At 65.3% G+C, this 57515-nt stretch carries 51 protein-coding genes, 1 tRNA gene and 1 rRNA gene (1 of these 53 running past the window's edge); 36 read left to right on the forward strand and 17 right to left on the reverse strand.

Annotated elements, in window-relative coordinates; translation table 11 throughout:
* Positions 1-563 precede the first annotated feature (563 nt).
* Positions 564-680: ribosomal RNA gene (gene rrf / locus J2805_RS21360) — 5S ribosomal RNA — on the forward strand.
* A gap of 133 nt (positions 681-813) precedes the next feature.
* Here the strand turns inward: rrf and J2805_RS21365 are convergent.
* Entirely contained in the window at positions 814-1809 is a 996-nt protein-coding gene (locus J2805_RS21365; RefSeq protein ID WP_309979889.1) for a patatin-like phospholipase family protein, read from the reverse strand.
* Positions 1810-2263: 454 nt separating this feature from the next.
* On the opposite strand from J2805_RS21365, the gene J2805_RS21370 reads away from it, so the two are divergent.
* From J2805_RS21370 to recN, 6 genes are read left to right on the forward strand one after another with little or no spacing between them, the layout of a single operon-like run.
* Positions 2264-4174 carry a hypothetical protein gene (locus J2805_RS21370; protein ID WP_309979890.1) on the forward strand — a complete coding sequence of 637 codons (1911 nt, stop codon included), beginning with the start codon at positions 2264-2266 and terminating at the stop codon, positions 4172-4174.
* 6 nt (positions 4175-4180) lie between these two features.
* Positions 4181-5173 (forward strand): HAD-IIA family hydrolase, encoded by a 993-nt coding sequence (locus tag J2805_RS21375; RefSeq protein ID WP_309979893.1) that lies wholly within the window; start codon positions 4181-4183, stop codon positions 5171-5173.
* 22 nt (positions 5174-5195) lie between these two features.
* Positions 5196-5456, forward strand: coding sequence for a hypothetical protein (locus tag J2805_RS21380; protein ID WP_309979896.1), 261 nt, complete (start codon positions 5196-5198; stop codon positions 5454-5456).
* 2 nt (positions 5457-5458) lie between these two features.
* Entirely contained in the window at positions 5459-6271 is an 813-nt protein-coding gene (locus J2805_RS21385) for a TlyA family RNA methyltransferase (RefSeq protein WP_309979898.1), read from the forward strand.
* Between the two features lie 13 nt (positions 6272-6284).
* Positions 6285-7307: an NAD kinase gene (locus J2805_RS21390; RefSeq protein WP_309979900.1), complete on the forward strand. Its 1023-nt coding sequence runs from the start codon at positions 6285-6287 to the stop codon at positions 7305-7307.
* Positions 7308-7310: 3 nt separating this feature from the next.
* The gene (recN, locus tag J2805_RS21395) at positions 7311-9050 is read left to right on the forward strand and encodes a DNA repair protein RecN (protein WP_309979901.1); all 1740 of its coding nucleotides are present in this window, start codon (positions 7311-7313) and stop codon (positions 9048-9050) included.
* A 36-nt stretch (positions 9051-9086) separates the two neighbouring features.
* Here recN and J2805_RS21400 read toward each other — a convergent pair whose 3' ends face one another.
* Positions 9087-9605, reverse strand: a complete 519-nt coding sequence (locus J2805_RS21400) for a DUF2867 domain-containing protein (RefSeq protein WP_309979903.1) — start codon at positions 9603-9605, stop codon at positions 9087-9089.
* A gap of 78 nt (positions 9606-9683) precedes the next feature.
* On the opposite strand from J2805_RS21400, the gene J2805_RS21405 reads away from it, so the two are divergent.
* The 8 genes from J2805_RS21405 (at position 9684) to J2805_RS21440 (ending at position 17547) form a co-directional block, all read left to right on the forward strand.
* The gene (locus J2805_RS21405) at positions 9684-11465 is read left to right on the forward strand and encodes a CTP synthase (RefSeq protein WP_309979905.1); all 1782 of its coding nucleotides are present in this window, start codon (positions 9684-9686) and stop codon (positions 11463-11465) included.
* Positions 11466-11492: 27 nt separating this feature from the next.
* Entirely contained in the window at positions 11493-12155 is a 663-nt protein-coding gene (locus tag J2805_RS21410) for an NUDIX hydrolase (protein ID WP_309979906.1), read from the forward strand.
* A complete protein-coding gene (gene xerD / locus J2805_RS21415) occupies positions 12155-13210 on the forward strand; it encodes a site-specific tyrosine recombinase XerD (protein ID WP_309979908.1) in 1056 nt (351 codons plus the stop codon). Before J2805_RS21410 ends, xerD begins: the two co-directional genes overlap by 1 nt.
* 121 nt (positions 13211-13331) lie before the next feature.
* The gene (locus J2805_RS21420; RefSeq protein WP_309979910.1) at positions 13332-13832 is read left to right on the forward strand and encodes an RNA polymerase sigma factor; all 501 of its coding nucleotides are present in this window, start codon (positions 13332-13334) and stop codon (positions 13830-13832) included.
* A gap of 2 nt (positions 13833-13834) precedes the next feature.
* Positions 13835-14848 (forward strand): hypothetical protein, encoded by a 1014-nt coding sequence (locus J2805_RS21425; protein WP_309979912.1) that lies wholly within the window; start codon positions 13835-13837, stop codon positions 14846-14848.
* A gap of 25 nt (positions 14849-14873) precedes the next feature.
* Entirely contained in the window at positions 14874-15362 is a 489-nt protein-coding gene (locus J2805_RS21430) for an 8-oxo-dGTP diphosphatase (protein ID WP_309979914.1), read from the forward strand.
* A gap of 185 nt (positions 15363-15547) precedes the next feature.
* A complete protein-coding gene (locus tag J2805_RS21435) occupies positions 15548-16054 on the forward strand; it encodes an RNA polymerase sigma factor (RefSeq protein WP_309979916.1) in 507 nt (168 codons plus the stop codon).
* Positions 16051-17547 carry a hypothetical protein gene (locus J2805_RS21440; protein ID WP_309979918.1) on the forward strand — a complete coding sequence of 499 codons (1497 nt, stop codon included), beginning with the start codon at positions 16051-16053 and terminating at the stop codon, positions 17545-17547. The genes J2805_RS21435 and J2805_RS21440 overlap by 4 nt, the downstream gene beginning before the upstream one ends.
* A gap of 82 nt (positions 17548-17629) precedes the next feature.
* On the opposite strand, the gene J2805_RS21445 is transcribed toward J2805_RS21440, so the two are convergent.
* The 4 genes from J2805_RS21445 to J2805_RS21460 form a co-directional block, all read right to left on the reverse strand.
* Entirely contained in the window at positions 17630-18769 is a 1140-nt protein-coding gene (locus J2805_RS21445; RefSeq protein WP_309979920.1) for a bifunctional 2-methylcitrate synthase/citrate synthase, read from the reverse strand.
* A 65-nt stretch (positions 18770-18834) separates the two neighbouring features.
* On the reverse strand, positions 18835-19740 hold the full coding sequence (prpB, locus tag J2805_RS21450) for a methylisocitrate lyase (protein ID WP_309979922.1): 906 nt from the start codon (positions 19738-19740) through the stop codon (positions 18835-18837).
* Positions 19741-21261, reverse strand: coding sequence for an MmgE/PrpD family protein (locus J2805_RS21455; protein WP_309979924.1), 1521 nt, complete (start codon positions 21259-21261; stop codon positions 19741-19743).
* 9 nt (positions 21262-21270) lie between these two features.
* Positions 21271-21912 (reverse strand): GntR family transcriptional regulator, encoded by a 642-nt coding sequence (locus J2805_RS21460; RefSeq protein ID WP_309979926.1) that lies wholly within the window; start codon positions 21910-21912, stop codon positions 21271-21273.
* 175 nt (positions 21913-22087) lie between these two features.
* Between J2805_RS21460 and J2805_RS21465 the strand changes: the two genes are divergently transcribed.
* Entirely contained in the window at positions 22088-23989 is a 1902-nt protein-coding gene (locus J2805_RS21465; protein ID WP_309979928.1) for an AMP-binding protein, read from the forward strand.
* Positions 23990-24004: 15 nt separating this feature from the next.
* On the opposite strand, the gene J2805_RS21470 is transcribed toward J2805_RS21465, so the two are convergent.
* Entirely contained in the window at positions 24005-24715 is a 711-nt protein-coding gene (locus J2805_RS21470) for a response regulator (protein ID WP_309979930.1), read from the reverse strand.
* Positions 24712-26352: a sensor histidine kinase gene (locus tag J2805_RS21475; RefSeq protein ID WP_309979932.1), complete on the reverse strand. Its 1641-nt coding sequence runs from the start codon at positions 26350-26352 to the stop codon at positions 24712-24714. The genes J2805_RS21470 and J2805_RS21475 overlap by 4 nt, the downstream gene beginning before the upstream one ends.
* Positions 26353-26493: 141 nt before the next feature.
* Here J2805_RS21475 and J2805_RS21480 point away from each other — a divergent pair, with 141 nt between their 5' ends.
* From J2805_RS21480 to J2805_RS21525, 10 genes are all read left to right on the forward strand, one after another.
* Positions 26494-27834: a cation:dicarboxylate symporter family transporter gene (locus J2805_RS21480; RefSeq protein WP_309979934.1), complete on the forward strand. Its 1341-nt coding sequence runs from the start codon at positions 26494-26496 to the stop codon at positions 27832-27834.
* A gap of 233 nt (positions 27835-28067) precedes the next feature.
* Entirely contained in the window at positions 28068-28967 is a 900-nt protein-coding gene (locus J2805_RS21485) for a ParA family protein (RefSeq protein WP_309979936.1), read from the forward strand.
* An 8-nt stretch (positions 28968-28975) separates the two neighbouring features.
* Complete coding sequence (locus J2805_RS21490) at positions 28976-29818, forward strand: segregation and condensation protein A (protein WP_309979938.1); 843 nt, start codon at positions 28976-28978, stop codon at positions 29816-29818.
* A gap of 86 nt (positions 29819-29904) precedes the next feature.
* Complete coding sequence (gene scpB, locus J2805_RS21495) at positions 29905-30489, forward strand: SMC-Scp complex subunit ScpB (RefSeq protein WP_309980061.1); 585 nt, start codon at positions 29905-29907, stop codon at positions 30487-30489.
* 108 nt (positions 30490-30597) lie between these two features.
* Positions 30598-31821, forward strand: coding sequence for a pseudouridine synthase (locus tag J2805_RS21500; RefSeq protein WP_309979940.1), 1224 nt, complete (start codon positions 30598-30600; stop codon positions 31819-31821).
* A 3-nt stretch (positions 31822-31824) separates the two neighbouring features.
* Complete coding sequence (locus tag J2805_RS21505) at positions 31825-32934, forward strand: prephenate dehydrogenase (protein WP_309979942.1); 1110 nt, start codon at positions 31825-31827, stop codon at positions 32932-32934.
* Positions 32934-33647 (forward strand): (d)CMP kinase, encoded by a 714-nt coding sequence (cmk, locus tag J2805_RS21510; RefSeq protein WP_309979944.1) that lies wholly within the window; start codon positions 32934-32936, stop codon positions 33645-33647. The genes J2805_RS21505 and cmk overlap by 1 nt, the downstream gene beginning before the upstream one ends.
* Positions 33648-33711: 64 nt before the next feature.
* A complete protein-coding gene (locus tag J2805_RS21515; RefSeq protein ID WP_309980063.1) occupies positions 33712-34395 on the forward strand; it encodes a lysophospholipid acyltransferase family protein in 684 nt (227 codons plus the stop codon).
* 10 nt (positions 34396-34405) lie between these two features.
* Positions 34406-35956, forward strand: coding sequence for a ribosome biogenesis GTPase Der (gene der, locus J2805_RS21520; protein ID WP_309979946.1), 1551 nt, complete (start codon positions 34406-34408; stop codon positions 35954-35956).
* Positions 35957-36105: 149 nt separating this feature from the next.
* Positions 36106-36182 (forward strand) — tRNA-Pro (locus J2805_RS21525).
* 67 nt (positions 36183-36249) lie between these two features.
* Here the strand turns inward: J2805_RS21525 and J2805_RS21530 are convergent.
* Positions 36250-37140 carry an Fpg/Nei family DNA glycosylase gene (locus J2805_RS21530; RefSeq protein WP_309979948.1) on the reverse strand — a complete coding sequence of 297 codons (891 nt, stop codon included), beginning with the start codon at positions 37138-37140 and terminating at the stop codon, positions 36250-36252.
* 147 nt (positions 37141-37287) lie between these two features.
* Here J2805_RS21530 and gcvH point away from each other — a divergent pair, with 147 nt between their 5' ends.
* From gcvH to J2805_RS21555, 5 genes are all read left to right on the forward strand, one after another.
* Positions 37288-37674 (forward strand): glycine cleavage system protein GcvH, encoded by a 387-nt coding sequence (gcvH, locus tag J2805_RS21535; protein ID WP_309979951.1) that lies wholly within the window; start codon positions 37288-37290, stop codon positions 37672-37674.
* A gap of 134 nt (positions 37675-37808) precedes the next feature.
* Positions 37809-38285: an FHA domain-containing protein gene (locus J2805_RS21540; protein ID WP_309979953.1), complete on the forward strand. Its 477-nt coding sequence runs from the start codon at positions 37809-37811 to the stop codon at positions 38283-38285.
* Positions 38286-38308: 23 nt separating this feature from the next.
* Positions 38309-39025 carry a transcriptional regulator FtsR gene (gene ftsR / locus J2805_RS21545; RefSeq protein ID WP_309980065.1) on the forward strand — a complete coding sequence of 239 codons (717 nt, stop codon included), beginning with the start codon at positions 38309-38311 and terminating at the stop codon, positions 39023-39025.
* Positions 39025-39528 carry a bifunctional nuclease family protein gene (locus J2805_RS21550; protein WP_307050960.1) on the forward strand — a complete coding sequence of 168 codons (504 nt, stop codon included), beginning with the start codon at positions 39025-39027 and terminating at the stop codon, positions 39526-39528. Before ftsR ends, J2805_RS21550 begins: the two co-directional genes overlap by 1 nt.
* 241 nt (positions 39529-39769) lie before the next feature.
* Positions 39770-40366, forward strand: a complete 597-nt coding sequence (locus tag J2805_RS21555; RefSeq protein WP_307050961.1) for a MerR family transcriptional regulator — start codon at positions 39770-39772, stop codon at positions 40364-40366.
* A gap of 114 nt (positions 40367-40480) precedes the next feature.
* Here the strand turns inward: J2805_RS21555 and J2805_RS21560 are convergent, their stop codons facing one another.
* Positions 40481-41317: a ParA family protein gene (locus tag J2805_RS21560; protein ID WP_309979956.1), complete on the reverse strand. Its 837-nt coding sequence runs from the start codon at positions 41315-41317 to the stop codon at positions 40481-40483.
* 309 nt (positions 41318-41626) lie between these two features.
* Here J2805_RS21560 and J2805_RS21565 point away from each other — a divergent pair, with 309 nt between their 5' ends.
* On the forward strand, positions 41627-45022 hold the full coding sequence (locus J2805_RS21565) for a pyruvate carboxylase (protein WP_309979958.1): 3396 nt from the start codon (positions 41627-41629) through the stop codon (positions 45020-45022).
* A gap of 111 nt (positions 45023-45133) precedes the next feature.
* Here the strand turns inward: J2805_RS21565 and J2805_RS21570 are convergent, their stop codons facing one another.
* On the reverse strand, positions 45134-46972 hold the full coding sequence (locus tag J2805_RS21570) for an AMP-dependent synthetase/ligase (protein ID WP_309979959.1): 1839 nt from the start codon (positions 46970-46972) through the stop codon (positions 45134-45136).
* Between the two features lie 229 nt (positions 46973-47201).
* Here J2805_RS21570 and J2805_RS21575 point away from each other — a divergent pair, with 229 nt between their 5' ends.
* Positions 47202-48218: an ROK family glucokinase gene (locus J2805_RS21575; RefSeq protein WP_309979961.1), complete on the forward strand. Its 1017-nt coding sequence runs from the start codon at positions 47202-47204 to the stop codon at positions 48216-48218.
* Here the strand turns inward: J2805_RS21575 and J2805_RS21580 are convergent.
* The 3 genes from J2805_RS21580 to J2805_RS21590 are packed head-to-tail and all read right to left on the reverse strand — an operon-like array spanning position 48215 to position 50351.
* Entirely contained in the window at positions 48215-48757 is a 543-nt protein-coding gene (locus J2805_RS21580; protein ID WP_309979964.1) for a hypothetical protein, read from the reverse strand. The genes J2805_RS21575 and J2805_RS21580 overlap by 4 nt on opposite strands.
* On the reverse strand, positions 48757-49566 hold the full coding sequence (locus J2805_RS21585; protein WP_309979965.1) for an alpha/beta hydrolase: 810 nt from the start codon (positions 49564-49566) through the stop codon (positions 48757-48759). The genes J2805_RS21580 and J2805_RS21585 overlap by 1 nt, the downstream gene beginning before the upstream one ends.
* A complete protein-coding gene (locus J2805_RS21590; protein ID WP_309979968.1) occupies positions 49563-50351 on the reverse strand; it encodes an alpha/beta hydrolase in 789 nt (262 codons plus the stop codon). The genes J2805_RS21585 and J2805_RS21590 overlap by 4 nt, the downstream gene beginning before the upstream one ends.
* Positions 50352-50462: 111 nt before the next feature.
* On the opposite strand from J2805_RS21590, the gene J2805_RS21595 reads away from it, so the two are divergent.
* Both J2805_RS21595 and J2805_RS21600 read left to right on the forward strand, forming a co-directional pair.
* Positions 50463-51206: a lysophospholipid acyltransferase family protein gene (locus J2805_RS21595; protein WP_309979970.1), complete on the forward strand. Its 744-nt coding sequence runs from the start codon at positions 50463-50465 to the stop codon at positions 51204-51206.
* 78 nt (positions 51207-51284) lie between these two features.
* A complete protein-coding gene (locus J2805_RS21600; protein ID WP_309979972.1) occupies positions 51285-52676 on the forward strand; it encodes a class II 3-deoxy-7-phosphoheptulonate synthase in 1392 nt (463 codons plus the stop codon).
* 123 nt (positions 52677-52799) lie between these two features.
* Here the strand turns inward: J2805_RS21600 and J2805_RS21605 are convergent, their stop codons facing one another.
* Positions 52800-54935: a Stk1 family PASTA domain-containing Ser/Thr kinase gene (locus J2805_RS21605; protein ID WP_309979974.1), complete on the reverse strand. Its 2136-nt coding sequence runs from the start codon at positions 54933-54935 to the stop codon at positions 52800-52802.
* Positions 54936-55038: 103 nt separating this feature from the next.
* Entirely contained in the window at positions 55039-56391 is a 1353-nt protein-coding gene (locus tag J2805_RS21610) for a LysM peptidoglycan-binding domain-containing protein (RefSeq protein WP_309979976.1), read from the reverse strand.
* A 243-nt stretch (positions 56392-56634) separates the two neighbouring features.
* On the opposite strand from J2805_RS21610, the gene J2805_RS21615 reads away from it, so the two are divergent.
* Entirely contained in the window at positions 56635-56988 is a 354-nt protein-coding gene (locus J2805_RS21615) for an Rv2175c family DNA-binding protein (RefSeq protein ID WP_309979978.1), read from the forward strand.
* Positions 56989-57079: 91 nt separating this feature from the next.
* Here J2805_RS21615 and J2805_RS21620 read toward each other — a convergent pair whose 3' ends face one another.
* On the reverse strand, positions 57080-57515 hold the 3' end of the coding sequence (locus J2805_RS21620) for a polyprenyl synthetase family protein (protein ID WP_309979980.1). Its footprint extends 659 nt past the window's final position; the window shows 436 of its 1095 coding nt (coding positions 660-1095); its start codon lies beyond the right edge, outside the window — the gene reads right to left on this strand; it ends in the stop codon at positions 57080-57082.

Consider the following 57515-nt stretch of genomic DNA (forward strand, 5'->3'; position numbering starts at 1 on the left):
AGGGTGTGGGAGAGTAGGTCACCGCCGGACAACCATTAGGTCGAGAGCCTCCAAACACCGTTTGGAGGCTCTCCCACTTTAACCACCACACCACCCCCCACCCAGCCCAGGCCAGCCCGCAAGGCCGGCCGGGCACCCAACCCCCGGCAACCCTCTCTCACTTCCTGCACCTTTTGGGGCAACCCTCTCTCACTTCCTGGGACCCTTTTCGGGCAACCCTCTCTCACATCCTGCGCCGATGGCGGGCACCAAGCCCCACACCGCCGGGTAAATTCAGCGAAACTGAGAGAGCATCCGGGATCTTCCCCCAAAAAGTGAGAGAGCGTCCGGGATTTTTCCCGCAGGAACTGAGAGAGCGTCGCCCTGGCGGACAGAGGAGGGGCGGCGGACGCTGAGACTCTTGCGTCCACTATGTGGTTCCCAACCAACAAACCCGCACCACGGGCACGTTGCAAGGAAACCGAATAACTGAATAACAACACCACACCTGCCTTCACCGGCAGGAGCATGTTGTAACCAGATTTCCCAACCCACGGCACAGCCGCGGGTCCGGGTAGAAGGGTTACGGCGGTCATAGCGTGGGGGAAACGCCCGGTCCCATTCCGAACCCGGAAGCTAAGACCCACAGCGCCGATGGTACTGCACCCGGGAGGGTGTGGGAGAGTAGGTCACCGCCGGACAACCATTAGGTCGAGAGCCTCCAAACACTGTTTGGAGGCTCTCCCACTTTAACCACCACACCACCCAGGACGACAGGGCAACTCGCCGCAGCCGCGGCTCGTCACGCCTACCGGGTGATTGATTTCTCAGGCGTCAGCTCCAGAATTCGGTGAGCTGCGCGGCAAGGGCTCTGCCTTGTTCGAATCCGGCCCGGGCCGCGGCCGGACGCAGCGACAGATCCATCGCGTTGGCGCCGAACATGTGCTCGGCGCTGCTGTCCGGAAAGATAGTTGCAACTCTGCTGCCGCCTGCGCGCAGCTCGTCGACTTGTGTTGAAAGATGCACGCCCCACTCCACCGGCGCCAGGGATCTGCCGCCGAACGGTGACAGCACCAGCACCCGGTCGGATCCGGCTGCCAGATCTGCATTTTCGGCGTTGGACCGGTAGCCGCCGTCGATGTATCGGTGTTTTCCGATCCTGTAGGGAAAGCCACTGGCGCAACTGGCAGCCACAGCGTCCACCAAGTCGACTCCGCTGTGGCGGTCGAACACGACCGGTTCACCGGTCTGGGCATCGACGGCCGTGATGAGCACCGTTTGGTGCGGCCAATGCGGACTGGGCAGCCGCGAGGCGACGGTAGCGCGCCACCGCTCCTGCACGGAGCCGTCCGACGCCCCATTCATGTCGAGTGCCGCAGCGCCCATTCTGCGGCGCATGTCAGCCGCACCCTCAGCAGACGCGATGATTTTGGTTATCCTCGCCAGGTGGTCGGCCACCGGCCTGATCGGAACGCGTCCACGCTCGGATCCGGGCGGAGCGGTCCCTTGCCGGGGTGCAGCGGCAAGGATAGCGGCAAACAGCTCGGCCGGGGTCGCGCCAGTTAACTGGGCCGCGGCCGTCGAGCCGGCTGACGTCCCCACGGCCAGATCGGCTGCGGTTACGTCCAGGCCGGCATCGAAGAGGCCGGCGACGACGCCGATCAGCCACGCGTTGCCTGTCGATCCGCCGCCGCCAAGGACCAACGCCCGCTCGCCCGCGGCGCGCAGGCGGTTTGTGGCGTCAACCTGCGGCTGATCCTGGTCGCCCATCGGCCGGTCGGAGGCCGTCGTCGAGATGGAGTGCAGAGGTGAAGAAGGTGTTGTGTTCATGGGAGTCGCCTTTCGCGAATTGCCTGATTGGCGCTCCCGGTGGCGACTAACTCAGCCGCGTGATCGTGGACTGCGGGGGAGCACCCATTGCGGATACTGCGTTCATGGGACTCACCTCCTGCCGATAGATCACGATCACCGGAAAACTATCACTGCGGTGACCGGGTGCGCAATCGGTGGGGAGTGCGCCAACGCCCGGTGCTCGGACAGCGACTACCGGACCGATGTCCTGTGCCGGCTCAATGTTGCGTTTGGGTTCGATGCCCCTGTGAGGCTTGACACGAGAGTCCCTTGCCAGGCCTGGACAGTTAGTTCGTGAGCGGCGCCTCGCCTAGAATTGCATGAGATGTACGGACTTCGAAGCGCTTTATTTCGGGTTGCGTAGGAAAACGAAACACGGATAAGAGCGGCTGCGATTGCGCGAGTGGTCGGCTCACAACAGGAGGAATCCAACATGGCTGAGCACAACGGCGGAAATCGAAGCGGCAAAGATCGCGGCGGCTACGGAGGCGGCCGTCCTTCGGGTGGCGGCCCGTTCCGCGCATCAAATAATTCAGGTGGCGATCCCCGCGGATTCCGCGCCAAGGACGATCGCGGCGAACGTCCAGCCCGTGAAGGTGGAGGAGAGCGCCGCAGCTTCGGTGCTGGTGATCGTGACCGTAAGCCGTTTGGTGATCGTCCGTCGCGTGAGGGTGGCGATCGTGACCGTAAGCCCTTTGGTGCTGGTGATCGTGACCGTAAGCCATTTGGTGATCGTCCCTCCCGTGAGGGTGGGGAGCGTCGCAGCTTTGGTGCTGGCGATCGTGACCGCAAGCCGTTTGGTGATCGTCCGTCCCGTGAAGGCGGCGGCGACCGTGACCGCAAGCCGTTTGGCGGCGGCGATCGTGACCGTAAGCCGTTCGGCGACCGTCCGGCCCGTGAAGGTGGTGGGGAGCGTCGGAGCTTTGGTGGCGGCGATCGTGACCGTAAGCCGTTCGGTGGCGGCGATCGTGACCGTAAGCCGTTCGGCGACCGTCCGGCCCGTGAAGGTGGTGGGGAGCGTCGGAGCTTTGGTGGCGGCGACCGTGACCGTAAGCCGTTCGGCGACCGTCCGGCCCGTGAGGGTGGGGAGCGTCGGAGCTTTGGTGGCGGCGACCGTGACCGTAAGCCGTTTGGTGATCGTCCCTCCCGTGAGGGTGGGGAGCGTCGCAGCTTCGGCGGCGGCGACAACCGCAAGCCTTTCGGTGACCGCCAGGAGCGCGCTCCCCGGAGCTTTGACCGTGGCGAATCAGGGCCGCGCGATTTCGGCCGCGACCGTCCCGAGGACCGTCCTACCCGGGTTCCGAACGCGCGCGACCTGCGCAGCGCCAACCGTCCGGACCGTGAGCGCTCTCCCGAGATCGACGAAGACGTCACGGGCCAGGAACTGGACCGTGCAACCAAGCACGAAATCAAGACCCTCGAAGCCAAAAGCGCGGAATGGGTGGCACGCCACCTGGTCATGGCCGGGCGCCTCATCGATGAAGAGCCGGAACTTGCCTTCCAGCACGCGCTGGCTGCAAGCCGCCGCGGCGGACGCCTGTCTGCTGTCCGCGAAGCCGTGGGCCTGACGGCCTACGCTGCGGGGCACTACGGCGAAGCCCTGCGGGAATTCCGCACCTACCGCCGGATCAGCGGCTCCAACGTGCACCTGCCCGTCATGGCCGACTGCGAGAGGGGCCTGGGCCGCCCGGACCGCGCCCTGGACGTTGCACGTTCAGAGGAAGCCAACGACCTCGACGCACCCGGCAAGGTTGAACTGGCCATTGTGGCCGCCGGCGCCCGCACGGACCTTGGCCAGCTCGATGCTGCCGTGGCCGAACTGGAGATCGCGCAGCTGGACATCAACCGGGCGTTCTCCTACAGCCCGCGTCTCTTCCGCGCCTACGCCGATGCGCTGGCAGCCGTAGGCCGTGAACAGGAAGCCGAGAAATGGCAGCGCCAGGCCGTTGTTGCCGAGAATGCGCTCGGCCTCGGAGCCGACGAGGAACCCGACATCATCGACCTTGGCTGGGATGAGGAAGAGGAAGCCCGGGAAGAGGAAGCACGTCGCCGCCTGCTTGCCCAGCAGAAGGCTGACAGCGCTCCTGCCACCTCCACGGCCGCCCGGGACACCGAGTCAGCAGTTGTCGAGGCCGCCGCGTCCGATGCAGCAGCCCTGGATGAAGGCTCGGACGACGCCGAATCCGATTACTTTGAGTCCGACGACGCCGAATCTGACGATGACTCCGTGGAAGAAGACGAGCTCGAAGCCCGCGCCGGCGATGAAGACGACAGCGCTGACGCCGGCTTCGCCGCTGAAAGCGACAACGCCGATTCCGCACAGTCGGATCGCGAGAGGGAATAACTGCGCATGAGCGCTGATTCATTGATCTCCAGGTTCGACGCCCTGCTGTCAGACCTTGACGGCGTTGTCTATGCCGGCCCCCATGCCATTCCCGGTGCCATTGAGGCGCTGCGGGGGCTGGAGGCAATCGACGTCGGGCTGGGCTACGTGACCAACAACGCGTCCCGGACGCCCGCGCAGGTAGCGGCGCACTTGCGGGAGCTTGGTGCTCCCGCAGACGACGAGCAGGTTGTCAGCTCCTCGCAGGCTGCCGGCGAGCTCCTGGCCGGGCTCCTTCCGGCAGGGGCGCGGGTCCTGGTGACGGGCAGCCCGGCGCTGGCGCATGAAGTGGAGCTGGTGGGGCTGACCCCGGTACACAGCGCCCAAGACAACCCAGTAGCGGTGGTCCAGGGATTCAATCCCGAGATCGGCTGGAAAGACCTCGCCGAAGCCTCGTATGTCATTGCTGACGGCGCCCTCTGGGTGGCCACCAACACGGACATGTCCATCCCGCAGGCCCGCGGCATGGCCCCGGGCAACGGAACCCTGGTGGCTGCCGTTGCGGCGGCTACCGGACAGCGGCCACTGGTTGCCGGGAAACCCGAGGCGCCGCTGTTCCGCACTGCCGCGAAGCGGCTCAGGTCCGAGCGGCCGCTCGTTGTGGGAGACAGACTGGACACCGACATCCTCGGCGGGAACAATGCCGGATTCGCTACCGTGGCGGTGCTTACCGGCGTCGACACCCGCGAGTCGATCCTCGCGGCCCGGACGGCGGAGCGGCCGGACTACCTCATCAATGACCTCAGCGATCTGTACCGTACGTACCCCAATGTGGAGGAGCACGACGGCGGCGCGTTCCGTTGCGGTGCGGCCTCCGCCGTCGTACGTGGGGAAACTGTCCGCGTCACCGGCGTTCCGGGCGACCTGGACTCGTGGCGTGCGGCCTGCTCCGCGTGGTGGTCAGCCAAGCCGCAGGCAGACGCTCCTCTGGCGCCGGCCGTCGAGTGGCTGACGCGCTAGGCCGACTCACTAGACTGGGAACATGACCGAGCTGAACAACTTTCCGGAAACGGACGCCAAGCCGGCTGGGGTCAGCTGGCCTGCAGCTCCGGCTGAGGCCGGCGAGTCGGCCGGCCTCAGCACGGGCGCGCTCGAAGACGCCTCAGTCGCCGCTGTGCTGGATCGCCTGGCCGGGATTCCGGGTCTGCCCGTTGGCGGGCACGCGGACGCCTACTCCGCACTTCACGATGCACTGCTGGATGCGCTGAACGAAGACGACCCGTCGGCTGTGGGTGGCGCCTGAGGATGGCCAGGCTTGATCAAATGCTCGTCACCCGGGGACTGGCGAGATCCCGCACCCATGCCGCGCGGCTGATTGCCGAAGGCAAGGTCAGCTCGGACGGTACCGTTCTCGCGAAAGCCTCCTCGCAGGTGGATGACCTCACGCCCCTGGACATTGCCGACGACGGGCAGGACACGTACGTCAGCAGGGCAGGCTACAAACTGGCCGGGGCACTCGACGCTTTCCCGGAAGTTATGGCCGAAGGAAAGCGCTGCCTGGACGCCGGTGCCTCCACGGGCGGTTTCACGGAGGTCCTGCTCAGGCGCGGCGCGGATCACGTGGTGGCCGTCGACGTCGGGCACGGACAGCTGGTTCCCCAGCTCCGGAACGACCCGCGCGTATCGGTGCACGAAGGCCTGAACGTGCGTTATATGACGCCGGATGAGATCGGCGGCCCGGCTGCGCTGACTGTCGCGGACCTCTCGTTCATCTCGCTGACCCTGGTCCTGGCGCCGCTCGCGGCATGCACGCATCCCGGCGGCGACCTGGTCCTGATGGTGAAACCGCAGTTTGAGATCGGCAAGGACCGGCTGGCCCGCACCGGCGTGGTGAATTCCGAGCGTGAGCGCCGGATGGCGGTGGAAAAAGTCGCGAACGCGGCGCTCGACGCCGGACTGGATCTGCACGGCCTCGCGGCGAGCCCCCTGCCTGGCCAGGACGGAAACGTCGAATACTTCCTGTGGATAAAGCGCAGGATCACTCCAGACTTGCCTAAGATCGAAGAGCGGGACGCAGCCGTTGCTGCGTTGCTCGGAACAATCTGGCCGAACCACTAGAAAGCGGAACCCGATGAGCAGGCGTGTACTGGTCCTTGCCCACACCGGCCGCGAGGAATCACTGAAGGCTGCCTGGGAGGCGTGCATCCAACTGCACGCCTCAGGGATTGTCCCGGTGATGCAAAAATCCGAGCTCGAGGACATGGAGGGGTTTTTCGGCAGGCTCGAAGACCCCGTGGAGGTCCTCCACGACCACATCCAGCTCCCCGACGTCGAACTGGTCATGGTGCTGGGCGGCGACGGCACCATCCTCCGCGCCGCCGAACTCGTCCGGGAAGTTGACGTGCCGCTCCTGGGGGTCAACCTGGGCCACGTGGGCTTCCTCGCCGAAAGCGAACGGGCCGACCTTGCGCAGACCGTCGAATGGATCGCCAGCCGCGACTATACGGTGGAGGAACGGATGACCATCGACGTCCAGGTCTGGGTCCGGGGTCAGAAAATCTGGCACACGTGGGCCCTGAACGAGGCCGCCATCGAGAAGGGCAACCGGGAACGGATGCTTGAAGTGGTCACGGAAGTCGATGAGCGCCCGCTGACGTCGTTCGGCTGCGACGGCGTTGTGATGGCTACGCCCACCGGATCAACCGCCTATGCCTTCTCCGCCGGAGGTCCCGTGGTGTGGCCCGAAGTGGAAGCCCTTGTGATTGTTCCCATCAGCGCGCACGCGCTGTTCGCCAAGCCTCTGGTGGTCTCGCCCCGCTCCAGGTTGGCCGTGGAGGTCCTGAACCGGACGGACGCCCAGGGCGTGCTGTGGTGTGACGGCCGCCGTTCCGTGGACCTGCCGCCTGGCGCCCGCGTCGAAGTGACCCGCTCGACGACGCCGGTCCGGCTCGCGCGGACACACCAGACACCGTTTTCGGCGAGGCTGGTACGCAAGTTCCAGCTCCCCATCCACGGCTGGCGCGGGCCCATGCCGCAGGCAGAGTCCGTGCACACCGGGCCTGTACCCATCATCCGTACCCCCAGGCCCATGGTGCCGCCTGCGGGTCCCCGGCACGCCGGGACGTCCGAGACTGATCCGACGACTGCGAAGTGAATCATGCTTGAAGAACTGAGAATCCGCGACCTCGGCGTCATCACCGACGCAACCCTCCCACTGGGCCCCGGCCTCAGCGTGGTGACCGGCGAAACCGGTGCCGGCAAGACCATGGTGGTCACCGCTGTCGGACTCCTGCTGGGGGCCCGGTCGGATGCCGGCGCCGTGCGCAGCGGCGCGAAAAGCGCCTCCGCGGAGGCCGTCCTCAAACTCGACTCGGGCCACGCTGCAGTCGCCCGCGCGCTGGAGGCCGGTGCCGAGGTGGAGGAGTTCGACGGCGGCGCCGAACTGATCCTGGCCCGCCGCCTGGGTGCTGACGGACGCAGCCGAGCCTACCTTGGCGGCCGCGCCGCCCCCGTGGGGGTCCTTGCGGAGATCGGCGAAAGCCTGGTGGTGGTCCACGGCCAGTCGGACCAGATCAGGCTGAAGGGGGCGCTGGCCCAGCGCGGTGCCCTGGATAAGTTTGCCGGCGATACGCTGGCGGGCCCGCTGGGCACATACCAGTCGCTGTACAGCCACTGGAAAGCCAGCCAGGCCGAGCTGGACACGCTGCGCGGTGCCGCACGGGACAGGCTTCGCGAAGCGGAATCGCTGGAGATCGCCCTGGCGGAGATCGATGACGTGGATCCGCAGCCGGGGGAAGACGAGTCGCTCAAGGCGGAGGCCGTAAAACTGGCCAACGTCGAAGAACTCAGGATCGCGGCCAACACCGCGCACCAGGCGCTCATCGCGGAGGACTACGGTGATGAGGGCGACGCCACCACCCTGGTGGACGCTGCGAAACGGACCCTGGAACATGTGGCCGAACACGACGCCGAACTCGGTGCGGCGGCCGCACGCCTGGCGGAGGTCGGCTTCCTGCTCAACGACATCGCCACGGAACTGGCAAGCTACCAGGCCGGCCTGGATTCAGAGGGACCCGAGCGGCTCGCTGAAATCGAGGAACGGCGGGCTGCCTTGGCCAAGCTGGTCCGCAAATACGCCCCCAGCATCGACGAGGTCCTGGTGTGGGCGGAGAATGCGCGTGTCCGGTTCGACGAACTGCAGGACGACTCCACCCGGATCGAGGCGCTGGACGCGGAGGTCGCCCGGACCGAGGCTGAATTGAAGAAACAGGCCGCGGCCATCAGCAAAATCCGCGGCAAAGCCGCGAAGGACCTCTCAACACGGGTCAGCGCCGAACTCAAGGCCCTGGCCATGGCGGACGCCACCCTGGTGATTACCATCGAACCGGCCGCGCAGCTGATGCCGTACGGCGCGGACGAGATCTCGTTCCTGCTCCAGCCCCACTCCGGTGCGCCGGCCCGGCCGCTGGGCAAGGGCGCCTCCGGGGGCGAGCTTTCCCGCGTGATGCTGGCCATCGAGGTGGTGCTCGCCGCAGTGGATCCGGTGCCCACTTTCGTCTTCGACGAAGTCGACGCCGGTGTTGGCGGACGTGCCGCCGTCGAGATCGGCCGCCGGCTGGCCATGCTGGCGCAGCATGTGCAGGTCCTGGTGGTCACGCACCTGCCTCAGGTCGCCGCGTTCGCGGACCAGCACATCACCGTCACCAAAACATCGGTCAGGGGGGCCGACGGCGGCACCGCCACCGGGTTCACCTCGAGCGACGTGCGGCTGCTCGACGGCCCCGAAAGGGTCAAGGAGCTCGCCCGGATGCTGGCGGGCCAGGAGGACTCCGAATCGGCGCAGGCCCACGCCCAGGAGCTGCTCGACGACGCCAAGCTGCTGCCCCAGCGGGCCTGACGGCGCTCCCGTCGGCGGGCAACGGCGGGCGCGCCTCTAGGGCGCCTGCAGCCGGCGTGCGGCCCGGACCATCATCGCGCGCACCACCAGCGGGTGCAGCACCCGGACGGGCGCGAAGTACAGCCGTCCCCGCCAGCCTTTGAGCCGCACGGTGGTGGTGACCCGAAGGAGCCGGGCGCCGGCGTCGAACGCCACTCCGCAGCGGAAGTCCAGGTGCTTGTCGTCGGCGCTGATGAGCGCCTCCTCACCGCGGACGTCGGAGACCGCGAAGACACCCTGAGGGGCCCTGTTGATGCCGACCAGGCCCACCACGGCCTGCCGCAGTCCCATCAGGGCCGCCACCCAGGCCGGCATGGACTGCGGCGAGAACAGCGTCTCCGCCCAGATCCGCGGGTCGGAAGGGCACCCCGCCGGAACTGGGACAACAATCACATCCGCGTAGTCCGGGGCGGGGATCGAGTCGAGCGTAAGGGACCTGAAGACGGGGCCAGATCCCGCCCGGGCCAAGTCCTGCGGGTGTTCAGGGGTTTCGCCGGACAGGTCCTCCGTAGTCACCCCTTGATCGTAGGGGGCCGGCACGGGAGACTGAAGCATTTGGGGAATCCGATTTTCGACCCGTGGAAGGCTCATTTGATGATAGGCTCGAATTCCGTGGTGCAGCGATCAAATTCCCGTGTAAATTCCCGGTTCCCGGGCTCGTCCAAGACGACCAAACACATCTTCGTCACCGGTGGTGTGGCGTCCTCGCTAGGCAAGGGACTGACGGCTTCGAGCCTCGGACACCTGCTGCGGGCACGCGGTTTGTCTGTAACTATGCAAAAGCTCGATCCCTACCTGAACGTGGATCCGGGCACGATGAACCCCTTCCAGCACGGCGAAGTCTTTGTCACTGACGACGGCGCCGAAACGGACCTGGACATCGGCCACTACGAGCGCTTCCTCGACGAAAACCTTGAGGGCTCGGCCAACGTCACCACCGGCCAGGTGTACTCCACGGTTATCGCCAAGGAACGCCGCGGCGAGTACCTCGGCGACACCGTCCAGGTCATCCCGCACATCACCGATGAGATCAAGCGCCGGATGCGGCTTCCTGCCGAGGGCAAGAACGCGCCGGACGTCATCATCACCGAGATCGGCGGAACTGTTGGCGACATCGAATCGCAGCCCTTCCTCGAGTCTGCCCGCCAGGTGCGCCAGGACATCGGCCGCGGCAATGTCTTCTTCCTGCACGTCTCCCTGGTCCCGTACATCGGACCGTCCCAGGAGCTGAAGACCAAGCCGACGCAGCACTCCGTTGCTGCCCTGCGGTCGATCGGTATCCAGCCCGAGGCCATCGTGATCCGTTCGGACCGCGAAGTTCCCGATGCCATGCGCGAAAAGATCGGCCGCATGTGCGACGTCGACATCGACGCCGTGGTAAACGCCGCGGACGCGCCGAGTATCTACGACATCCCCAAGACGCTGCACACCCAGGGACTGGATTCCTATATCGTCCGTGCCCTTGATCTTCCGTTCAAGGATGTTGACTGGACCAGCTGGGACAAGCTCCTCGAAGCGGTACACAACCCCAAGCACGAGGTTGAAATCGCCCTGGTGGGCAAGTACATCGACCTGCCCGACGCCTACCTGTCCGTCACCGAGGCCCTCCGGGCCGGCGGTTTCGCCAACGACACCAAGGTGGGGATCCGCTGGGTCCCGTCGGACGAGTGCGAAACCCATGAGGGTGCGGTCAACTCGCTCTCCGGGGTCGACGCCATCTGCGTGCCCGGCGGGTTCGGCATCCGCGGGCTCGAAGGCAAGCTCGGTGCGCTGAAGTTTGCCCGCGAAACCAAGCTGCCGGTCCTGGGCCTGTGCCTGGGCCTCCAGTGCATGGTCATTGAATACGCCCGGAACGTGGTGGGCCTTGACGGCGCATCCTCGAGCGAATTCGAACCGGACTCCAAGTACCCGGTGATTGCCACCATGGAAGAGCAGCTCGAATTCGTCGAGGGCCGTGGCGACCTTGGCGGCACCATGCGCCTGGGCCTCTACGAAGCCAGGCTGGACGAAGGCTCCGTGATCGCCGAGACCTACGGCAAGACAACCGTCAGCGAACGGCACCGTCACCGTTACGAAGTGAACAACAAGTATCGTGACCAGATCGCCGCGATGGGACTGGTGTTCTCCGGAACGTCCCCGGACGGCAAGCTCGTGGAGTACGTGGAGCTTCCCCGCGAAGTCCACCCATACTATGTGGCCACCCAGGCGCACCCGGAGCTCAGCTCCCGCCCCACCCGGCCGCACCCGCTGTTCGCGGGCCTGGTCAAGGCAGCACTGGACCACCAGAAGGGCGGAGAGGATACCCTTCCCGCCGTCGACACTGCAGAAGTACCGGCTGACGCCAGCGGCGCTGGCCGCAAGGTCTCGGCCAAGTAATCACCAACTAAATCAAAGGACGGCGCGATGCCCGGTAAGTCTGAAACCCCCAATGCTGCACGGCAGGTTTCGGATGCGCCGAGCCCGCGCCGTCTTTTGTCCTCCCGCAAGGTGTACGAGGGCCGCATCTGGGACGTTGTCAGCGACAGCTTCCAGCTCAGCGAGCAGGGCGACGAGCTGGTCCGGGACTACATCGACCACCCGGGGGCGGTGGCTGTCCTGCCGATGAATGATGCCGGGGAGGTGCTCCTGATGAAGCAGTACCGGCATCCCGTGGGCATGGATCTCTGGGAAATTCCCGCCGGGCTTCTGGACATCGAGGGTGAGGACTTCGTGGTGGGTGCCGCCCGCGAACTCGCCGAAGAAGCGGACCTGGTTGCCGGGACCTGGAACGTGCTGGTGGACTTCTTCAACTCACCGGGGTCCTCCAGCGAGGCGATCCGCATCTACCTGGCCCGGGACCTGACCGACGTGCCCCATCACGAACTCCATGTCCGCACGGATGAGGAAGCCGAGATAGAACTGCACTGGACGCCGTTGGACCTGGCGGTGGCTGCCGTCCTGGAGGGCAGGCTGCACAACCCGTCCGCCGTCGTCGGGATTCTCGCCGCAGCCGCTGCCCGCGCCGACGGCTTCGAGCATCTGCGTCCGGCAAACGCCCCCTGGCCTGCCCATCCCAGCCAGCGTTGATGGGAAGCACCGTCACTCCCGCGCCGGAACGTTCCGGCGTCGAGCACGTACTGGCGGAACGTCCCGTTGCTCCAGCTTCGAAAGCCGCTCCGGCGCCCACCGGCCAGGCCGGCCGGCCCCGCAATGCCATTGACCGCGCCATCAACGACTACTTACAGCACATGGGCGTGGAACGCGGGCTCGCGGCCAACACACTGTCCGCCTACCGCCGGGACCTGGCCCGCTACGCAAACTACCTCGCAGCGTGCGGCACGGAACGGCCCGGCGACGTCACCCGCCGGCACGTCACCGGGTTTGTGCAGGCACTCTCCGACGGCTCCGACGGCGGGTCGGCCCTCGGTGTCAGGTCCGCTGCGCGGACGGTGGTGGCGGTCCGCGGACTGCACAAGTTCTGGGCACTGGAAGGAATCACGACGGCGGATCCCGCCAGCGATGTCCACCCGCCGATGCCCGGCAAGCGGCTGCCCAAGGCCATCAGCGTTGACGAGGTCACCCGGATCCTCGAAGCGGCCGGGACCGACACGGCAACAGGCCTGAGGGACAGGGCGCTCTTGGAATTCCTGTACTCCACCGGGGCACGCATCAGTGAAGCGGTGGGCCTGGACGTCGACGACATTTCGCTGCAGCCGGACCAGGTTGGCCCGGCGATCGTCCGGCTGTTCGGCAAGGGATCCAAAGAACGCCTGGTGCCACTTGGGTCCTACGGCGCACGCGCCCTTGACGCGTACCTGGTGCGCGGACGGCCGCTGCTGGCCGCCAAGGGCAAGGGCACTCCGGCGCTGTTCCTGAATGCCCGCGGCGGACGGATCAGCAGGCAAAGCGCCTGGACCATCCTAAAAGCCGCGGCTGACAAGGCCAGCATCACCAAGGACGTTTCTCCGCACACCCTCCGCCATTCCTTTGCCACCCACCTGCTGGAGGGCGGCGCGGATGTCCGGGTGGTCCAGGAACTCTTGGGACACGCCTCGGTCACCACCACGCAGGTCTACACGCTGGTGACTGCAGATACCCTGCGGGAGATTTACGCCGCGGCCCACCCCCGCGCGCTTGGTTGACCCCCTGGCCTGCCCGCGCGCTGACGCAACGTAAAAAACAATTCTTCTGCCGAATGTAATAACTGTGCCCCCGCCAGACACTTAACGGTTAGCAAGCGGGAACAGGATTTCAGGGGGAGGAATGTTGGTTACAAGGGAACGCTCATTCACGGCGTTGCACTCGGAGAACTTCGGACGTATCTACCGGTACATCGCTTACCGCATCAGCGATACAGACCGGGCGGAGGAACTCGCCGGGGACGTCTTCAGGATTGCCTGGGAGAAGGACCTCCCGGAAGAACCAGGAATTGGCTGGCTCATCGCGGCCGCCCGGAACGTTGTGGCCAACGAATACAACGCCCGCAACCGCCAGCAGCTTCTGCGGGAAGGTCTGCAGGAGCGGGCGAGGGCCGCAGCGGTGACCAATGACAATGAAAGCGACGCCGTGGCATACGTCCTCGCGAAGCTGAATGAGAAGCATCGGGAGGTCCTTATGCTCGCCTACTGGGACGGGCTCACCACCGCCGAACTCGCCGAAAGCCTCGGCTGCTCCACCTCCGCGGCAGGCGTCCGCCTGCACAGAGCCAGGAAAGCATTCGCCGGCGTGGTTCCGGCACACCTGATGAACGAAAGGACGGCCTAGCCATGGATCGGATCGAACAGCTCATGAAGAACGCAAAACCGCAGATTCCCGCTCCGCGGCAGCAGACCGTCCCGGCCAACCCTGGGCCGGTCGGCGGCGAACCGGAGGCACAGGCTTCCCACACATTCTCCGGAACCTTCACCGATGGCGACGGCGTCACTTCCCTGGACCGTGCACGTCAGTCCAAACGCCGCGCCGCCATTCGTGCCGGCGTCGCAGGACTGGCAGCGGCGGCCGTGGTGACACTGGCGGTTGTGGCCGGCAACATGGGTGCCATCAACTCTCCGGCGCCCGGACCGGCCGCCAGCAACACGGCCAGCGATGCGGCTCCCTCGCCCAGCCCGTCTGCAAGCCAGACTGGGGCAACAACTCCGGCCTCACCGTCGGCGTCCGCAGCACAGCCATCGGCGCCGTCGTCGGAACCGGCGTCTGTGCCGCCAGCAGCAGCGTGGCACACGTTCACCAGCGCGAACGGAAAAGTCGCCTTTGACCACCCGGCGGGCTGGATCGTGGTTCCGCTTTCGGGGGACGGCGTTGGCAACGTGGTGAAGCTGCAGGTCACCGACAATGCAGGGAGCCCAGTCGCGGACCTTGCCTATGGTGATACCGGCGGCGCCCTTGGCGGCGCGTGCAGCAGCGAACCCCGGGCGTACACCGTCCTGGATACCGTGGAGATGCAGTTGCCCTACAACTCCGGCGCGAGCGAGGTCACGCCAAGATTCACCTTCCGTGCACTCGAGACCGGATCCGGCGTCAACGCATCATTCGGCATCACCACCCGCAGGGCCGGTGCAGATGGACAGTCGTGCATGTTCTACAACGTGGTGAACGGCCCCCAGGAGTCGCCGGTCTACATGTTCGCGGACTCGCTGCAGGTGAACTCCGCACCTTCCCCGGACGGGACAACGGGTGCCAAATCCTTCAGCAGCGTTGCCGAGGCCCAGGCATACATGCAGACCTCCGGATACCTCGACGCCAAACGCATGATCACGTCGCTGAAGATCACCGCAGGCTGAGCCGGGCCGGGTTACGCTGTTGACCATGACCTCCGTTCCCGTGACACTTTGTTTCCTGCTCCGGGATGCCGAAGCAGGGCTGGAGGTCCTGCTCGGCTTGAAGAAGACGGGATTCGGTACCGGCAAGATCGTGGGCCTCGGCGGACATGTCGAACCAGGCGAAAGCGACGCCGAGGCCGTCTGTCGGGAAGTTCTCGAGGAAGCAGGCGTCCTGGTCCGGGAAGAGGACCTCCGCCGCGCCGGCGTTGTTGAATTCGTGTTCCCCTCCCGCCCGGAATGGAACATGCATACCCGCCTCTTCACGACGCGGCGCTGGGAGGGCGAGCCCACCGAGAGTGCCGAGATCGCGCCGGAGTGGTTCCGTGCGGACGCGCTTCCCGCGGACCGCATGTGGCAGGACGCGGACCACTGGCTCCCGGTGGTGCTCGCCGGAACAGAGATCGACATCGTGATTGTCCTCAACGATGACAACGAAACGGTCCGGAACGTGCTGGACAAAGCGGGTAACCGCTAGGCGGCATATCAGGCAGAAACCTTCATGGGGGGCAAGGCGTCGGCGTAGTCCGCCGGCGCCTTTGCCGTCCCCGTGGCTGAGGGAAACTGCAGGAGAATATTTCCCACGGGATGTAACCGCACCGCCGCCTGCCGGAAACTACACAGTTAGCCTGCAGTTCAGGGCACTTCGTATTAGGGGGAATCGTGCTTTCTGAGCGCGAACTGGCATTTATTGCCCTTCACAAGGACAACTACCCGCGGGTGTACTCATACATCCGGCGCCGGATCAACGATCCGGAGCTGGCCCAGGAGCTCGCCGCTGATGTCTTTCGGGTGGTGTGGCAGAAACCGCAGGCCGCAGGGGTGGAAATCCCGTGGCTGCTGACCATCGCCCGGAACCTGGTGGGCAACGCGTACCGGGCCAGGGACCGTCAGCAGGCGCTCCAGGAGAAGCTTCGCTTCACAACTCCAACCTCATCCGGCGGCAGCGACGAGGCCGCGCCAGTGCACGATGCCCTGGCAGCATTGCGCGATAAAGACAGGGACATCCTGCAGCTGGCGTACTGGGACGGGCTGAGCATCGCCGAAATCGCCGGAGTGCTGCAATGCAGCGAATCTGCAGCCAAAGTCCGGCTGCACAGGGCCAGGATGGCCTTCAAGAAGCATCTGCCGGCTCACTCGGAATCGATCACACAGAAAATGGGTGCATGACCATGGATCCGATCAAGAACCTGATTGCAGGCACGGACCCGCTCCACTCCGATCCTTCGGGCATTCCTGACGGTGAAACGGCCCTGCGACGGATGCTGTCCGAGCCGGCAGCTTTCAGCGACAACGCCGCAGCCGGCATCGTTTCCCTGGATGAAGCCCGCCGGCGACGCCGCGCCAAAGTTGCCGGGTTGGTGACCATCGCGGCAGCGGCAGTCGCCGTCGGCGTGCTGGTGGCCGGCAATCTCGGAGCTCTGACTTCAGCGCCGGAGCCCGCCGGCACCGTGGCAGCCACGGAAAGCGCCGCGCCGACGCCTACTCCATCGGCAACGTCCACGCCGACGCCCAGCCCGACGCCCACACCGACGCCCAGTGCTGCGGCCGTTGCGTGGACGAAATTCACCGACACCACCGGCCAGGCGACATTCGAGCACCCTGTGGGCTGGTCGGTGACGGAAGATCCGCACACGATCGCTGGTGGCCCATACAACACCATTCGGGTGAATAACGCAGACGGAAAAACCGTGTCGACGTTGGCGATGCATTACGAGATGGTGGTCGGTTACACCTGCCCCGTCCCGAAGCCTGTTTTCACCCTCGACTCGGTGATCGTGGACATCCCGCAAAAGGCAGCCAAACGGGCGGGGAGTGGTCCTTCCGAGTTTGCTTTCCGGGTCATTCAGTCCGACAAAGTCTATGGAACCATGGCATTGAATGATGCAGATCCGGCTCCCGAAACAACCGCTTGCGCGCTGTACAGCAGCATAATCAGCCCGGAGAAGGTTCCTCCCGTCAGCTTCGGGGATACGTGGTCCCTGCAACAGGATGGCAAGGACGCTCCACTGACGTTCGCCTCCCTGGCCGAGGCGCAGGCCTACACGCAGACCCAGGAGTACCGGGACATCAAGCGGATGCTGATTTCCCTGGAACTTCGGGCCGTCAACAAGCCGGTGGAATGGAAAAGCTACACCAGCGGGAACGGGCTGGGCACCTTCGAGTATCCGGAGAACTGGACCGTCGCCGGCCGGGAAAACGGCCGATATTCGGACGTCGTCAACGCGTCAGGCAGGACCGTGCTGACGCTCGGCTTCAACCAGACCCGGAACACTCCGAACCTCATTTCTCCCTGCCCGCCTTTCACCATCCTGGACAGTGCTCCCATGTCGTTTCCGAGCAACCGCCAGGGGGAGCGGGCCATTCCGCCGCAGTTCATCTTCCGGGTCTGGGATGTGACAAAACTTGCGGGTGACTCAGCAACATTTGTCGCCAACCTGGGCATCGCCGACGAGAGTTGGGGAGTGGACGGCACCACCTGCGACCCCCAGAACGTGGTTAGCGGCCTCTCCTCAGGAGAATATTTCTTCGCCCAGAACTACAACACCGGAGCAGCGACCGACCTGAAGTTCTCCTCCATGGAAGAGGCCCGCGCCTACATGGAATCCGAAGAGTTCAAGACGCTTAAACGGATCGTCATGTCGCTGAAGATCAACGGCTGAGGGCCGGAAAAAGCCCAAGAACGACGGCGGCCCGGTCACCTTTCAAAGGTGACCGGGCCGCCGTCGTACGCTCCGGCGGAAGCTACGAGAGGTGCCGTTCCTCCACGCCGTTGTACTCGCTCAACGGGCGGATCAGGGAGTTCGAATCCAGCTGCTCCATGATGTGTGCGGTCCAGCCCGTGATGCGGGCGGCCACAAACAGCGGAGTGAACGTGGCGGTGTCGAATCCCATGAGGTGGTAGGTGGGGCCGGTTGGATAGTCGAGGTTCGGCTTGATTCCCTTGGCCTCGTCCATGGCGCTTTCCAGGCCGTTGTAGAGCCCCAGAAGCTCGGGACGTCCATAGTGGGCGATCATCTTGTCCAGGGCGGCCTTCATGGTGGGGACACGCGAGTCGCCGTGCTTGTAGACGCGGTGGCCGAAGCCCATCACCTTCTTCTTCTGCGCCAGGGCATCCTCCATCCAAGCCTTGGCCCGGACGGCTGCTTCCTCCAGCGATTCCTCGGACCGGATGCCGATCTCATCGAACGTGTGCATCACGGCCTCGTTGGCCCCGCCGTGCAGAGCGCCCTTCAGCGCGCCGATGGCCCCGGTCACGGCCGAGTGCAGGTCCGCCAACGTGGACGTGATCACGCGGGCCGTGAAGGTGGAGGCGTTGAAGGAGTGCTCGGCGTACAGGATCATGGACACGTTGAACGCTTCCACTACTTCGGGCACCTGCTCTTCGCCGAAGGTCATCCACAGGAAATTGGCGGAGTAGTCCAGGTCGTCGCGGGGTTCAACGGGTTCAAGCCCGTGACGGCGGCGCTGGTCATACGCCACCACCGCCGGCATGGCAGCGAACAGGTCGATTGCCTTGTTCAGGTTAGCCTCGCGCGAAGAATCCTCGGCGAGTTCATGGCGGGCGCCCATCACTGACGCTGCGGTCCGGCAGACATCCATCGGGTGCGCGCTGGTGGGAAGTGCATCTATGACCTGCTTGACTACCGGGTCCAGCGGCCGTCCTGCCCGTTCCCTGGCGGTGAACGTGGCAAGCTCGTCCTGCGTAGGCAGTTCGCCGTTCCAGAGCAGGTAGGCCACTTCCTCGAAACTGCACTTTGCGGCGAGTTCCTGGACCGGGTAGCCGCGGTACAGCAGCGAGTTGGTATCGGGGTTGACCTTGGACACCGCGGTGTAGTCGACCACGACGCCGGCGAGGCCCTTTTTGATCTCATTTTCAGCCATGCTGAAACTCCTTCGTTCCTTGTGCCTGTGTGCCGGCCGAAGCCGGAAGTCCGGATGGTTGGGGGTCAGTGAATACCGGGTACCTTGAAATTGAAGACTCCGGTGTCAAAGCGGTTGTAGGCTTCATAGTCCACGAGGTCGTACAGCCGCGCACGGGTCAGCATGCTTTCTACCTGTGCCTCCTGGGTGCCGTCGGACCTGATCGATTCCAGAGTACGCTCAGCAGCGCCCATGGCACTACGGAGCAGCGTGACCGGATAGATGACCATGTTCACTCCGACGCCCTGGAGTTCCTCCACCGTGAACAGGTCGCTCTTGCCGAATTCGGTCATGTTGGCGAGGATCGGCACGTCCACGGCGTCCCGGATGGCCTGGAACTCGCCCAGGTCCTTCATGGCCTCCGGGAAAATGGCGTCCGCCCCGGCCTCCACCAGCGCCCTGGCGCGGTCCTGTGCCGCTTCCAGCCCGTCGGTGGCACGGATGTCAGTCCGTGCCATGATGAGGAAGTTGGGGTCGCGCCGTGCGTCCGCTGCGGCGCGGATGCGCTTGGTGGCGGTGTCCAGGTCCACCACGTTCTTTCCGTCCAGGTGGCCGCAGCGCTTGGGGTTGAACTGGTCCTCGATGTGCAGCCCGGCCAGGCCGGCGTTCTCGATTTCCTGCACGGTGCGTGCCACGTTCATGGGCTCCCCGAAGCCCGTGTCGGCGTCCACGATGGCGGGCAGGTCAGTCATCCGGGCGATCTGTCCGGCCCGTGTGGCGACCTCGGTGAGCGTGGTCAGCCCGATGTCCGGCAGGCCGAGATCGTTGGCCAGGACGGCGCCGGAAATATAGACGCCGGCGAAGCCCTTCTCCTCGATCAGCCTCGCCGAGAGCGGGTTGAACGCGCCGGGGAACTGCTGGATGGTTCCCGAGGCCAGGAGTTCGCGGAAACGGACCCGCTTCTGCTCCGGGGTGACCTTCGAGTACAGCATTTAGAACAGTCCCTTGGGGGCGGCGGCGAGGTCGATGATGCCGTCGGCTGCCTTGATGTTGAGCTGGTCCAGCTCACCGGCGGCCAGTTCCGGAAGCCGCGCGGCGGCGGCGAGGAACCGTTCGATTTCCTCTTCGGCGACCAGACCGACGGCGAGGGTCCGGAACTTGTTGACGTACTGCTCCCGCGCGAACGGCCGGGCACCGAGCGGGTGGGCGTCGGCCACGGCAATCTCGTCGGTGATGACCGTGCCGTCGTTGAGCGTGATCTCCACGGACCCGCCGAAGGCCTTCTCCGCGATGTCGAGGGAATGGTACCGGCGGGTCCATTCCGCGTCCTCGACGGTGGTGACCTTGTGCCACAGCTCAACGGTGTCCGGCCGGGCGGCGCGTTCCGGGGCGTAGGAGTCCACGTGGTGCCAGGCACCGTCCTGGAGCGCGACGGTGAAGATGTACGGGATCGAATGGTCCAGGGTTTCGCGGGACGCCGTGGGGCTGTACTTTTGCGGGTCGTTCGCGCCGGAGCCGATCACGTAGTGGGTGTGGTGGCTGGTCTTGATCAGCACCGACTTCACATTGGCGGGGTCGGTGACCTCCGGGTGTTCGCCGTGGAGCTTGCGGGCGAGGTCGATCCACGCCTGCGCCTGGTATTCGGCGGAGTGTTCCTTGGTGTAGGTGTCCAGGATGGCGCGCTTGGCCTCGCCGGGTGTGGGCAGCGGCACCAGGTAGGAGGCCTCCGGGCCGTCCAGCATCCAGGCGATGACGCCGTCTTCGCCCTCGTAGATCGGGACCGGGGAGGTCTGGCCGCGCATGGAGCGGTCCACGGCCTCGACGGCCATCTTCCCGGCGAACGCGGGGGCGTGGGCCTTCCAGGTGGAAATCTCGCCTTTGCGGGACTGACGGGTGGCGGTGGTGGTGTGCAGCGCCTGGCCCACGGACTGGAAGATGGTCTCGACATCGAGGCCCAGCAAGGTACCGATGCCTGCGGCGGCGGACGGGCCGAGGTGGGCCACGTGATCGATCTTGTGCTTGTGCAGGCAGATGGCCTTGACCAGGTTCACCTGGATCTCGTAGCCGGTGGCGATGCCCCGGACCAGGTCCTGCCCGCTGGAACCGACGTGCTGGGCCACGGCCAGGATCGGCGGGATGTTATCGCCCGGGTGGGAGTAATCCGCGGCCAGGAAAGTGTCGTGGTAATCGAGCTCACGGACAGCGACTCCGTTGGCCCAGGCGGCCCACTCGGGCGAAACCCGTTCCTCGATGCCGAAAACCTTGGATCCCTGGCCGCCGGTGGTGGGGCCGTGCGTCAGGGCCTGTGCCCGCGCTGCAACGATGGGCGCGCGGTTCAAAGATGCGATGGCCACCGACGCGTTGTCGATCACACGGTTGATCACCATGTCGGTCACCTCGTCGGTCACAGCGACGGGATCGGTGGCAACCTTCGCAATCTTGTAGGCGAGCTGATCCTCGCGCGGCAGGTTTTCCTCGCTCTTGTAAACGCGGACGTGGTGTTCCTTGACCATGGTGCTCCTTTAGTGAGGTGTATGCGCAACTTTGACGTGGGAAAGACTTCGGTGAAGGTGCAGGGTGGTGGCCGCCTGGGCAAGCCGCGGATTCCGCGCCGCAATGGCTTCTGCAATGGCGGCGTGCTCCGCGGCGGCTGCCGTGAGCCGCGTCGCATCGTCGGCAGCCAGCCGGCGGACGCGCACCAGGTGCACGCGCAGGCTGCGCATCGCCTGGGCCAGGTAGGCGTTGGAAATCGCCGCATCAATGGCTTCGTCCAGCCGGCCCACGAGCTCGTAGTAAGCGTGGCGCGCGGGGTCGCTTCCGTTGATCAGCTCCGGTGCCTGAAGCAGCTCGAGCCGGAGCTGCTCGAAGGTTGTGGCGTCGCCGCGCTCGGCGGCCAGCGCCGCCGCCTTTCCTTCGAGTGTTTCGCGGAGCTCGAAGAGCTCGTCGATGTCCTCCAGCGAAATGTCGGTAACGACGACGCCGCGGCTGCCCGCCGTCGTCGTCAGCCCCTCTGCGGTCAGCCGGCTCAGCGCCTCCCGGAGGGGAGTGCGCGAGACGCCCAGCCGCTCGGACTGTTCCACTTCCGCAAGGACCGTCCCGGGCAGGAGGCGCCATTCAATGATGTCGTCGCGGAGTGCCGCGTAGGCCCTGTCGCTGGCGCGCATTCCCTGCCTCCTTCGGTGGTTGACGATCCCCAGTGTATACAAATAACCCATATTTGCCCAGCAATGCCGAGATATTCGCGGAGTTTAGGCGGTGTATGTATACAGAAGCCTTGTGCCTGCCTCCCGGCACGGACTAGCATGGGCGACATCACAACGTCGTGGACGGGATGCACTCATGGTTACCAAGAGCTATCAGGACAGCTATGCACAGAGCCTGGAGAAGCCGGATGATTTCTGGCTGGACGCTGCCGGAAGAATCTCCTGGTCAACACCGCCGAGCCAAGCCCTGGATTCCAGCCGCGCTCCGCTGTTCGGGTGGTTTCCCGACGGCGTCCTGAATACGTCCTACAACGCCCTCGATCGCCATGTGGCAGCCGGACGGGGAGAGCAGGATGCGCTGATCTACGATTCCGCCATGCTCGGCATCAGGCGCCGCTACAGCTACGCGGAGCTCACGGATCTGGTGGCCCGTTTCGCCGGTGTCCTCCGTGGGCGCGGAGTGGGCAAGGGGGACAGGGTAGTGATCTACATGCCGATGATCCCCGAAGCCGCCATCGCGATGTTTGCAACGGCGCGGCTTGGGGCGGTGCATTCGGTGGTCTTCGGCGGGTTTGCGCCCAAGGAGCTTGCGGCCCGCATCCGGGACGCCGCTCCCGCCGTGGTGGTCACGGCATCCGGCGGTATCGAGCCTTCGCGCCGGATCGAATACCTTCCAGCCGTCGAGGAAGCCCTCCGCCTGGCCGGAGCCCCTGAGCTCCCGGTGATTGTCGCGGCGCGCGAAGGGTTCGCCTCGGCGGCGGCCGACTATGCCGGCTGGCTGGACTGGGACACGGAGATGGCCGCCGCATCGCCGGCAGCGCCGGTGGCGGTCAAGGCCATGGACCCGCTCTACATCCTCTACACGTCCGGAACCACAGGTACTCCCAAAGGAGTGGTGCGGGACAACGGCGGCCATGCCGTGGCTCTGAGCTGGACCTTGGAAAACATCTACGACATCGGCCCCGGAGACGTTATGTGGACGGCCTCCGATGTCGGCTGGGTGGTGGGGCACTCCTACATCGTTTATGGCCCGCTGCTGGCCGGCGCCACCACTGTCCTCTATGAAGGGAAACCGGTGGGCACGCCCGATGCCGGTGCGTTTTGGCGGGTGATCCAGGAGCACAAGGTCAATGTCCTGTTCACCGCCCCTACCGCCCTGCGCGCCATCCGGAAGGCCGACCCTGACGCCAAACTGGTGGGGGAGTACGACATCTACAGCCTCCGGGCCCTCTTCGCCGCGGGGGAGCGGCTCGACACGGATACATTCCACTGGGCGTCGCGGGTGCTGGGCGTTCCCGTCGTGGACCACTGGTGGCAGACCGAGACGGGCTGGGCCATCTGCGCCAACCCGCAGGGACTGGAACGGCTGCCGATCAAGGCAGGGTCGCCCAGCGTTCCGATGCCAGGGTTCAAGCTCAGGATCGTCGACGGCCTGGGGGAGGACGTAGCTGCCGGGACCGAGGGCAACATAGTCCTTGGGCTGCCGCTGCCGCCCGGCACGCTGACCACCCTGTGGGGCAATGATGAGCGCTACGTCTCCTCCTACCTCGAGGCGTTCGAGGGGTGCTACGCCACGGGTGACTCCGGTTACCTGGACGAGGAGGGCTACGTCTTCGTGATGGGCCGGACAGACGACATCATCAACGTGGCGGGGCATCGGCTGTCCACCGGTGCCATGGAGCAGGTGCTCGGCCAGCACCCTGCGGTGGCCGAGTGCGCGGTGATCGGACTCTCGGATCCGCTGAAGGGCCAGCGGCCCAGCGGGTACGTGGTGCTCAAGTCGGGGGTTGACGTGCCGGAGGAGGTTCTCGTCAGGGACCTGATCGCGTTGGTCCGCCGGGACATAGGCGCCGTTGCGGACTTCAAGCACGTGGCCGTGGTGGAGGCCCTGCCTAAGACCCGGTCGGGCAAGATCCTCCGCAAGACCATGCGGCAGATTGCCGACGGTGAGGAGTACGTAGTGCCGTCCACCATCGAGGACGCCGGCGTGATCGACCAGCTGATCGGGACCCTGCACCCCGCCGCGCATCCGGAGTGAGCAGGGTCCCGGACGTCAGCCCCGGTTCCAGCGGTACTCGTTCTCCGGCCTGCCCGGTGCACCGTACCGGGCAGTCCGGGAGGCGGTGCCGGCATCCGCGAGGTACTCAAGGTAGCGCCGGGCGGTCACGCGGGACATCCCGAGGGCGTCCATCACTTCCGTGGCTGACACCGCACCGGCCTGCCGCTTCATGAACTCCTTCACCGCGTCCAGGGTCGACGTCGAAAGCCCCTTGGGAAGCGGCAGCTCGCTCGGAGCATGCAGGCTCGCGAAGGCCTGGTCGACGTCGCTCTGTGATGCCCCGGACCTGGTCCCGCTGGAGCCGGCCCCGAGCTGCTCCCGGAACTGACGGTAGCTGGCCAGCTTGTCCGCAAAAGTGGCATAGGTAAAGGGTTTTATGAGGTACTGGACAACCCCGATCGAGACGGCGCTGCGCACGATGTTGAGTTCGCGGACAGCCGTAATGGCAATAATGTCGGCCAGCAGTCCTGATGCCCGCATCCGCCGTGCAATGTCCAGGCCGTGGAGGTCGGGAAGGTTCATGTCCAGCAGGACCAGCTCCACCGGATTGCCGGCGGCTGCGAATTCCGCCAGCAGGCGCAGCGCCGACTGGCCGTCCGGGGCCGTGCCGGCCAGGGAAAAGCCCTCGAGCCTCCCCACGTAGGCGCCGTGCGCTGCCGCCGCCACGGGTTCGTCCTCAACGACAAGGACCCTGATATCGCTCACTGGAACTGCTCCTCTTTGTCGGTTCCGGCGGCAATGGCCGGCAGGAACACATGGAACTGTGCGCCATCCGTGCCCGTGATGGTCATGGTACCGTTCAGGCGCTGTACGGCCTGCCGTACCAGGGCCAGGCCCACGCCTCGCCCGAATGGTCCCTTCGCCTTCGTGCTGAAGCCATGCCTGAAGATATTATCGACCGCAGCAGGATCAATACCCGCGCCGGAATCCTTGACAATGATGTCCAAGCCTTCGGCATCGGATTCCACGGTCAGCTCCACGTGCCGGGGCGCATCGCCGTCCGCCGCAGCGTCGATGGCATTGTCCAGCAGGTTGCCCAGGATAGTGACGAGGTCCTGGACCGCCAGCCCTGCCACCGATGCGGACCCCTCGGTGGTGAGCGTCAGCTTCACTCCGCGTTCGTTTGCTTCCGCGACCTTGCCCATGATTAGTGCACTCAGGACGGGCTCGTCCACTGAGCTGACCATCTCGTCGGTCAGCTGCTGGCTAAGTTCAAGATCCTTGGTGGCAAAGTCGAGGGCCTCCCGTGTGCGGCCCAGCTCCAGCAGGGAAACCATGGTGTGCAGGCGGTTGGCATGTTCGTGGGTCTGGGCACGGAGGGCGTCAGACAGTGTCTTCATGGTTTCCAGTTCGCTTCCCAGCGATTCGATCTCAGTCCGGTCCCGGATGGTGGCTACCGTTCCGAACACTGCGGGCCGGCGCGCTCCGGGGGAACCCGGTGCCTGGGCGGGGCCCTGGTTCACCACCACAATACGGGGGCCTGTCAGGTGGATTTCATCGTGGGCAGTGCGGCCGGATTCAAAGAGGTCTTTCAGGCTCTCGGTCAGGGGGAGGTCCGAGAGGGCGGGAGGCTTGGACGGGTCATCCCCTGAACCGCGGGGAACCAGTCCGAGCAGTTCGGCCGCCTGGTCGTTGTACATCACCACCCTCCCCCGGGTGTCGATCAGGATCAGGCCCTCACGGACGGAATGGAGGACGGACTCGTAATAGGCGAAAAGCTGGGCCAGTTGCTCCGGCCCCCAACCCCTGGTCACACGGCGAAGATAGCGGCCCAGCAGCCAGGACGCCACGGACCCGCCCAGCAGCAGGGCCAGGCCCAGGACCAGGAGGGCGGGCAGCCTGCCGGACAGGGCAACGTCCACGGTCCTGACAGTGACGCCGGCGGCGACCAGTGCCTTGACGGTTCCCGCCGCATCCTTGACGGGAACGATCGTGCGCACAGAGGGCCCGAGCGTTCCGGCCATAACCTCGGTGAACACTTCCCCGCGCAACGCAGCATCGATCGAGCCGATATACGGCCTGCCGATTTCCTCGTCCCGCGGATGCGTCCAGCGTGTCCGGTCCGGCGCCATGATCGTGATGAAATCGGCCCCTGACCCCGCCATGACGTCGAGGGCATACGGCTGCAGCACTGCAGACGGATCCGGAGTGTCCGCAGCCTGGAGCACCAGGGGACTTGCGGCGATGGCCGCTGCCACGCCGGTCATCCGGCGCCCGGCTTCCTCATAGCTCCGGTCCCGCGCGTCAAGGTAGGCGGCGGTGCCCCCGATGGCGATGAAGGCCAGCACTATCACCAGGTTCGCCACAAACAGCCTGCGGGCGATACTCCAGCGGTGGATCATCAAGCGCCTCCCATGACCAATATGAACGCAACGGTGAGCTAAGTCACGGTGTACCTAATGATGGATATCACACCGGACCGACGTGAAGAGCCCAGAGACTGAGCCGAAGCGTCTTCCAGATTATCCATAAGGAGACACATCATGGCTTCTCAACGAGGAGAGTCAGCAGCGCCTGCAAAGGCCGCCCGCAAGGGGCTGGACAAATCCCACTACCTCTACATTGCCGTCATTGCCGCCGTGATCCTGGGCGCCCTTGTCGGTCTGCTGTTTCCCGAGGTCGGCAAATCGCTGAAACCGCTCGGCGACGGCTTCATCAAGCTCATCAAGATGATGATCGCCCCGATTATCTTCTGCACCATCGTCCTGGGCATCGGTTCCATCGCCAAGGCAGCCACTGTCGGCAAGGTGGGCGGCCTGGCGCTGGGCTACTTCGTCCTTATGTCCACCTTCGCCCTGGGCATCGGCCTCGTGGTCGGTAACCTGATCCACCCGGGCGAGGGTTTGAAGCTGGCGGCATACGACCCGAACAAGAAAGCAGAAGTCGACAGCACCGTTGCTTTCCTCCTGGGTATCATTCCGGGCGACATCCCCGTCCTGCCCACCCTCTTCGCCGCCATCCTCGTAGGCTTCGCCCTCCAGAAGATGGGCCCGCAGGGCGCTCCTGTCCTCAAAGCCATCGGCCACGGCCAGGTAGTGGTCTTCAGGATCCTCATCATGATCATGTGGCTTGCCCCGGTAGGCGCCTTCGGTGCCATTGCTGCCGTCGTCGGCGCCACGGGCTTCGCGGCCATCGTGAGCATGTTCACCCTCATGGCCGCCTTCTACATCACTTGCGCCCTCTTCATCGTCGTGATCCTCGGCGGCCTGCTGCAGGTAGTGACCGGCGTGAACATCTTCAAGCTGATGAAGTACCTGGGCCGCGAATACCTCCTGATCTTCTCCACCTCTTCCTCCGAAGCAGCGCTGCCGCGCCTCATTGCCAAGATGGAACACCTGGGCGTGTCCAAGCCGGTCGTGGGCGTGACCGTACCCACGGGTTACTCCTTCAACCTGGACGGCACCGCCATCTACCTGACCATGGCGTCACTGTTCGTAGCCAACGCCATGGGAACCCCGCTGGATCTCGGCGCCCAGTTGTCGCTGCTGATCTTCATGATCATCGCCTCGAAGGGTGCAGCCGGTGTTACCGGTGCAGGCCTGGCCACGCTGGCCGCCGGCCTGCAGGCCCACAAGCCGGAGCTTCTCGGCGGCGTCGGCATGATCGTTGGAATCGACCGCTTTATGTCCGAAGCCCGCGCCCTGACCAACTTCACGGGCAACGCTGTCGCCACCCTCCTGATCGGAACCTGGGTCAAGGAAATCGACGGCGACCAGGTCACCCGCGTCCTGTCCGGGAATGAGCCCTTCGACGAGCAGACCATGATCGCCGGCCACCACGTCGAGCAGGAAGACACGGCCAAGCCGGCTCTGGCAAACGCCTGAGCCACCGCCTGAGCAAGAACCGAAACCGCCCGTGCAGGATCCTCCTGCACGGGCGGTTTTTCGTGCCGGCAGCATCAACCTTCGACCTTTACCAGAAGGTAAAGGCTCAATCAAGGGCGCGTGTCAAGTTCCGTTGAATCGCGGGTGCGGCGCTGTAACCTTGGGAACAAGAAGGATCGGCGCTGAACATTCAGCGGCAGGACATCAACGTCATCGAAAGTGTGGATAGATACGTGAGCAGCGAGCAGGGTTCAGCAACTCTGGAAGGCACCGAACTCGACCTGGAAGACGCCGTTATGGGTCCCACGGGCCGCCCCTACCGCGAATTCCCCGAGCCTACGCCGCTGTCGTCCCACGGCCCCGCCCGTGTGATCGCCATGGTGAACCAGAAGGGCGGCGTCGGCAAAACCACTTCCACCATCAACCTGGCCGCCGCGCTCGCCGAATACGGCCGCCGCGTGCTGCTGGTGGATTTCGACCCGCAGGGTGCGCTTTCCGCCGGCCTGGGCACGAATCCGCATGAACTGGACCTGACGGTCTACAACGTCCTGATGGACCGCAAAGTGGACATCCGGGACGCCATCCAGCACACCGGCGTCGAGAACGTGGACCTGCTGCCGGCCAACATCGACCTCTCCGCCGCCGAAGTGCAGCTGGTCAATGAGGTTGCGCGTGAACAGGTGCTGGACCGGGCCCTGAAGAAGGTGGAGGACGAATACGACGTCGTCCTGATCGACTGCCAGCCGTCGCTGGGCCTGCTGACGGTCAACGCCCTCACGGCCGCCCACGGCGTCATCATTCCGCTGATCTGCGAATTCTTCGCCCTGCGCGCCGTAGCCCTTCTGGTCGAAACCATCGACAAGGTCCAGGACCGGCTGAACCCCAGGCTGCAGGTGGACGGAGTACTCGCCACAATGTACGACGCCCGCACGCTGCACAGCCGCGAAGTCATCAGCAGGCTGGTGGAAGCATTCGGGGACAAGGTCTTCGAAACCGTCATCAAGCGCTCCATCAAGTTTGCCGACGCCACAGTGGCCGCGGAACCGATCACCAGCTACGCCGCCAACCACATTGGGGCCGATGCGTACCGCCGCCTGGCCAAAGAGCTGATTTCGCGCGGCGGCGCGCCCTAGCCAGGGTCGTGGCACTGGCAACCGCGCCGGCGGAGCCGGAAACGGCGAAAAAATCCGGCTTCGAAGTCCGGCTCGCCAACTTCACCGGCCCGTTCGACCTGCTGCTTGGCCTGATCACCAAGCATCAGCTGGATATCACGGAAGTGGCACTGGCCACTGTGACCGACGAATTCATCAAGTACATCAGGAATCTGCAGCAGTTGGGCGAGGAGTGGGCGCTCGATGAGGCCAGTGAATTCCTGGTGATCGCAGCCACCCTCCTGGACCTCAAGGCCGCCCGGCTCCTGCCGGCAGGCGAGGTTGAGGACGACGAGGACATCGCCCTGCTCGAGGCGCGGGACCTCCTTTTTGCCCGCTTGCTCCAGTACAAAGCCTTCAAGCAGGTAGCCGGACTCATCAATTCCACCCTGGAGCTCGAAGCCCGCAGCTATCCGCGCCAGGTGGCGCTCGAGGGCCACTTCGCGGCGCTGCTCCCGGAGCTGGTATGGCGGCACACCCCGGAGCAGTTCGCGGCGCTGGCGGAATCGGCGCTCAAACCCAGGGAGGCAGCCCCGACCCAGGTTGGCCTGGCTCACCTCCACAACAGCGCCGTCAGCGTCAAGGAGCAGGCTGAAATCCTGGGACTGAAGCTTCAGCAGGGAAGGACATTGTCCTTCCGCGCACTGATCGCCGACGCCGAGTCCACCCTCGTCGTGGTGGTCCGTTTCCTGGCACTCCTGGAAATGTTCCGGGACAAAGTGGTCGCGTTCGACCAGCTCCTGCCGCTGAGCGACCTCACTGTGCACTGGACGGCAGGGGCTGATGACTGGAACAGCGATAATCTCAGCGAGGAATACGAGGAGCCGCAGTGAGTGCTACGACGCCGGATCCAGCCAACAGCGGTGAGGGGGACAGCGGAGTAAATGTCGCCGATCTCCCCGGCGGCGCGCGCGCCGCGATCGAGGCGGTGCTGATGGTGATCGACCAGCCGGCCACCGCCACTGAACTTGCCGCCGGGCTGAACCTGACGGTCGACGCCGTCGAGCAGCTGCTCGCGGAACTTCAGCGTGAGTATAACGGCTATACTGTTAATGCCCCGGACACGGACGTTGCCAGCACTACTGGCCACAAATCCAGCCCCCGGGGTTTTGAATTGCGGAATATCGCCGGAGGCTGGCGCATCTATTCCCGCGCTGAGTTCGCCGACGTCGTCGGCGGGTTCGTGCTGGAAGGACAGACAGCCAGGCTGACGCAGGCGGCGTTGGAAACGCTCGCCGTCATCGCATACCGCCAGCCCGTATCAAGGGCCAGGGTGTCTGCAATTCGAGGAGTTAACGTTGACTCTGTCGTGCGGACGCTGATGCAGCGGGGAATGATCGAAGACTCGGGAACCGATCCCGAGTCCGGAGCCGTCCTTTACCGCACGACGTCGTATTTCCTGGAACGCATGGGAATCGGCTCGGTGGCCGAGTTGCCGCAGCTTTCACCCCATCTCCCGGGGCTTGAAGGCATCGAAGAGTTCTACGACGCCGGAAGAATGTAGGCAGATCCCTGCCTGCGCACGAGTATCCACCAGGGCGGACCTAATCCGCCCGGCTGGCCAGTGTTGTCGGGAGACAGCCTCGCCGGCCAACATAACGAAGGACGGGTCATGACACAGGCGGGACGCCAGGGTTCACCACGTAACAGTTCGGGACGCAACAGCGCCGGACAAGCAAAAGCCGGACGCAATCCGGTGCAGGGCGGCGCCGGCCGTGCGGGCGGGGCCGGCCGTGCAGGCGGGGCCACCGGCGCCGGCTACAAGGGGGGCGGCGACCGTCCCTTCAAGCGCCCCAAGCCTCGCGAAGAGGCCTTCGTCGATCCGGACCTGCAGGGTCCGGCCGGCGCGCCGGCAGACCGCCCGGCATCCGGCGACTGGAAGCAGGGTAAGCCTGCGGCCCGCAAGCCCGGTTCACGCAAGCCCGGCGCCGGCAAGGCGCCCGGCACTCCCGGCGCCCTCAAGCCCAAGCCGCGGTCCGCGGCAGCCAAGACATTCGGTACGCGCGCTTTCGGCGGCGAACGCTTCGGCCAGAACCTCGGAGCCGTCCGCAAGCCTTCGCGCAAGCGCGGACCCCGCGGCGATGTTCCGCAGTCCGAAATGCACGATGCCGACGGCATCCGCCTGCAGAAGGTCATGGCTTCCGCCGGGGTCGCTTCACGGCGCGTCTGCGAGGAAATGATTGCCGAAGGCCGCGTTGAAGTGGACGGCAAGGTAGTCACCGAACTCGGCGTCCGCGTCGATCCGAAGACTGCTGTAATCCACGTTGACGGCCTGCGCATCCAGCTGGACGAAAACATGGTCTACATGGTGTTCAACAAGCCCAAGGGCGTTGTGTCCACCATGGAGGATCCTGACGGCCGTCCGTGCATCAGCGACTTCGTCCGCAACACCCACGGCGAACGCCTCTTCCACGTGGGGCGCCTCGACGTCGCCACCGAGGGACTGCTGCTGCTGACCAACGACGGCGAACTTGCCAACCGTCTGACGCACCCGTCCTACGAGGTGCCCAAGACCTACCTGGTCCAGGTCCGCGGCCCGTTCCCGCAGGGAATCGGCGCGCAGCTGAAGTCCGGCGTTGAGCTCGAAGACGGATTCGCCTCGGTGGACTCATTCAAGCTGGTGGATTCCACCCCGGGCCACGTGCTGATCGAGGTTGTGCTGCACTCAGGCAAGAACCGTATCGTCCGACGCCTCTTTGACGCTGTCGGATTCCCGGTCCTTCGGCTCGTGCGCGTCAAGGTCGGCCCCATCGGCCTGGGCGATCAGCGCCAGGGGAGCATCCGCAACCTCGGCAAGCAGGAAGTCGGCCACCTGCTGGCGTCCGTAGGGCTGTAGCGCATGTCTGCCTTTCGTACCCACGGCCGGGGGCACCTGAACGGCCCGGTGGTGGTTATCGGAACGGGACTGCTGGGAACCAGCATCGGTCTCGGACTCAGGGGGCGCGGCGTGGCCGTGTTCCTGTCCGATCCGTCACCCACCAACCAGGCGGTCGCCGTCGATATCGGGGCAGGCCTTCCCCTGTCGCACCTGGGCGACGAGCAGCCGGAACTCGTTGTGGTGGCGGCGCCGCCGGACGTCACAGCGGACGTGGTGGAACAGTCGCTGGCCGGCTACCCCGCAGCAACAGTGGTGGACATCGCCAGCGTCAAGGCCGGCATCCTGGCCGACCTGCGCGGGCGGGGCGTGGACCTTGCCCGCTATGTAGGCACGCATCCGATGGCCGGCCGCGAAAAGTCCGGACCGGTGGCGGCTCGTGGCGAGCTCTTCACCTCGATGCCGTGGGTGGTTTGCCCATCGGAGGAAACGTCGCCCGAATCCCTGCAGGCCGCCCGCGCCCTGGCCACGGATCTTGGTGCCATGGTCACCCAGTTCGGCGCCGAGGAACACGACCAGGCCGTGGCACTCGTGTCGCATCTTCCGCAGGTCATGTCGTCGCTCGTTGCCAGCAGGCTGCAGGGTACGCCCATGCATGCCCTGTCCCTTGCCGGCAACGGCTTGCGTGACGTCACCCGCATCGCAGCCAGCGATCCCACGTTGTGGGTCCAGATCCTCGGCGGCAATGCGGTTCAGGTGGTCGAAATCCTGCACGGAGTCCGTGAGGACCTCAACCGGCTGATCGGCACGCTCGAAGATCCCACCGCGCCCGGTGCCCGCCTTGATCTGGCACAGTTGATCAGTGAGGGCAATGCCGGGCAGTCCCGTATTCCTGGCAAGCACGGCGGCCCGCCGCAGGCCTATTCCTGGCTGACCGTCCTCGTGGACGACCGGCCAGGGCAGATTGCCCGCCTCCTAACGGAGATCGGCGAGATCGGGGTCAACCTCGAAGACCTGCGGCTGGATCATTCCTCCGGGCAGAATGTAGGAATGGTGGAACTGTCGGTTTTGCCCAATAAGCATGATCTCCTGATCGAAGCACTCAACGACCGTGGATGGCGGGTACTGCAGTAATGACACAGGAACTCATCGATACCGTACCCATGCTCCGCCAGGGCCGGCCGCTGGTGGTGGCCATCGACGGCCCTTCGGGGTCCGGGAAATCCAGCGTCAGCCGCGAAGTGGCACGCCGCCTGCGTCTCGCGTACCTGGACACGGGCGCCATGTACCGTGCACTGACCTGGTACTGCGTGGAGAACGGCATTGACCTGGACGACGCCGCCGCCATCGAGCAGGCTTCCGAAGACCTGCCGCTGGAAGTCAGCACCTCCCCGAACGAGGAATATGTACGGGTAGGCGGTACCGACGTCACCCAGGCCATCCGGGAACCGGCCATCTCCTCGGCCGTCAGTGCCATCGCCACCACCCTTGGTGCGCGAAAGGAACTGGTACGCCGGCAGCGTGAGCTGATCGAGATCCACCACCGCCGCATCGTGGTGGAAGGGCGCGACATCACTACCGTCGTCGCGCCCGGAGCCGAAGTCCGCATGCTGCTGACCGCCAGCGAGGAAGCCCGGCTTCGCCGCAGGGGCGTCCAACTGGGCGGCACGCAGAGCGCGGAACAGTTGGCGACCCAGGTCACCCAGCGGGACGCCAAAGACTCGACCGTAGTGAACTTCACCACGGCAGCGGATGGCGTTGTCACCTTGGATTCTTCGGATCTGGACTTCGACGGCACAGTTGACGCGGCCCTGGGCATAGTCAATAAGGTCGTTAACCGTGACTGACGCCGGAGCGCGCCCGTCCATCCGGCTCCCCGCGGATGTTCCCGTCCTTCCAGGCGCCTGGACCATGGCCTGGAGCCGGCCGGTCGGCTGGTTCCTGGATCACGTTCTCTACCGGACAACCATCCACGGACGCGAGAACGTCCCAGCCGGAGGTCCGGTGATCTTCGCCGGGAACCACATCAGTTTCCTGGACGGGCCGGTAATGTTCGGCGCGTCACCGCGCCCCATGCACATCCTGGTCAAGAAGGAGATGTTCAAGGGGTTCCTGGGACTGGTTCTCAGGGCCTCGGGGCAACTTCCGGTGGACCGGTCCGGTGACCGCGCCGCGCTGCATATAAGCAAGAACGCGCTCGACGCCGGCCGGTGCGTCGGCATTCTCCCGGAAGGAACCCGGGGGAGCGGTGAGGCGTCCACCATCAATAACGGGGTGGCCTGGCTCGCGCTGAACTCCAGGGCAACAGTGGTTCCGGTTGCGATCCTGGGCACCAGGATCGCCGGCGAACACCTCGACACCGTCCCCCGGCCGGGCCGGAAGCTGCATGTCAGCTTCGGCGAGGCCGTGGCAGTGGGCCGCAGGCCCGGCGAGACAGGCCGTGTTTCAATGGACAGGGCGGGAAACGAGATCCGCGCTGCTCTGGCACGGCATGTCCAGCAAACAATTCAACTCAGCGGGCAGGCTTTGCCCGGCGCGGATTCCCCGCAAGAACGTCATGAAGAAGTAGCCGGGACGCCGGCAGATCACCACTAAGGAAAGTGCAATGAGCGATACGACTCAAACCTCCGGCAAATTTGGCGCCGGCGAAGACGAATACACGCCCACCGGCACGGACCAGGTGGCAGAGCATCTCGCTGCCCTGGACGATGACGAGGCCGAGCTTCGTGCTGCCTCCCTCCGGGCAGGCCTGGACGATTACGAACTGGACGAGGAAGACGCCGCCCTCCTGAGCGGAGAGTATGACGACCAGGACTTCGACGGCCCGGTCAAACTGGATCCCGTCCTGGCCATCATCGGCCGGCCCAACGTTGGCAAGTCCACCCTGGTGAACCGCATCCTCGGCCGCCGTGAAGCCGTTGTTGAAGACACCCCCGGCGTCACGCGTGACCGTGTTATGTACTCGGCCACTTGGAACGGCCGGAACTTCACCGTCGTCGACACCGGCGGCTGGGAGCACGATGCCCGCGGCATCCACGCCCGCGTCGCCGAACAGGCTGAGATGGCCGTGGAGCTTGCCGACGCCGTGCTGTTCGTCGTTGACTCCGCCGTCGGCGCCACCGCCACGGACGAAGCCGTCGTCAAGATGCTCCGCAAGAGCAAAAAGCCGGTCATCATGGTGGCCAACAAGGTGGACGACTTTGCCCAGGAAGCCGATTCGGCAACCCTGTGGGGCCTCGGCTTCGGCGAACCCTACCCGGTGTCCGCGCTGCACGGCCGCGGCGTCGCGGACCTCCTTGACCACGTCATGGACACCCTGCCCGAGTACTCCACCATCGAAGGCCTTGAGCGTTCCGGCGGCCCTCGCCGCATCGCCCTGATCGGGCGTCCGAACGTCGGCAAGTCCTCGCTGCTGAACAAACTGGCCGGTTCCGAGCGGGTCGTGGTGGACAACACCGCCGGTACCACGCGCGACCCGGTGGACGAGTTCATCGAGTTGGGCGGACGCACCTGGCGCTTCGTGGATACCGCAGGCATCCGCCGCCGCCAGCACATGGCCCAGGGCGCCGACTTCTACGCCTCGCTGCGAACCCAGAGCGCCCTCGAAAAGGCCGAGGTCGCCGTCGTGCTCCTCGCCGTGGACGAGGTGCTCAGCGAGCAGGACGTCCGCATCCTGCAGCTCGCCATTGAATCGGGCCGCGCACTGGTTCTCGCATTCAACAAGTGGGACCTGCTGGACGACGAACGCCGCACCTACCTGGAGCGGGAAATCGAGCAGGACCTGGCCCACGTGGCCTGGGCACCGCGGGTCAACATTTCGGCGTTGACCGGCTGGCACAAGGACCGGCTGGTTCCTGCCCTGGATACGGCGCTGGAAAGCTGGGACAAGCGGATTCCCACCGGCCGCCTCAACGCCTTCCTCGGCGAACTCGTAGCCGCACACCCGCACCCGGTCCGCGGCGGCAAGCAGCCCCGCATCCTGTTCGGTACCCAGGCTTCGAGCCGTCCGCCGAAGTTTGTGCTGTTCACCACCGGATTCCTGGACCCGGGATACCGGCGCTTCATCACCCGGCGCCTCCGCGAGACCTTCGGTTTCGAGGGAACACCCATTGAGGTCAACATGCGTGTCCGCGAAAAGCGGGGCAAGAAGCGTTAATTCCGACACACCTTGCCCGTGACACCCACAAAGTGTCACGAGCACCCTCCGGAATCGTGTAAGCTTTTGGAGGTGGTTCGGCCGGACTGCTGAGGTGAAAATCCCGGGGTAACCCGAGAATAAACCGAGGCGGAGAACGGCGGAACTAACGGGCTGTAGCGCAGCTTGGTAGCGCACTTGACTGGGGGTCAAGGGGTCGCAGGTTCAAATCCTGTCAGCCCGACCAAAGAAACCGCCCCATCGCCGGGAAGTATCCCGGTGATGGGGCGGTTTTTTTGTGCCCGTTTTCGCCGCTACTTGAGGAAACGCGAGGTCCGCCGGTCGGCCAGGATCTTGCCGCCCGTCTGGCATGTGGGGCAATACTGCAGGGCCCGGTCGGCGAAAGACACCTCCCTGACGGTGTCCCCACAGACCGGGCACGGCTGCCCGGTCCGGCCGTGAACCCTCATGGTGCTCCGCTTGGCGTCCTTCAGCTCGTTCGGCGCCTTTCCCACGGCGTCTGCCACGGCCGCACCGAGGACACTGTGGACGGAGTCGTAGAGGACGCGGATGGTGTCCGGGTCCAGTGACTTTGCGATGGCGAAGGGGGAGATCCGGGCCGCGTGGAGGATTTCGTCGCTGTAGGCGTTGCCGATCCCGGCGATTACCCCCTGATTGCGTAACAGTCCCTTAATCTGCTGGGAGCTGCCGGAAAGAATCCCTGCGAACGCATCGAGGCCGAAGGAGTCGCCCAGCGGATCGGGACCCAGGCTGGCGATCCCGGGGACCTCCGCCGGATCCCTGACAACGTAGACGGCAAGGCTCTTCTTTGTCCCGGCCTCGGTCAGGTCGATCCCAAGATGGGTTTCGCCGCTGTCGGTTTCCGGGCTGTTCCTGGCGAACTCCAGCCGGGCGGCGATGTATCCCTTGCCCCGGGGAAGCACGGCGTTCGAGGGCGATTCCGTGTACCGCAGCCAGCCGGCCTTGGCCAGATGGAAGGCCAGGAAGATTCCGCCGGCGTCCAGGATGATGAATTTCCCTTGGCGCTGGACGCCGGTGATGGTCCGGCCCTCCAGTGACGTGTACGGCGGATCCGCAGTCTTGAGGACCGCAAACGAAACGATCTGGATTTTCGTCAGCACGGCTCCGCGAAGCTGGGTGCCCAGGAAAGCGCTCAGCCCGGCCACTTCGGGAAGTTCTGGCATGTCACCACTGTGCCACAAGGGTCCGACAGAGCGCTCCCTGCCGCGGCAGTTGATATGCATATACTTTCAGCGGCGGCTTGTTCTGCAGACCTCCGATGACATTGCTGATTGACCGATAGTCCTGGTTGACCCGATGAAAGGCCCCTGATGAGCAACATTCCCGAAGACCTGTCCTACACTGCCGAACACGAGTGGGTTACCGCGCCGAACGCCGACGGCGTGGTGCGCGTCGGCATCACCGATTTTGCCCAGGATGCCCTGGGTGACGTCGTCTACGCCCAGATGCCCGAAGTCGGCACGAAGGTCACCGCGAACGACGTCGTGGGCGAGGTTGAGTCCACCAAGAGCGTGAGCGACATCTATGCTCCGGTGTCCGGCGAGATCGTTGCCCGGAACGAAGCGCTGGACACCGATTCGGCGCTCATCAACAGCGATCCCTACGGCGAGGGCTGGCTGATTGAGGTCAGGCTTGCAGAGGCTGATGCAGTGGAGTCCCTGCTCAGTGCATCGGAGTACGAACAACAGGTAGGCTAAAGACAACCGGCATGGAGGTCCGGCTGTTAAGCAATTAACAGCCGGACGACACGCCGAATACCGGATCTGCCAGGCTTTTCCGGAGGGCACGCGTTGTTTGCAGGGGGACATCTGCAACGGAAGAGGAGGAATCCATGGTTGGTCACGAAGATAACCACAGCAGTGGTGATTACGGCACGAGCGGAGTGAAGGCTTCGGAGACCACCTCGATCCACCTCACGCCAATCCGTGACGAGCCGATCATTGAACCCAGGCTCTCTCGCGAGGAACGGGTTGCCGTTGAGGCGCTTCCGTTCGGTTCGGCACTCCTGGTTGCCCACAGCGGACCTAACGCGGGCGCACGCTTCCTGCTGGATTCGGACGTCACGACGGCCGGCCGCCACCCGGACGCGGACATCTTCCTTGACGACGTCACAGTGTCCCGCCGCCACGTCGAATTCCGCCGCACTGCCCGCAGCTTCGAAGTCGTTGACACCGGGAGCCTCAACGGAACCTACGTCAATCACGACCGCGTGGACAGTGTGGAACTGAGGTCCGGGAATGAAGTCCAGATCGGCAAGTTCAGGCTAACTTTCTACCTCAGCCCTGCCCGCGCAGCAGGCAACGTCTGATCCCGGGGTAGCTGCCTGTGGCACTGGCACAACCGGAACGGCGCGGACCCCAGGTCCTGAACATCGGGGAAGTACTCGCGCAGCTGAGCGACGACTTTCCTGGAATGACCGCGTCCAAAATCAGGTTTCTTGAAGAAAAGGGCCTGATCAACCCTCAACGCACACCCGCCGGCTACCGGCAGTATGCGGACACGGATGTTGAGCGGCTCCGCTTCGTCCTGGCCCTCCAGCGGGACCAGTACCTTCCGCTGAAGGTCATCAAGGACTACCTCGACGCCATCGACCGCGGCGAACGGCCCGAGAACCTGCCGCCCGGCGTCACGGTGTCACCCCGGATTGTCTCGGACGAGCTCGCCAGCGAACTGCAGAACAAGGTGCGCAGGCTGAGCGAGGACCAATTGCGCGCCGAGTCCGGCGCCAGTGTGCCGCTGCTGCAGTCCCTGCTCGATTTCGGTTTGATCGGCCATGTGAACGGTAAATTCGACGAGCACGCCCTGCAGGTCGCCCGCGCGTGCGTCCAGTTGGAGAGCCACGGCCTCGAACCGCGGCACCTGCGGCCGTTCCAGGCCGCCGCGGAACGGGAGTTCGGGCTGGTGGAGCGGGCGGTCGCGCCGCTGACCTCGCGCAAAGATGCCGCATCCCAGGCCCGGGCCGCTGAGGCAGCCCGGGAAATCAGTGACCTGTGCCTGACGCTGCACCGCGCCCTGGTGCAGGACCGTATTTCGCGAATGGACATCTGATGATTGAAGTGGAGATCGTGGGGGTGAGGATCGAGCTGCCCTCGAACCAGCCGCTGGTGCTGCTCCGGGAGATCCACGGGGAACGGCACGTGCCCATCTGGATCGGTACCCCCGAGGCCAGCGCCATTGCCCTGGCCCAACAGGGGGTAGTGCCGCCGCGGCCCATGACGCACGACCTCCTGATCGACGTCGTCGAGTCCCTGGGCCACTCGATCGTCAGCGTGAACATCGTGGCGGTCGAAGACAATATCTTCTACGGCCAGCTGCAGTTTGACGACGGCACCACCGTGAGCTCCAGGGCTTCGGACGCCCTTGCCTTGGCGTTGCGGGCCAAATGCCGAATCTGGTGCGCGGATTCAGTCATGGATGAAGCCGGTGTCCGGATCACGGAGCATGACGAAGGCGAGGATACCGAGCCCGGCCCCACCGTGGACGAGGAGCGTGAGCTACGGCGCTTCCGGGAGTTCCTTGATGACGTTGAACCGGAAGACTTTGACGGCTGAGGTCACGTTAAGGTTAAAGTTGAGGCTGAAAGTTTCGACACGCCCCCGTCTTGGGGTCAACGTCTTTGACCTTGGGGCGTGGCAGGCCTAACGTCGAAGGTATCAAGTTCCCATTGCATACGACAGCCGCGCAAGTCACACTGGAATGTGCAGCCACGGCTGAATTACACGGATGATTTTCTGCTCTGTGTTCACTGTTGCTGCAACTTCCTTAGGGGAGCAAACGACGAGGAGGGTCCACGTGAGTCCGAAAGGCGAAGCAGGCGAGCTAAAGCAGGCTTCAACGGCAGGCGTCGCCCTGCCCGCGAGTGGTGCCCAGGGCCTCCTCTTCACGGAAGACCTTCCCGTCCTGGACGAGGACGCAGGTTACCGCGGACCGACCGCCTGCAAGGCCGCAGGCATCACCTACCGCCAGCTCGACTACTGGGCCCGCACGGGTCTGGTGGAGCCTGCCGTGCGCGGTGCAGCCGGCTCCGGCTCGCAGCGCCTCTACGGTTTCCGCGACATCCTGGTGTTGAAAGTGGTCAAGCGGCTGCTGGACACGGGAGTATCGCTGCAGCAGATCCGTTCCGCCGTGGAGCACCTGCGTGAGCGCGGCGTCGAAGACCTCGCCCAGATCACCCTCATGAGCGATGGCGCCAGTGTTTATGAGTGCACGTCGGCGGATGAGGTCATAGATCTCGTCCAGGGCGGCCAGGGTGTCTTCGGCATCGCTGTCGGCCGTGTGTGGCGCGAAGTGGAAGGCAGCCTCGCGGCGCTTCCCAGCGAGCACGCCGTCGAGCAGTCCTTTCCCGATGATGAACTCAGCAAGCGCAGGGCGGCCCGCAAGATCGGCTGACCGCAGCCGTTCGGCAAGACCCAAGCAAGCCCCAAAGCCAAACTGAAAGGCCGCCTTCCACGAGGAAGACGGCCTTTTTGGGCGTTGATGAAGACCGGAGCGGGGAATGGCCCCCTACCGCAGGCTGCGTTCCCGGACCGCCCCCGCGGAGTCCGCGCCGTTGGAGGCAAGGAGGTTGTCGAGCAGCGTGTTGAACAGGCTGGCGGCGTTCTTGGCAGAGTCGCCCGGCCAGTGATGCACCGAATGGGCCGCGCCCTGGATCTGTTGCCAGTTGGCCTGCTCCGGAATGTGCGGCGTCAGCAGCAGCCCTCCGAACATCGACTGCATCTCGGCCAGGCGGAATGCGTGCTCGGACGAACCCGTGCGCACGCGGTTCGCGATGATCCCGGCGGGGGAGAGGTTCGGGGCAAATTCCTGCCGGAACAGCTGGATGGCGCGCAGGGTTCGCTCCGTCCCGGCCACCGAAAACAGACCCGGTTCGGCAACGAGGGCCACCTTGCCGCTTGCCGACCACGCCATCCGGGTCAGGCCGTTCAGCGACGGCGGGCAGTCGACCAGGATCAGCTGGTACTTGTCGGCGCCGGCCAGAACTGCCGACAGCCTGCGCAGGTCCCTGCGGCCGAGGTCCGGGCGGTCATAAATGCCGGTGTAGGCGGAGCCGACAGCCACGTCCAGGACGGCGGGCCGGGCTCCGTTATAGTTTTCGCGGGCCACCCAGCCGCTGGTGACGACGTTCTCCGCCAGGCGGGCCCGGCGGGGGGACTTGAGCATCCTGCCGATATCCAGTTGTTCATCTGGCTGGACGCCAAGCGCCGTGCTGGCGTCCGCATGGGGATCAAGGTCCACCACGAGAGTGGGGATGCCGGCGGCCAGGGCCGCAGATGCCAATCCGGTGGTGACGGATGTTTTGCCGACCCCGCCTTTGAGGCTGCTGATGCTGACTACTTGCACTTGAAAAACCAATACCTAACGCCGGTTGCCGTGTTGGGGTAGTGCCGGCTCCGGCTTGCCCGGAGCGGAGGGCGGGCTTGCGCCACCCCCAACTCATCATATGTTGCCGCGGTGGTGAATCCCGTTTCATCGGGCGTGTGCGCGGCAACGGCGGCGTGGCCCTGAGGGCCATTGCCAACGTGCCCTGCCTATTCCCGCCCGCATGACGGATAATTCTGTGATGGTCGACACAATGATTTGTGTTTCCACGCGCCCGTCTTACACACTGTGACCACTTACCGAGTACACCCGCAATGATGCAGGAGAAGCATGTTTTCCAAAATTCTGGTGGCTAACCGCGGCGAAATCGCGATCCGCGCCTTCCGTGCCGGCTACGAGCTGGGCGCCAAGACTGTAGCTGTGTTCCCCAACGAGGACCGTAACTCGATCCACCGCCAGAAGGCTGACGAAGCATATCTGATCGGCGAAGAGGGCCACCCCGTCCGGGCCTACCTTGACGTGGATGAAGTGGTCCGTGTGGCCAAGGAATCCGGCGCCGATGCAATCTACCCCGGTTACGGTTTCCTCTCCGAGAACCCGCGCCTTGCCCGCGCCGCGAAAGAAGCAGGTATTACGTTCGTCGGGCCGCCGGCCGAGGTCCTGGAGCTGGCCGGCAACAAGGTCGCCGCGCTTGAGGCCGCACGCGCTGCCGGCGTGCCCGTCCTGAAGTCCAGCCAGCCCTCGAAGGACCTGGATGAGCTGATTGCCGCCGCGGACGAAATCGGCTTCCCCATCTTCGCCAAGGCCGTCGCCGGCGGCGGTGGCCGCGGCATGCGTCGCGTGGATACCCGGGAAGCGCTGCCCGAAGCACTGCAGGCAGCCATGCGCGAAGCCGACGCCGCATTCGGCGACCCCACCATGTTCCTGGAGCAGGCTGTCCTGCGCCCCCGCCATATCGAGGTCCAGATCCTGGCCGATGCCGAGGGCAACGTTATGCACCTCTTCGAGCGCGACTGTTCCATTCAGCGGCGCCACCAGAAGGTGATCGAGATTGCGCCCGCACCCAACCTGGACGAAGGCATCCGCCAGGCGCTCTACCGCGATGCCGTGAAGTTCGCCAAGGCGCTCAACTACGTCAACGCCGGTACCGTGGAATTCCTCGTGGACACCGTCGGGGAACGCGCCGGCCAGCACGTGTTCATCGAGATGAACCCGCGCATCCAGGTGGAACACACCGTCACCGAGGAAGTCACGGACGTGGACCTGGTCCAGGCGCAGCTGCGCATCGCTTCGGGCGAGACGCTCGCGGACCTCGGGCTCTCCCAGGAGACCGTCCAGCTCAAGGGCGCAGCACTGCAGTGCCGCATCACCACCGAGGACCCGGCCAACGGCTTCCGGCCCGACGTCGGAAAGATCACCGGCTACCGCTCTGCCGGCGGCGCCGGTGTAAGGCTCGACGGCGGCACCGTGTACTCGGGTGCCGAAATCAGCCCGCACTTCGACTCGATGCTGGTCAAGCTGACCTGCCGCGGCCGCAACTACCCCGCAGCCGTGGCGCGGGCCCGGCGCGCCCTGGCGGAATTCCGCATCCGCGGTGTGTCCACCAACATCTCCTTCCTCCAGGCCGTCCTGGACGACCAGGACTTCGTCGCGGGCGATGTGGCGACGAACTTCATTGACCAGCGCCCCGAGCTGCTCAAGGCCCGCGTCTCCGCGGACCGCGGCACTAAGCTGCTGACCTGGCTAGCGGAGGTCACCGTCAACAAGCCCAACGGCGAACTCACGGTCCACTCCAACCCCGCATCGAAACTGCCCGCAGTCGGGGACGCTCCCGCTACCAATGGTTCGCGCCAGCGGCTGCTCGAACTGGGTCCGGAGGGCTTTGCGAAGGCCCTCCGCGAACAGAACGCCGTGGCTGTCACCGACACCACGTTCCGCGATGCCCACCAGTCGCTGCTGGCCACCCGGGTCCGTACGCGTGACCTCGTGGCAGCCGGCCCCGCCGTGTCCAGCCTGCTTCCCGAGCTGCTCTCAGTGGAGGCCTGGGGCGGTGCCACGTACGACGTCGCCCTGCGGTTCCTCGGCGAAGACCCCTGGGACCGGCTCGCTGCCCTTCGGAAGGCGCTGCCCAATATCTGCCTGCAGATGCTCCTCCGCGGCCGGAACACCGTCGGCTACACCCCGTACCCGGAGGAAGTCACCGAGGCCTTCGTGAACGAGGCCGCAGCCACCGGCATCGACATCTTCCGGATCTTCGACGCCCTCAACGACGTCAACCAGATGGCTCCGGCTATCCGGGCCGTCCGGGCCACAGGCACGGCGGTCGCTGAAGTCGCCCTCTGCTACACCGGCGACATGCTGGATCCCAACGAAAACCTGTACACGCTGGACTACTACCTGGAGCTGGCGCAGAAGATCGTCGACGCGGGCGCCCACATCCTGGCAATCAAGGACATGGCGGGCCTGCTGCGCCCCGCGGCCGCTGCCAAGCTCGTGGCGGCCTTGCGTGAGCGCTTCGACCTTCCGGTCCACCTGCACACCCACGACACGGCAGGCGGCCAGCTGGCCACGCTCCTGGCGGCCGTGGACGCAGGAGTGGACGCGGTGGACGTCGCCTCGGCGTCCCTGGCCGGCACCACCAGCCAGCCCTCCGCTTCCGCCCTGGTCGCAGCCCTGGCCCACACCCCGCGCGATACAGGCCTGGGCCTGGCAGAGGTCAGCTCGCTGGAACCGTACTGGGAAGCCGTGCGGCGCGTCTACGCCCCGTTCGAGTCGGGCCTTCCGGGTCCCACCGGCCGCGTCTACCAGCACGAGATCCCCGGCGGCCAGCTCTCCAACCTGCGGCAGCAGGCCATGGCCCTCGGCCTCGGCGAACGCTTCGAGGCCATCGAGGACATGTACACGGCGGCCGACCGCATCCTTGGCCGGCTCGTCAAGGTCACGCCGTCCTCCAAGGTGGTGGGCGACCTCGCCCTGCACCTGGTGGGCCTCAACGCCGATCCGGCCGACTTCAACGAGAACCCGCAAAGCTACGACATCCCGGACTCCGTCATCGGCTTCCTGTCCGGCGAGCTCGGCGATCCTCCCGGAGGCTGGCCCGAGCCGTTCCGCACCAAGGCCCTCCAGGGCCGCAGCATCAAGGTGCGCGATGCCGAGCTGAGCGCCGAGGACAGTGCCGCCCTGAAGGGTGATTCCAAGACCCGTCAGCAAACCCTCAACCGGCTGCTCTTCGAGGGTCCCACCAAGGATTACCTCAAGAGCGTGGAGACCTACGGCAACCTCTCCGTCCTGGACACCCGCGACTACCTCTTCGGACTCCAGCGCGGAGCCGAACACGAGATCGAACTCGAGAAGGGCGTTCGCCTGATCGCCTCCCTCGAAGCCGTTTCGGAGCCCGACGAGAAGGGCATGCGCACCGTGATGTGCACGCTCAACGGGCAGTCCCGGCCGGTTGTGGTCCGCGACCGCTCCGTCGTCAGCAACGTCAAGGCCGCGGAAAAGGCAGACCCGTCCCAGCCGGGCCAGGTCGCCGCACCGTTCGCCGGCGCCGTGACCCTAACGGTCAAGGTGGGCGACGCGGTCAACGCCGGTGACACGGTGGCCACCATCGAGGCCATGAAGATGGAGGCCTCGATCACGACGCCGGCAGCCGGCACGGTGTCCCGGCTGGCTGTTTCCGCGGTGGAACAGGTCCAAGGCGGAGACCTGCTGCTCGTGGTCGAGTAGGCACAGTACAAGTAGGCACAGCGGAAGGGCCTCCCGGCAGTCGCCGGGAGGCCCTTCCGATTAAGCACGGTCCGGCAACCGCCGAACCGTGCTTTATGGCTGGTGCTGGTGTTAGTGCTGTCCGGACGGCTCGGTACGTGCCGGGCGCGGTGCAGCGTACATGTCCCCGATGACGGAGTCGAAGTCCTTCATCACCTGGGCCCGCTTGACCTTCATTGACGGGGTGAGGTGGCCGGATGCCTCGGTGAAGTCGGAGGGAACGATCCGGAACGACTTGATGGCCTCGGCCTGGGACACGGACTGGTTGGCGTGCGTGATCAGGTCCTGGACGGCGGCCTTGACCACTGGATGGTCGGCAGCTTCCGCCAGGGTGGTGGTGGCAGGCAGCCCGTGACGCTGCAGCCACCCCGGCAGGGCTTCCTCGTCCAGCGTGACCAAGGCGCCGATGAACGGCCTGTTGTCTCCCACAACGAGGACCTGCGAGACGAGCGCGTCGGCCCGGATCTGGTCTTCGAGCAGGGCGGGCACCACGTTCTTGCCGCTGGCCGTCACGATGATTTCCTTCTTGCGGCCGGTGATGGTCAGGAAGCCGTCGCTGTCCATCTGCCCGACGTCGCCGGTGCGGAACCAGCCGTCCACGAAGGTGTCGGCCGCGAGGTCGTCACGTTTGTAGTAGCCGCGCATCACGCAGACGCCCTTGGTGAGGATCTCGCCGTCGTCGGCTATTTTCACGGCGTTGCCGGGCAGGGGAGCGCCCACCGTTCCGATCCTGATCAGCTGGGGAGTGTTCACCGTGATCGGGGCCGTGGTTTCGGTCAGGCCGTAGCCTTCGAGGATTTGCATGCCGATGCCCTGGAAGAAGTGCCCCAGGCGTTCGCCCAGCGGGCCGCCGCCGGACACGGCGTGGGCCACCTCCCCGCCCATGGCCGCACGGAGCTTGCTGTAGACGAGCTTGTCGAAGAGTGCGTGCCGTAGTTTGAGGCCCAGGCCCACAGACCCAGACTGGCGGGCACGCGAGTACGCGATCGCGGTATCGGCTGCCTTGTGGAAGATCGCTCCCTTGCCGCCGTCCTCGGCCTTGGTCAGCGCGGAGTTGTAGACCTTTTCGAAGACGCGCGGCACCGCAAGGATGAACGTGGGCTTGTAGCTCTGCAGGTCCGGCAGGAGGTGCTTGATATCAGGGGTGTGGGCCACGGTGACACCGGCAGCCACTGCCAGCACCGAAATGAAGCGCGCGAACACGTGGGCCAGCGGCAGGAACATGATAGTGCGGGCTTGCTCATGGACGATTCCGGAGAGCGAGGTGGCCAGGGCGTTCTCGGAAAGCTCCACGAAGTTGCCGTGCGTCAGTTCACAGCCCTTGGGCCTGCCCGTGGTGCCCGAGGTGTAGATGATCGTGGCCACGTCTGAAAGCGAAGCCAGGCTCCTGCGTGCCTCCAGGTCCTCGTCACTGATCGCTGTGCCGGCGGCACGGAGTTCCTCCAGCCCCGCGCCCTCAAGCTGCCAGACGTGGGCAAGGGCGGTGAGTCCTTCGGACGTGGCGGCCTGCCGGATGATGTCCTCGTGGTGCGCTGCCTCACCAAAGGCGGCGACTGCGCCCGAGTCACCCAGGTTCCAGGCGACCTGGCTGGGTGAGGACGTCTCATAGATGGGAACCGAGATGCCGCCGGCGAACCAGATCGCGAAATCGACCAGTGCCCACTCGTACCGTGTGCGGGACATGATGCCGACCCGGTCGCCGGCTGAGACTCCGCTGGCCATGAGGCCCTTGGCCAGGACGCGCACGTCCGCGAGGAAGTCCGTGGCGGAGATATCCTGCCATTGCCCCGCGGCATCGAGCCGCGAATACAGGGACGGGTTCGAAGCCTTGGCGGCTTGCCGCAGCACCAGATCGGTGATGTTGGTTTCCGGGGGTACGTTTACCAAGGGCGGAACACTGAATTCGCGCACGATAGCTCCTTTGTTATCCATAGACCCGCAGGGGGTACTGCTAACACTAGTACGCCCGCTGCGGAGGTGTGTCCTGATTCACCTACTGGCGAGTAACTTTACGGTTAAGGGCTGGAATCCCGCCAGTCCGGGCCGCGCAATAGAATGGGGAACCATGCACACTCCTTCGCCCGGCGACCTGCCCAGACCCTACCGACGGACGGCCCCATGGCGGCGCAGGAAGCCTGCCATGCAGGATGCTATGTCCGCGAACCAGAGTTTCCGCGAGCACCTCCGGCTGGGTCGCAAAGGACTGGCGATCGGGGTGGATATCGGGGGAACCAAGGTGGCTGCCGGTGTGGTGGATGCCGACGGCAGGATCCTCAGCCAGGCCAGGCGTTCCACGCCCGGGAACGATCCCCGCGCCGTGGAACAGGTGATCGTTGAGCTTGTGGAGGAGCTGGGCAGCGGCCACCGCATCTGGTCAGTAGGCATCGGCGCGGCAGGCTGGATGGACCTCGACGGCGGAACGGTGCTTTTCAGCCCGCACCTCGCCTGGCGCAACGAACCACTGCGTGAAAACCTCCAGCGACTGCTGCGCCGGCCGGTCCTGCTGACCAACGACGCCGATGCCGCCGCTTGGGCGGAATGGCGCTTCGGCGCGGGGCAAGGACAGAACAGGCTCGTCTGCATCACCCTCGGGACGGGGATCGGCGGTGCCATGGTGATGGACGGCAGGGTGGAACGCGGACGGTTTGGAGTCGCGGGCGAGTTCGGCCACCAGATCATCATGCCGGGCGGGCACCGGTGCGAATGCGGAAACCGCGGCTGCTGGGAACAGTATGCGTCCGGAAACGCCCTGGGCCGCGAGGCCCGTGAACTTGCTGCTGCCAATTCCCCCGTGGCGCAGGAACTCCTGAAAGCCGTGGACGGGCAGGTGGACCGGATCACCGGGGCCATCGTGACGGAACTGGCGAAGGCAGGGGACCCCACGTCGCGGGAATTGCTGGAAGACGTCGGGGAATGGCTGGGGCTCGGCCTCGCCAACCTCGCGGCCGCGCTGGATCCCGGAAAATTCGTGATCGGCGGAGGGCTCTGCGATGCCGGCGAACTGCTGGTGGCCCCTGCACGGAAGGCCTTTGCCCGAAACCTGACCGGGCGCGGCTTCCGGCCCGCAGCAGAGATGGCGCTGGCGGCCCTGGGGCCAAACGCCGGACTGATCGGTGCCGCGGACCTGTCCCGGGTCAGCAGCCGGATGCACGGCTAGACCCTGGCGCCGTCGTCGTGATCGTCTTTTTCCTGCGGCAGCTGCATGATCAGGTAGATCACTGACACGACGAATGCTGCAACAATGCCCAAAATGGCCATCAGTGGCGCGGACCGCCAGAACATGGCAGCGAGCACCAGGGCGACCGGTCCGCCCACGGCACCCAACCAGGCCAGCACGGTCAGCGGATCGGTGCCGGCCAGGCTCGGCGGTTCCTCGGGAACAAACCCGTCATCGCCGTCGTCCGCTTCGTAGTCGCGCGGCCCGGTGCCGGCTTCCGCGTGGTCCGCTTGGGGGAGCGGCTGCCGGGCGGCAGCCTGCCGTTCCGACGCTGAAGGCTCGGTCGGAGCGGCACCGGACAGCCCCAGCGGATCGAAGTCGCGGAACGGCCGTTTGGACGGGGCGTTGCTGGACGGCGCGCTACCTTCCGCCGCCGGAGCCTCAGGGTCGCGGCCCTCGAGCCGTGAGACCAGATCCAGCCATACGGCGTCGTCCTGGTTGGCGCTCTGGTCTGAGGAGTTCGAGTCGGATCTGGTCATCAGCCGTGTCCTTCAGGGCTAGCGGGGGAAGCGTCCATGTGTCCCGGAACCAGTGCGCCCGGAACCACGGTGCGGATGAAGTCCGCAGTCCCGCGGAAGATCTCGTCGGCATCATTATCCAGGGTGGCCACGTGGTAGCTGTTTTCCAAGGAGCTGAGCTCCAGCGGGGCGTTCGTGAGGCCTCGGCGCAGGGCCACGATGCTGGAGTCCGAGACCACATGGTCCACAGTGGAGCGGAACACCCGCACGGGTGCGGTGATCAGCGGCAGCAGCCGCAAAGTGTTCTTGAACATCTTGTTGAGCTCGTGCGCCGCCGCCACCGGTGTCCGCGGGTAGGCGCCCTCGTCCATGTCCGGCTTCAGGATGTCGTTGGCAATGGCGGGCGTGCTTTTCATGACCAGCTTCAGGATGCCGGCGAGCGGGGCGCGCGGATCGTCGATGACCAGGCCCGGATTGACCACGATTGTTCCCGCCACGGGACGCAGGGCGGCCACGCGCAGTGCGAGGGCCCCTCCCATGGACAGACCGGCCGTGAACACATGGTCGCATTCGGCCTCAAGCTCCAGGTACGCAGCATCGTAGGCGGCATGCCAGTCCTGCCAGCGGGTCCGCGCCAGTTCCTGCCAGCTGGTGCCGTGCCCCGGCAGGAGCGGCATCCGCACGGCGAAACCGGCGTCGGCCAGGGATTGGGCCCACGCCCGCACCCCGTGCGGACTGCCCGTGAAGCCGTGGGAAAGGGCCACGCCGACCGACGGGCCGTCGCCGGTATATGGGCTGCTAAAGGGGCTGTGGTCGGCGGCGATGCTCATGATGTCTCCGAGGATACGTGGTGCGGCGCGTGCTCATGAAAAAAGCGGGTCGAAGTCTCGAAAATCACCGGCGCATCGTTGTCCAGGGTGGCCACGTGACCGCTGTTCGGCAGGGCCACAACGTCGAGGTCGGCTGAGCCGAGCCGTCGCCTGATCATCGCAAGGGACGATGGCGGCACAACGTCGTCGTGCTCCGATTTGAAGACCAGGACCGGCGCGGTTACCCGGGGCAATACCCGGCGGGCGGCGGCAAACAGCTTCTTCAGCTGGTGGACGGCGGCGAGCGGTGTCCGTGAGTAGTCGCCGTCATCAGTCGTCGCCGCGGTGGGGTTGGCCTCCACGATTGGCAGGGTGGTTGGTTGGAAGTACTTGAGGATGCCGATGATCCGTACCCTGCGGTCGTAGAAGCTGAGCCCCGGGTTGACTACGGCCACACCGGCAACCGGATGGCGGGACGCCGTTCGCAGGGCGACGGCCCCGCCCATCGACAGTCCGGCGACGTAGCAGGCCTCAGTCCGGTCCGCGAGCTCAACGTAGGCGGCCTCGAACGCTTCGGCCCACTCCCGCCAGCCGGAACGGGCCAGTTCGCGCCAGTCAGTTCCATGCCCGGGCAGGAGGGGGACGGAGACCGCAAACCCCTGCTCAGCCAGGTGCAGGGCCCATGGCATGACGCTGAGGGGACTCCCGGTGAAACCGTGGCAAATGGCAATGCCAATCCTGGCATTCCTGCCATGGCCGGGATAACTGAAAGCGGCAGGCATCGACGGTTTGCTGCTTTCTCTCATATGCCCATCGTGTCACTCTTCGCCACAAATCTCACTAGAGTAGGGTTGCATTGAAGTCCTGGCCGGACCCGACGCAGGGCCGGTCAGACGCCTTCCGGAGAGGTACGCCACGTGTTTTATTGGTTCATGAAGACGTTCGTTCTGGGACCGGTGCTGAAGCTCCTGTTCCGGCCCTGGGTCAAGGGCCTCGACAACGTTCCGGCCGAAGGCGCAGCCATCCTGGCCTCCAACCATCTGTCGTTCTCCGACTCCATCTTTATGCCCCTGATGGTTCCGCGCCCCGTCATTTTCCTTGCCAAAGCGGAGTATTTCACCGGCAAAGGCCTCAAAGGCAGGCTGACGGCCCTCTTCTTCCGCCTGACGAACCAGCTGCCCATGGACCGCTCCGGTGGAGCGGCCTCGGCCGCTTCGCTCAACGCCGGAATGGACGTGCTGACGCACGGCTCGCTCCTGGGCATTTACCCCGAAGGGACCAGGAGTCCCGACGCGCGGCTCTACCGGGGAAAGGTCGGAGTAGCGAAGCTAGCCCTGCAGGCAAGAGTTCCGGTCATTCCCGTTGCCATGATCGGAACGGACAAGGTCCAGCCCATCGGGAAGAGGATGCCGAACATTCGCCGCATCGGCATGATCTTCGGCGAGCCGCTGGACTTCAGCCGCTATTACGGGATGGAGGAAGACCGCCTGATCCAGCGGTCTGTAACGGACGAAATCATGTACGAACTCATGCGCCTGTCCGGGCAGGAGTATGTGGACGAGTACGCGGCCGTGGTCAAACTGCGGTTGGCGGGCAAACCCACTGAGGGCTCAGGCGACTCCGCCGGGGGAAACGGTCCCGTGGAGCCCGGGAAGGCGTGACGCCGGTTCTGTGACGCCGGTTTGGGACGAATGACGGTTTCGGTGCGGAAACCCGGATCCGGGAACTAGTCTTGTAGTGTGACTGAGCTATCTGCAAAACCTGCCTCCCTGCTGACCAGTACTGCCCAGAGCGGTGCCGCCAACTATCCGGGACTGGACCACTGGCGGGAACTGCCGGTCTCCCAGCAGCCCAGCTGGCAAAACAAAGAGGTCTTTGACGCCTCCGTGAAGGAACTTTCGGTCCTCCCGCCGCTCGTCTTTGCCGGCGAAGTGGACATCCTGCGTGAGAGGCTCGCCGCTGCTGCACAAGGCAAGGCATTCCTGCTCCAAGGCGGGGACTGCGCGGAAACCTTCGAGGCGGCTACCGCGGACAAAATCAGCGCGCGGGTCAAGACCATCCTGCAGATGGCCGTCGTCCTCACCTACGGTGCAGCCATGCCCGTCATCAAAATGGGCCGCATGGCCGGACAGTTCGCGAAGCCGCGCTCCTCCAACGACGAAACGCGCGACGGCGTCACACTCCCGGCCTACCGCGGCGACATCGTCAACGGCTACGACTTCACCCCGGAATCCCGGGCCCACGACGCCGGCCGGATGCTGAAGGCCTATCACACGTCCGCCTCCACGCTGAACCTCATCCGCGCCTTCACCCAGGGCGGCTTCGCCGACCTCCGCCTGGTGCACCAGTGGAACAAGGGCTTCACCGAGAACCCGGCGCACGCGCGCTATGAGTCGCTGGCGCGGGATATCGACCGTGCCATCCAGTTCATGGCGTCCTGCGGTGCGGACTTCGAGGCACTCAAACGCGTGGAGTTCTACGCCAGCCACGAGGCGCTGCTGCTTGACTACGAACGCGCACTGACCCGCATCGACTCCCGCACGGGACTTCCCTACGACACCTCGGCGCACTTCCTCTGGATCGGGGAACGGACCCGCGAACTGGACAACGCCCACGTCGACTTCCTCTCCCGCGTCCGCAACCCGATCGGCGTCAAACTCGGTCCTTCGACGTCCGGCGACGACGCCCTGCGGCTCATCGACAAGCTGGATCCGAACCGCGAACCGGGCCGGCTCACCTTCATCACCCGGATGGGCGCAGGCAACATCCGCGAGAAGCTCCCCGCCATCGTGGAAAAGGTCACGGCCTCCGGCGCGCAGGTCCTCTGGGTCACCGATCCCATGCACGGGAACACGGTCACCTCGCCCAACGGCTACAAAACGCGCAACTTCGACGACGTCATCGACGAGGTGCGCGGCTTCTTCGAGGTGCACCACTCGCTGGGCACCGTTCCGGGCGGCCTGCACGTCGAGATGACGGGCGACGACGTCGCGGAGTGCCTGGGCGGCGCCGACCCTGTTGACCAGGAGGCCTTCCTGGACCGCTACGAATCGGTCTGCGATCCGCGCCTGAACCACATGCAGTCCCTGGAGATGGCCTTCCTCGTCGCAGGGGCGCTGTCCAAGCGCTGACGCTCCGCACTGACGGACGCAAAAAGCTCCGCCCGGCTGGACCAGCCGGGCGGAGCTTTTCTATGTGCGGAGCTTTTCTGTGGGCGGAGCTTTTCTGTGGGCGGAGCTTTTCTGTGGGCGGAGCTAGACGACGGTGAGGGTTACCACGGAACCCTCGGGCACCTGGGTGTTCACGGGATCCTGGTCCCGCACTGTTCCGAAGAAGCCGCCCAGGATGTTGTTGACCCGGACCTCGAAGCCGAGTTTCTTCAGCGCTTGCTCGGCTTCTTTTGCCTGCTTGCCGATGTAGCTGGGGACATCCACGAGCTTGGGGCCCTTGGACACAGTGAGCGTGACGGACTCGCCGCGCGTCAGGGTCCCGGAAGACGGTTCCTGGTCCACCACGGCGCCCTTGGGGACCTTCTTGTCGTTGACCGTTTCAGGCGAAATGACCGCCTTCAGCCCGGCGGCCTCAAGTGCCTTGACCGCGGCACCCTGTTCCTGCCCGCGCACGTCCGGCACCGCTATGGGCTCGGGTCCCTTGGAGACGGTCAGGCTCACAGGCGTGCCACGCCGGGCAGGGGTGCCGGCAGCAGGATCCTGGGCGAGGACGGTACCTGCCGGTTCCGTTTCGCTGAACGTCTCCGTGACGGTGCCCAGAGCCATCTCGGCGCCGTTGAGCTCGTTCTTTGCCTCGTCCAGGGATTTGTCGCTCAATCCGGGCAGCGGAAACAGCTGGGGACCCTTGGATACGAACAGCGATACCGGCTGGAACTTGCGAATCTCCCGCCCCGCCTCAGGCTCGGTGCCCACCACGAGCCCGGCCCGGATGTCGTCGTCGAAAACGTCCTTCGTGGTGGACTGGAACCCGGCGGTGCCGAGAAGCTGCTGGGCTTCCGCCACGGTCTTGTTGGCCACCCGGGGAATGGTGCCGGGGGAGCCGGGACCCATGCCGAAGAACCATCCTGCGCCTGTTGCCAGCAACGCGGCGATCACCAGGATGATGATCCACAGGAGGCCGCGACGGCGGGGGTTGCCTTCTCGGAGTGACCGGACCGGTGTTGACGCTGCCTTCGATTCCGCCTTCGCGGCGTCACGGTCGTGTTTGCGCTGGGCCCGTTTGCTCAGGAGGGAAGCAGTCCCCGGCCCTTCATCCTCGTCGTCCCCGAAGCCGGCGTCCGGCTCGGCCGGGGCCGCCAGGGCACCGAACTGCCCGGGGCGCCGCTGCGCAGCCGAGAGTACCGTGGTGGGATTGCTCTGCCGGGAGATGATTTCCGTGGGATGCTGTCCGGCGGAAAGGACCTCCGTCTGATCCTGGCGCGCGGGGGATTGCGGCCCGGCAGGGGCGGCTGCGGGCGGGCGTGCCGGCGGGTGCAGCCCGCCGGGGGAATGGGCGGCGGCGGCAATGGCGGCGGGGGGCTGGAGATCCAGTTCCGCGTCGGTGAGGTTGGTGCGGATGTGCCTTAGCTCCGACAGGAGGGCGTTGCCGTCCACCGGGCGCTGCTCGGGGTCCCTGGCCGTGCACCACTGCACCAGCTCGTCCACTTCGGCAGCCAGTCCCGGTACGTGGGCCGAGGGGGCTCCCACCGAGGAATTCACATGCTGATAGGCCACCTGAATGGGGACTTCGCCGTCGAACGGCTGCTTGCCGGTGATCATTTCGTACAGCATGATGCCCACCGAGTAGATGTCACTGCGGGCGTCCGCGGCCCTGCCCAGCACCAGCTCCGGTGACAGGTAGGCCACCGTACCGATCAGTGCACCCGTGCTCGTAGAGGTGGTTACCGCCCGGGCCAGTCCGAAGTCACCCACCTTGATGCGTCCGTCATCAGCGATGAGGACGTTTTCCGGTTTGATGTCCCGGTGGATCAGGCCTGCTGCATGGGCAGCGCCCAGCCCTTCCACCACGGGATCGATCAGCGCCAGCGCAAGGCGCGGAGACAGCGCACCCTTCTCCTTGATCAGGTCCCGGAGGGTGTGCCCCTTGATGTACTCCATGACCAGGTAGGCGGTGGCTCCGTCGGAGCCCTGGTCCAGGACGCCTACGACATGAGGGTGGGACAGCTTGGCGGCGGCTTTCGCTTCCCGGCCCAGCCTGTCCAGGAAGTTGCCGTCGTTGACGAGGTGCGGGTGAAGGACCTTGAGCGCGACGTCGCGCTCCAGTCGCTGGTCCGTTGCCAGGTAAACGGTGGACATTCCGCCGCGGGCCAGCCGGGATTGGACACGGTAACGGTTGTCCACCAGCGTACCAACGAGGGAGTCCGACACTTTTTCCTGCACCCTACGATCCTAAGTGCTACACGGAAACGGGCCCGAATCGACATGCAATCCGGACCCGTATCGTTACCCACCCCGCGCGCCTGGTGAGCGTGCCGGGACGGAATTAGCTGAAGTTCTTCTTGTGTGCCTTGATGGCAGCGACGTAGGTCTTAGTGTCTTCGTACATACCGTATTTGCTGACCGAGTACTGGCCTTGGTAATAGCCGGCGATGGCGTGGTCCAGGTCCTTGCTCGTACGGGTCAGCTGGCGGATGATGGCCACGCCCGCAGTTGCGTTGTCATACGGATCGAGCAGGTTCAGCTTGCGGCCCACGAGATCCGATGCCCATTCGCCCGATGTCGGGATGACCTGCATGGTGCCGATGGCATTGGCGGGGGAGACCGCGCGCTGGTCGAAACCGGACTCCTGGTATGCGAACGCCAGGGCGAGCGAGGGATCCACGCCCATCCGCCGCGCTGTGTCCGCGACAATCGACTTCATCTGCTCCCGGCTGGGTACAGGTGAGGCGTTGAGCAGGGCCTTGTTCTGGTTCGCGGACGAGACCACAGCGGCGGGATAGGTGAACCCGAGGAACGAACTCGGCACCAGCGGAGTGACGCTGGCAGCAGGCTGGATTGCGGCTCCGGGGATCACCAGCTTGTTACCGGGGTAGATCATGCTGGACATCGTCAGCTTGTTTGCGGACAGGATGTCCGAGAGCTTCACGCCGTGCTTTGCCGCAATGGCGGACAGCGTGTCGCCGGACTTGACCGTGTACGACCCCGAACTGGCCAGCGGCGCCGCGGCCTGCGCCGGAGCGGGGCTGGCAGCGGGGGCGGGAGCGGCGGACTGGCCGCTGCCAATCTTGATCTTCTGTCCCGGGTAGATGATGGAGCTCATGTTCAGGCCGTTCCAGCCCAACACCTCCGAGAGCTTAACGCCGTGCCGTGCCGCGATGGCACCCAGGGTGTCACCGGATTTGACGGTGTACACGCTGCCGCCGGTGCTGGCGGTTGCTGCCGCAGGGGCAGCCGGCTTGGCCGCGGGAGCGGAGGCGGGCATGACCGAACCGGTCAGCTTGATCTTCTGTCCCGGGTAGATGATGGTGTTCGGCTGCAGGTTGTTCAGCTTCAGGACTGCATAGGTGTCCAGGCCGTAGCGGGCTGCGATGCTGCTGATGGTGTCGCCGCGGGCAATGGTGTACTCGGCTGGCGCCGCAGGCTGGGCAGGCCGCAGGGAGTTCGGAATTGACGTAGATACCGATGCGGCAGGGATGACGCCGGACTTCAGCGCGGCTTCCTGGGCCTGCATGGCGGCAGCAAGGGTAGCGGGGACCGTTCGCGGCCGGGCTTCAGCCGCTGCGGGCTGGGCAATTGCCAGCGAGGATAGGACCACTGCCGGGAGGGCGGCCGTAGTTGCCGCAATCACAGGCAGGCTCGGCCTGGAGTGCTGCTTTGGCGATCGGGGCGTCGTCATGGGAATGATCCTCTTCTCAGCGGCGAATGCTGTCGGTCAGGCCGGTGTTACGAATGATACTAGTGTTACTAAAGTTAGAGTTGATGCAAATGTGATCTATGTGAATCTCTCACGAATTGCCGATTAGCACAAGAAATGTGGGGCATTGTCCATATGCCTTTTTTCGGAGTGTCGATTTACGGGTTCACAGCCCCGCTTTGCCCTGACTAGGCGCAATAGCGCCCTCCGTGGCAATCTTGTTCCGTGAGTACTGTAGAAAGCCTTGTAGGCGAATGGCTGCCGCTGCCCGACGTTGCAGAAATGATGAACGTTTCCATCACTAAGGTCCATGGATTGCTGGACGAAAAAGCGCTGGTGGCCCTCAGGGTTGGCGACCGTCGGATCAGGTCGGTGCCCGCTGACTTTATGCAGGACGGCCATCCGGTGGAAAGCCTCAAGGGAACAATCGTGGTCCTGTCGGATGCCGGTTACTCCGATGAGGAACTGGTGACCTGGCTTTTCACTCCCGACGAATCACTGCGGGGCCGGCCCATCGACGCGCTGCGTGAAGGCCGTAAGACGGAGATCCGCCGCAGGGCACAGTCCCTCGCCTGGTAGCGATTGCCAGGATCCCCTGCCGATTCGTAAGAACTAATACTTGGCGACGGCCACGGCCGCGCCGCTGACTTCACGGCGGCGCGGCTGAAATTCAGGCAGCGCGGCTGACGGTGGCCTCGGCCAGCTTCCGGAGGGCCGTCTTGGGCAGGTCGTCCAATGGCAGCAGGTCGAGTTCCGTGAACGCTGCCCGGCCGAACTCCTCAATCAGCACTTCTGTGGCCTGGAGTGCTCCGCAGTCCACAATGATGCGCCGGATTTCCTCTACATCTGCGTCCGACAGGTCCGGGCTTCCGAGCTTGGCGTCAAGGAATCGGGACTCCTCCGGTGCCGCCTGGTCGAGGGCGAAGGCCACGAGGACCGTGCGCTTGCCCTCCCGAAGGTCATCGCCCGCGGGCTTGCCAGTGGTGACGGGGTCACCGAAGACGCCAAGTACGTCGTCCCGGAGCTGGAAGGCTTCACCGAGGGGCAGGGCGAACGCGGAGTAGCCGCGGAGCAGTTCATCGGAAGCGCCCGCCAGCGCACCGCCC

The organism is Arthrobacter oryzae, from assembly GCF_031454875.1.
Taxonomy (GTDB): Bacteria; Actinomycetota; Actinomycetes; order Actinomycetales; family Micrococcaceae; genus Arthrobacter; species Arthrobacter oryzae_D.

What these genes read in the sequence shown, in the direction of transcription:
- J2805_RS21565 (WP_309979958.1), top strand. Translation starts at nt 41,627, where the DNA reads ATGTTTTCCAAAATTCTGGTGGCTAACCGCGGCGAAATCGCGATCCGC.
- J2805_RS21375 (WP_309979893.1), top strand. Translation starts at nt 4,181, where the DNA reads ATGAGCGCTGATTCATTGATCTCCAGGTTCGACGCCCTGCTGTCAGAC.
- prpB (WP_309979922.1), bottom strand. Translation starts at nt 19,740, where the DNA reads ATGCTGTACTCGAAGGTCACCCCGGAGCAGAAGCGGGTCCGTTTCCGC.
- J2805_RS21390 (WP_309979900.1), top strand. Translation starts at nt 6,285, where the DNA reads ATGAGCAGGCGTGTACTGGTCCTTGCCCACACCGGCCGCGAGGAATCA.
- J2805_RS21540 (WP_309979953.1), top strand. Translation starts at nt 37,809, where the DNA reads ATGGTTGGTCACGAAGATAACCACAGCAGTGGTGATTACGGCACGAGC.
- J2805_RS21530 (WP_309979948.1), bottom strand. Translation starts at nt 37,140, where the DNA reads ATGCCAGAACTTCCCGAAGTGGCCGGGCTGAGCGCTTTCCTGGGCACC.
- J2805_RS21500 (WP_309979940.1), top strand. Translation starts at nt 30,598, where the DNA reads ATGACACAGGCGGGACGCCAGGGTTCACCACGTAACAGTTCGGGACGC.
- J2805_RS21445 (WP_309979920.1), bottom strand. Translation starts at nt 18,769, where the DNA reads ATGGCTGAAAATGAGATCAAAAAGGGCCTCGCCGGCGTCGTGGTCGAC.
- J2805_RS21425 (WP_309979912.1), top strand. Translation starts at nt 13,835, where the DNA reads ATGGATCGGATCGAACAGCTCATGAAGAACGCAAAACCGCAGATTCCC.
- J2805_RS21575 (WP_309979961.1), top strand. Translation starts at nt 47,202, where the DNA reads ATGCAGGATGCTATGTCCGCGAACCAGAGTTTCCGCGAGCACCTCCGG.
- J2805_RS21410 (WP_309979906.1), top strand. Translation starts at nt 11,493, where the DNA reads ATGCCCGGTAAGTCTGAAACCCCCAATGCTGCACGGCAGGTTTCGGAT.
- J2805_RS21515 (WP_309980063.1), top strand. Translation starts at nt 33,712, where the DNA reads ATGGCCTGGAGCCGGCCGGTCGGCTGGTTCCTGGATCACGTTCTCTAC.
- J2805_RS21440 (WP_309979918.1), top strand. Translation starts at nt 16,051, where the DNA reads ATGACCATGGATCCGATCAAGAACCTGATTGCAGGCACGGACCCGCTC.
- gcvH (WP_309979951.1), top strand. Translation starts at nt 37,288, where the DNA reads ATGAGCAACATTCCCGAAGACCTGTCCTACACTGCCGAACACGAGTGG.
- J2805_RS21585 (WP_309979965.1), bottom strand. Translation starts at nt 49,566, where the DNA reads ATGAGCATCGCCGCCGACCACAGCCCCTTTAGCAGCCCATATACCGGC.
- J2805_RS21420 (WP_309979910.1), top strand. Translation starts at nt 13,332, where the DNA reads ATGTTGGTTACAAGGGAACGCTCATTCACGGCGTTGCACTCGGAGAAC.
- der (WP_309979946.1), top strand. Translation starts at nt 34,406, where the DNA reads ATGAGCGATACGACTCAAACCTCCGGCAAATTTGGCGCCGGCGAAGAC.
- J2805_RS21405 (WP_309979905.1), top strand. Translation starts at nt 9,684, where the DNA reads ATGATAGGCTCGAATTCCGTGGTGCAGCGATCAAATTCCCGTGTAAAT.
- J2805_RS21480 (WP_309979934.1), top strand. Translation starts at nt 26,494, where the DNA reads ATGGCTTCTCAACGAGGAGAGTCAGCAGCGCCTGCAAAGGCCGCCCGC.
- J2805_RS21460 (WP_309979926.1), bottom strand. Translation starts at nt 21,912, where the DNA reads ATGCGCGCCAGCGACAGGGCCTACGCGGCACTCCGCGACGACATCATT.
- cmk (WP_309979944.1), top strand. Translation starts at nt 32,934, where the DNA reads ATGACACAGGAACTCATCGATACCGTACCCATGCTCCGCCAGGGCCGG.
- J2805_RS21590 (WP_309979968.1), bottom strand. Translation starts at nt 50,351, where the DNA reads ATGAGAGAAAGCAGCAAACCGTCGATGCCTGCCGCTTTCAGTTATCCC.
- J2805_RS21430 (WP_309979914.1), top strand. Translation starts at nt 14,874, where the DNA reads ATGACCTCCGTTCCCGTGACACTTTGTTTCCTGCTCCGGGATGCCGAA.
- xerD (WP_309979908.1), top strand. Translation starts at nt 12,155, where the DNA reads ATGGGAAGCACCGTCACTCCCGCGCCGGAACGTTCCGGCGTCGAGCAC.
- J2805_RS21580 (WP_309979964.1), bottom strand. Translation starts at nt 48,757, where the DNA reads ATGACCAGATCCGACTCGAACTCCTCAGACCAGAGCGCCAACCAGGAC.
- J2805_RS21610 (WP_309979976.1), bottom strand. Translation starts at nt 56,391, where the DNA reads ATGACGACGCCCCGATCGCCAAAGCAGCACTCCAGGCCGAGCCTGCCT.
- J2805_RS21385 (WP_309979898.1), top strand. Translation starts at nt 5,459, where the DNA reads ATGGCCAGGCTTGATCAAATGCTCGTCACCCGGGGACTGGCGAGATCC.
- J2805_RS21505 (WP_309979942.1), top strand. Translation starts at nt 31,825, where the DNA reads ATGTCTGCCTTTCGTACCCACGGCCGGGGGCACCTGAACGGCCCGGTG.
- J2805_RS21380 (WP_309979896.1), top strand. Translation starts at nt 5,196, where the DNA reads ATGACCGAGCTGAACAACTTTCCGGAAACGGACGCCAAGCCGGCTGGG.
- J2805_RS21550 (WP_307050960.1), top strand. Translation starts at nt 39,025, where the DNA reads ATGATTGAAGTGGAGATCGTGGGGGTGAGGATCGAGCTGCCCTCGAAC.
- J2805_RS21475 (WP_309979932.1), bottom strand. Translation starts at nt 26,352, where the DNA reads ATGATCCACCGCTGGAGTATCGCCCGCAGGCTGTTTGTGGCGAACCTG.
- recN (WP_309979901.1), top strand. Translation starts at nt 7,311, where the DNA reads ATGCTTGAAGAACTGAGAATCCGCGACCTCGGCGTCATCACCGACGCA.
- J2805_RS21370 (WP_309979890.1), top strand. Translation starts at nt 2,264, where the DNA reads ATGGCTGAGCACAACGGCGGAAATCGAAGCGGCAAAGATCGCGGCGGC.
- J2805_RS21455 (WP_309979924.1), bottom strand. Translation starts at nt 21,261, where the DNA reads ATGGTCAAGGAACACCACGTCCGCGTTTACAAGAGCGAGGAAAACCTG.
- J2805_RS21365 (WP_309979889.1), bottom strand. Translation starts at nt 1,809, where the DNA reads ATGAACACAACACCTTCTTCACCTCTGCACTCCATCTCGACGACGGCC.
- J2805_RS21465 (WP_309979928.1), top strand. Translation starts at nt 22,088, where the DNA reads ATGGTTACCAAGAGCTATCAGGACAGCTATGCACAGAGCCTGGAGAAG.